Origin of the sequence: Streptomyces sp. NPDC088124, from assembly GCF_040685895.1 — a bacterium.
Classification (GTDB): Bacteria; Actinomycetota; Actinomycetes; order Streptomycetales; family Streptomycetaceae; genus Streptomyces.
Window position 1 is genome coordinate 55,604 of the sequence record NZ_JBFBJB010000014.1, and the last position, 56,945, is coordinate 112,548.

Genomic DNA, 56,945 nt, shown 5'->3' on the forward strand with positions numbered 1-56,945 from the left:
CTCCAGTTCGGCGACGCGCTCCTCAAGCTCCATGCATCGATACTACGTAACTACGTAATCCTTTGAGAAGGCGGCGCCCGTGTGCGGCACACCGGCACACGGGCGCACAGCTGAGCCCCCGCCCCGGAAACTTCCGTTCCGGGACGGGGGCTCGGCTCGTGAGAGCGTCACGCCTCGCGCGGGCGCTCCAGCGTCAGCAGCAGTCCCTCGACCGCGCCCGGGCCGATCCGGCCCTTGACGTCCGCCGCCGTGATGGACTTCAGCGCCCAGCCGTCCTCGGCGTGCTTGTTGAGGATCTTCTCCAGCTTGTCGCCGTCCAGGGCGTCGCCTATGAGCGATTCCCGGAACGTGACGACCTTGTACTCGTACGACATGGTGCCTTCGCCTCCTGGTTGATCCTGGTTGAGGCCTGGTTGACGTGACCGAACGGCGCTCAGGCCAGCAGGGCCGGAATCGTCGCCTCGTGCGCGTCCCTCAGCTCGCCCAGCGGGATGCCGAACTCGCCCTGCACCTCGATCTCCTCGCCGTCCACGACCCCGATCCGGGTCACGGGCAGCCCGCGCGCCCCGCACATGTCGGTGAAGCGGAGCTCCTCGCTGCGCGGTACGGCGACGACCGCGCGGCCCGCCGACTCACTGAGGAGGAAGGTGAACGCGTCCAGCCCGTCGGGGACGACCAGCCGCGCGCCGTGCCCGCCGCGCAGGCAGGACTCGGTGACGGCCTGGATCAGACCGCCGTCGCTCAGGTCGTGCGCCGCGTCGATCATGCCGTCGCGGGACGCCGAGATCAGGATCTCGCCGAGCAGCTTCTCGCGGTCCAGGTCCACGGCCGGCGGCAGCCCGCCCAGGTGGTCGTGGACGACCTGGGACCAGGCCGAACCGCCGAACTCCTCACGCGTGTCACCGAGCAGGTAGAGCAGCTGGCCCTGCTCCGCGAAGGCGATCGGCGTACGGCGGCTGACGTCGTCGATCACACCGAGCACGGCCACGACCGGCGTCGGGTGGATCGCCGTCTCGCCCGTCTGGTTGTAGAGCGAGACGTTGCCGCCGGTCACCGGCGTGCCCAACTGGAGGCAGCCGTCGGCCAGTCCGCGCGTCGCCTCGGCGAACTGCCACATCACGGCAGGGTCCTCGGGCGAGCCGAAGTTCAGGCAGTCGGAGATGGCGAGCGGGGTGGCGCCGGAGGCGGCCACATTGCGGTACGCCTCCGCCAGCGCGAGCTGCGCGCCCGTGTACGGGTCGAGCTTCGCGAAGCGGCCGTTGCCGTCCGTCGCCATCGCCACGCCGAGGTTGGTGTTCTCGTCGATCCGGACCATGCCGGCGTCCTCGGGCTGCGCCAGCACCGTGTTGCCCTGGACGAAACGGTCGTACTGGTCGGTGATCCACGCCTTCGACGCCTGGTTCGGCGACGCGACCAGCTTCAGCACCTGCGCGCGCAGCTCGGCCGGGGTGGCCGGGCGGGCCAGCTTGTTCGCGTCGTCCGCCTGGAGGGCGTCCTGCCAGTCGGGGCGCGCGTAGGGCCGCTCGTACACCGGACCGTCGTGGGCGACGGAGCGCGGCGGTACGTCGACGATCTGCTCGCCGTGCCAGAAGATCTCCAGGCGCTCGCCCTCGGTCACCTCACCGATGACCGTGGCGATGACGTCCCACTTCTCGCAGATCTCCATGAAGCGGTCGACCTTGCCGGGCTCGACGACCGCGCACATGCGCTCCTGCGACTCGCTCATGAGGATTTCCTCGGGCGAGAGCGTCGCGTCACGCAGCGGTACGGTGTCCAGCTCGACCCGCATACCGCCGGAGCCGGCCGACGCCAGCTCGCTCGTCGCGCAGGAGAGGCCGGCGCCGCCGAGGTCCTGGATCCCGGCGACGAGCTTCTCCGCGAAGATCTCCAGGGTGCACTCGATGAGGAGCTTCTCCTGGAAGGGGTCGCCGACCTGGACGGCGGGACGCTTCGCGGGGCCGGTCGATTCGAAGGTCTCGGAGGCCAGCACCGAGACGCCGCCGATGCCGTCGCCGCCCGTGCGGGCGCCGTACAGGATCACCTTGTTGCCCGCGCCGGACGCCTTCGCGAGGTGGATGTCCTCGTGCTTCATCACGCCGATGCAGCCGGCGTTGACCAGCGGGTTGCCCTGGTAGCAGGCGTCGAAGACGACCTCGCCGCCGATGTTCGGCAGGCCGAGGCAGTTGCCGTAACCGCCGATGCCCGCAACGACCCCGGGCAGCACCCGCTTGGTGTCCGGGTGGTCGGCCGCTCCGAAGCGCAGCGGGTCGACGACGGCGACCGGGCGGGCACCCATGGCGAGGATGTCGCGGACGATGCCGCCGACGCCGGTGGCCGCGCCCTGGTAGGGCTCGATGTACGAGGGGTGGTTGTGCGACTCGACCTTGAAGGTGACCGCGTACCCCTGGCCGACGTCCACGACGCCCGCGTTCTCGCCGATGCCGACGAGCATCGCGTCGCTCGCGGGCGCCTTCTCGCCGAACTGCCGCAGGTGGACCTTGCTGCTCTTGTACGAGCAGTGCTCGGACCACATGACGGAGTACATGGCCAGCTCGGCGCCGGTGGGACGGCGCTCCAGGATCTCGCGGATCCGGGCGTACTCGTCCTCCTTGAGGCCGAGTTCCTTCCAGGGCTGCTCGGCGTCGGGGGTGCCGAGCGCGTGCTTGACCGTGTCGAGGTTCTTGATGGTCATCAGGCGCTTACCAGCTTCTTCAGGATCGAGGTGAAGAATCCGAGGCCGTCGGTACGGCCCGTACCGATCAGCGGCTCCACGGCGTGCTCGGGGTGCGGCATGAGGCCGACGACATTGCCCGCCGCGTTGGTGACCCCGGCGATGTCGCGCAGCGAACCGTTCGGGTTCCCGTCCAGGTAGCGGAAGGCGACCCGGCCCTCGGCCTCCAGCTCGTCGAGCGTGCGCTCGTCGGCGACGTACCGGCCGTCGATGTTCTTGAGCGGTACGGAGATTTCCTGGCCGGCGGAATAGTCGGCGGTCCAGGCGGTGTCCGCGCTCTCCACCCGCAGTTTCTGATCGCGGCAGATGAAGTGGAGATGGTTGTTACGGAGCATCGCACCCGGAAGGAGATGCGACTCGGTGAGGATCTGGAAGCCGTTACAGATGCCGAGAACCGGCATACCGGCCTTCGCCTGCTCAATGATCGTTTCCATCACCGGCGAGAACCGGGAGATGGCACCGGCCCGCAGATAATCGCCGTAACTGAAACCGCCCGCGAGGACAACCGCGTCGACCTGATGGAGATCTTTGTCGCGGTGCCACAGCGATACCGGCTCGGCACCGGCGATACGGACGGCCCGCAGGCTGTCCCGGTCGTCGAGGGTGCCGGGGAAGGTGACGACTCCGATACGAGACGTCACTTCGACCCCTCGGCCGTCGCGGTCACGGCGGCGGCGACGGCCCCGCCGACTTCGCCGGCTTCGTCGACCTTCACGACGAAGTCCTCGATGACGGTGTTGGCGAGAAAGGTTTCGGCCATCTCATGGATGCGGGCGAGGGCGGCCTCGTCGACCGGCCCCGCCACCTCCAGCTCGAAACGCTTTCCCTGGCGGACGTCGGCGATCCCCTCGAAGCCCAGGCGGGGCAGTGCGCGCTGCACCGCCTGGCCCTGCGGGTCGAGGATCTCCGGCTTGAGCATGACGTCGACTACGACGCGTGCCACGTGCACTCCCGGTGGTGTGGTGCGGCTGGTTCTCGCTGTTGCGTTCTCCGGGGAATCCCCCAGACCCCCCGAGGTACCTCAGCGTACCCGGCCAGAAAATCTACGCGGGTAGATATGTCCGTTTTCTGGATCCGCGCGAACGGCGGGGCGCCGGGGCCGTCACGGGACAACGCCGGGAAAAATCCCGGAAAAAAATCTCGCCACCCATTGCCGCAGGACACGCTGATGTAATTGGCTGGGCTTCACAATGCGGTCTCTTCCGCTGTACAAAGGAATACAGCGGAAAGAAGCATTGCCCCATAAGAGCCGGAAGGCCGGTATCGCAGCACGTCAACACGTTTCCCGCACATGTCGGGCACGTCGGGGCGTGAGCGGGTGCCGCAAGAAAGGACCTGAATCCGTGGCGCAGCGCGTAGTGGTCACGCTCTCCGACGACATCGATGGCGGGGATGCGGCGGAAACGGTCGCGTTCGGCCTGGACGGGAAGTCGTACGAGATCGACCTCAATCCCGCCAACGCGAAGAAACTGCGTAAGGCCCTGGCCCCCTTCGTGGCGGCGGGCCGAAAGCAGACAAATGCGAGTAAGCACGGCAAGTCGCGCTCGCGTACGGCCTACCGGCACACGGCACTCGCCCCCGACCCGGCCGCGGTGCGGGCCTGGGCGCAGTCCCACAAGGTGGAGGTGCCGGCGCGAGGCCGGATCCCGAAGCGGGTGTACGAGGCGTTCCACAAGGCGAGTTGAGCGACGGGCGGGCGCGGGGCACCGGACGCGGACCCAGGCCCGGCTCGCCGGGCTCGGGCCGGACGCGGGTTCCTGCGCGATCCGGGCGCGGGCCCGCGCCCGTTCCGTACGCGGTACACGCCCGGTCCGTACGCGGGTTCACGCCCGGATCACACCCGGATCACGCCTGGATCGCGCCCGGTTCGTACGCGGTTCACACCCGGGCTCACGCCGGTCGAGTGACCTGGCTCCGCACCGAGTTGCACAGCACCCCCACTGATCGGCTAGAGTTTGGAACACGCCGAGGGGCAAGGCCGAAAAGCCGAAGCCCAGGCAGCGTGCGGGTGTAGTTCAGTAGTAGAACGCCCCCTTTCCAAGGGGGAGGCGCAGTGTGCAATTCCTGTCACCCGCTCTACATCACTTCCGGTCCGGCTCAATGGATCAGGTAGAGTGATGGGCGCACCGGTCAGCCGGTGCGATGCGGACGTAGCTCAGTTGGTAGAGCGCAACCTTGCCAAGGTTGAGGTCGCCAGTTCGAACCTGGTCGTCCGCTCGTAAGAAAGAAGGCCCTGGTCTCCGGATCAGGGCCTTCTTCATGTGCTCCTCACCTGCCCTCCTCACCTGCACTTCTCACGTGCCCTCCGCTATGAGCCTCCGCCCACCGCCGCGCGTCCCGCGAAATGACAAATGTCATCGGAGACGGTGACAGGGCGCACTGCCGAAGGGCCCGCTCCGCCGGAACCCTGAAGACATGACTCAGGCATCGACGCAGGTTTCCGCTCACCCGCCCCGGGACGACGGCGCCGCACCCGCCCCGGCGATCGACGTGAACGCCCTGCGGCGTACGTACACCGGCGGATTCCACGCGGTCGACGGGATCTCCTTCTCCGTTCCGCGCGGCGAGCTGTTCGCACTGCTCGGGACGAACGGCGCGGGCAAGACGTCCACCGTCGAGCTGCTGGAGGGCCTGGCCCGGCCCAGCGGCGGCACGATCCGGGTGCTGGGCCACGATCCGTACACCGAACGGGCCGCCGTGCGCCCCCGGGTGGGCGTGATGCTCCAGGAGGGCGGCTTCCCCTCCGACCTGACGGTCACGGAAACGGTGCGGATGTGCGCCGGGTGCACCAGCGGCGCGCGCCCGACCGGTGAGGCGCTGGAACTGGTGGGGATGGGCCACCGGGCGGACGTACGGGTCAAGCAGCTCTCCGGCGGCGAGAAGCGGCGCCTGGACCTGGCGCTCGCGCTGCTCGGGCGGCCCGAGGTGCTCTTCCTGGACGAGCCGACGACGGGGCTGGACGCCGAAGGGCGGCGCGACACCTGGGAGTTGGTGCGGGAGCTGCGGGCGGGCGGTACCACCGTGCTGCTGACCACGCACTACCTGGAGGAGGCCGAGACCCTCGCCGACCGGCTGGCGATCATGCACCGGGGCCGGATCGTGGTCTCCGGCACCCCGGCCGAGGTGACCGCGGCACGGCCCGCGCGGATCCGCTTCACACTGCCCGCCGGTGTCCCCGCCGGACGGCTCCCGCTGTCGCTGCACGCGGCGGAGCGCGGCGACGGGCAGATGGAGATCCGCACCCGGCGGCTCCAGCGGGACCTGGGGGAACTCCTGCGCTGGGCCGAGGAGTCGGACGTGGAACTCGCGACGCTGGACGCCCGGTCCGCCTCCCTCGAAGAGGCATTTCTGGATATCGCGTCGGAGCGCGCGGAAACGGGGGACGCACGATGAGCAGGACGGACGGCAGGACGGACCGCAGCACGGATGATGGGGCAGTCGAGGTGGTCGATCCGGGGATGACGCGTCCGGCAGGCACGGCAGGCACGGCAGGCACGGCGGGCACGGCGGGCACGGCGGACGTCCCGCCCGGCGGGCCGCGGACGACGGCCGTCGGCCGGCTCAAGGCGCTCGGGCGGGCGGAGTACGTCATGCTCGTCCGGAACAGGACGGCACTCTTCTCCGCGCTGATCGTGCCGGTGGCCATGATCGGGGCGATCAAGGCGTCCCTCAAGGAGGTCGACCTCGGCAAGGTCGGGATGACCGGTATCGAGGTCGCGATGGCCGGCAGCATCGGCATGGTGCTGATCATGGGGGTGTACGCCAACCTCTCCGCCGCGTACACGGCCCGCCGCGAGGACCTGGTGCTCAAGCGGCTCCGTACCGTCGAGGCGTCCGACCGCGAGATCCTCGCCGGTACGGCGCTGCCCGCGGTCGTGCTGGCCTTCGCGCAGTCCTGCCTGATGATCGCGGGCGGGGTGGCGTTCCTGGGGGTGCCCGCGCCGGAGAACCCGCTGCTGCTGCTCGGCGGGCTGCTGGCCGGGCTGCTGCTGCTCACCACGCTGGCGGCGACGACCTCGGCGTTCACCCGTACCGTGGAGAGCGCCCAGATCACCACCATGCCGCTGTTCCTGATCTCGGTGGTGGGCTCCGGTCTCTTCGTACCGCTGGAGGTGCTGCCGGACCGGGTGGCCGCCATCTGCGAACTGCTGCCCGTGACCGGCGTGATGACCCTGATACGGGCGGGCTGGCTGGGCGGTACGGAAGGGGACGGCCTCCTCACGGCGGCGCTGACCGCCCTGGTCTGGATCGGGCTCGCAGGCTTTGCCGTACAACGGTGGTTCCGCTGGGAGCCGCGCCGCTGAGAACCGCTGAGTGCCGTCGATGGCCGTCGAGCGCGGGGAAAGGACTCCGGAGGACATGACCAGGCTGACCGGCCGGTGGAATCCGCGGAACCTGGGCCCCAGGTCCGCCACGACCAACTCCGCCAGGGTCGAGCTGTACACCCGCTACTCGTTCTACGGGATGGGGGGCCTCGAATTCGGGGCGCTCACCCCGGGCCTCGTCGGCCGGGGGGAGTCCTGGACAGTCCCGCTGGTCCTCGTCCACTCCGTACTGTGCTGCGCGCTCTGCCTACGGGCCATGGAGTGGCGGCTGGGCCGGTGCCCGCGGCCCGTCCGGCTGATGCTGGCGGTGGGCGGGCTGTCGGCGGTCCTGGTTCTCGGGCTGATCGTGCTGGCCGGGACCGAGACCGGCGAGTGGCCCGAGGACGGGGGCTTCGGCGCCCTGCTCATGCTCCTCGGGGGCTTCGGAGTGGCATCGATCACCCTGGGCCTGCGGACGCTGGCGCAGCGCGTGTACGCCGTGCTCGGCGCCCCGGCGCTGCCGGCCCTCGCGGCGCTGCTGCTCGACATGGGGTGGCGCCAGGCCGTCCTGGACTTCGGCGGGATCGCGGCCATGGGCGCACTGTTCTCCGTCGGCTGTGTCTTCTCGGTCTGGCTCGTCGGCGTGGTCTGGGAGCTGGAGGGGGCACACGAGCTCAGGGCACGGCTGGCGGTCGCGGAGGAGCGGCTGCGCTTCGGCCGTGACCTGCATGACGTGATGGGCCGCAATCTGGCGGTGATCGCGCTGAAGAGCGAACTGGCGGTACAGCTCGCCGAGCGGGGGCGGCCGGAGGCGGTGGCCCAGATGACCGAGGTGCAGCGGATCGCGCGGGAGTCGCAGCGGGAGGTGCGGGAGGTTGTACGCGGCTACCGCGAGGCGAACCTGCACAGCGAGCTGGAGGGCGCCCGGGGCGTGCTGGAGGCGGCCGGCATCGACTGCCGGATCGACGGCATCGAGACGATCGAGGGCGGATTGCCTAACGGCGGGCGGGGCGGCGGACAGCACGGCGGCATGGGGCTTCCGACCGGGGTCCGGTCCGCGCTGGGGTGGGTGGTGCGCGAGGCGACGACGAACGTCCTGCGGCACGGTGACCCGCGGCGGTGCACCATACGACTGTCGCAACAGCTGTCGGAGACAGGAGAGTACGGAGGGCCCGTAGGGTCCGGAAGGTCCGGGGAATCCTGGAAGCCCGGGGAATTCGGGAAGTCCGGGAAATCCGGGGAGTCCAGAGAGTCCGGGGAATCCGGGAAGTTCAGCGGCTGGGAGGCGGTTCTGATCGTGGAGAACGACGGCGTGCCGGAGACCGATCCGGCCGAGGGCGGCGCGGCGGCCGGGGGCGCTTCCGGACAGCAGGCGAGGGGATCCGGGCTCGCCGGGCTGCGGGAACGGCTGGCCGCCGTGGGCGGCACGCTGGAGGCGGGTCCCACGAAGGGCGGCGGCAGCTTCCGGCTGACGGCACGGATCCCGCTGCCGGAACAGCCGCGGGCGCGGTCCGGGCCGGGACCAGGATCAGGGTCAGGGTCGGCGGACGCCGGTCCGGGTGCGGGCGCGGAGGTGGCGGTCTGATGTCCGTACCCTCCGGGCCATCCGAGCCGCCCGTACCCTCCGAGCAGTCCGAGGGGGCCGAGAGGGCCGAGAGGTCTGTATCCTCGCGGCCGTCCGGTGCTCCCGCCTCCCTCCCCACCGTCCCGGTACGGGTCCTCCTGGCCGATGACGAGCACCTGATCCGGGGTGCCGTGGCCGCGCTGCTCGCCCTTGAGGACGATCTGATCGTCGTCGCCGAGGCGGCCACCGGGCCCGAGGCGCTCGCGATGGCGCGGGCCCACCGTCCCGATGTCGCCGTGCTGGATCTCCAGATGCCGGGAGCGGACGGTGTGAAGGTCGCCACATCCCTCCGGACCGAACTGCCCGGCTGCCGGACGATGATCGTGACGAGCCACGGCAGGCCCGGCCACCTCAAGCGGGCGCTGGCCGCCGGTGTGCGCGGCTTCGTGCCCAAGACGGTCAGCGCGCGGCAGCTCGCCGAGATCATCCGCTCCGTCCACGCCGGTTACCGCTTCGTGGACCCGGAGTTGGCCGCCGACGCGATCTCCGCCGGGGACTCGCCGCTGACCGCCCGCGAGGCCGAGGTCCTGGAGCTGGCGGTCGACGGTGCGCCGATCGCGGAGATCGCCGAGCGCGCCTCCCTGTCGCAGGGGACCGTACGGAACTACCTGTCGTCGGCGGCCACCAAGCTGGGGGCGGAGAACCGGCACGCGGCAGCGCGTCTCGCACGCGACCGGGGTTGGGTATAGTTGGCCTCGCGCCACCGCGCAACGGTGCGGAAGCACAGCGGCGCATGCGGACGTAGCTCAGTTGGTAGAGCGCAACCTTGCCAAGGTTGAGGTCGCCAGTTCGAACCTGGTCGTCCGCTCAGAGAACGGGAAGCCCCCGGCCGAAGAAATCGGCCGGGGGCTTCTCGCTTGCAGGCGCCCTATGCAGGCGCCCTACCAGCTCTTGCCGGTGAGGAGTTCGTACGCCTCCAGGTACTTCGCGCGGGTCGCGTCCACGATCTCCTGCGGCAGCGGGGGCGGCGGCTGTTCGCTCGCGCGGTCCCAGCCGGAGGCCGGCGAGGTCAGCCAGTCGCGTACGTACTGCTTGTCGTACGAAGGCTGCGCGCGGCCCGGCTCCCAGGTGGCGGCCGGCCAGAAGCGCGAGGAGTCGGGCGTCAGCACCTCGTCCGCGATCACCAGGCGCTCGCCGTCGAAGCCGAACTCGAACTTCGTGTCGGCGAGGATGATCCCCCGGTCGCGCGCGATGTCCCGGGCCCGGCCGTAGACGTCGAGGGTCGTCCGGCGCAGCAGGGACGCGTTCTCGGTGCCGATCAGGCGCACCACCTCGTCGTACGACACGTTCTCGTCGTGGTCCCCCACGGCCGCCTTCGTCGCCGGGGTGAAGATCGGGGCGGGCAGCTCGGAGCCGTCGACCAGCCCTTCGGGGAGCGCGAGCCCGCAGACGGTGCGGGACTCCTGGTACTCGGCGAGGCCCGAGCCGGTGAGGTAGCCGCGTGCGACGCACTCCACCTGGATCATGTCGAGCGACTCACAGACGAGCGTGCGGCCGGCCCAGTCGGCGGGGGCGCCCGCGGGGATGTCGGTGGAGATCACGTGGTTCGGGACGAGGTCCGTCAGCCGCTCGAACCACCAGAGCGAGAGCTGGGTGAGGACCCGGCCCTTGTCCGGGATCTCGGTGGGCAGGACCCAGTCGTACGCGGACATACGGTCGCTGGCGACCATCACCAGGTCGCCCGCCTCGTTCCGGTACAGATCGCGCACCTTGCCGGTGTGGATGTGCACCAGACCCGGCACCTGAAGGGGCTCGGGCTTTTCTACGAATCCGGACACCGTTCCTCCGCGTGGTTCTGTCCGATCAAGGAGATCGTCTCGATTCTCCCGTATGCCGGAAGCCGCAGCTCGCAGGGGTGGCCGGCGAAACGCAGGAGTACGGGCGCAGGCGTCGGGCGTCCGGGACCGGGGGAGCCGGTCAGTCGCGTTTGCAGATCCGGTCGAGGAGGTTGGCGGTCGCGCGCTGGATCCGCGGGTCGACGTGGCCGGGGCGGTCCAGCGCCGGGGACCAGGCGAAGGTGCCGGAGGCGAAGACGAGGGCGCCGGACGGGGCGCGGTAGAGCGAGGTCTCCTGGTGGCGCTTGGTGTTCTCGCTGTCGCGGTACGGGGAGTGCGCGAGCAGGATCCGGTTCTGGTGCTCGGGCAGCGCCGTACGCGGGAAGTACCGGTCCGCCTCGCCCGCGACCAGCCCGGCGATCTCCTCGCCCTCGGCCACGCCGACGGCCTCCCAGAGCCAGTGGCCGGCGTTCCGTACGACGAGCGGGTGCGGCTCGGGGACCCGGCCCGCGTACTGGATGCCGAGAAGCTGCTGCTCCGCCCGGTCCACCTCACGCCAGAGGGCGGGGCGCCCGGGGCCGCGGCGCTTGCGGCAGGTCAGGAGTCGGTCGGGGACACCGGAGGCCGAAGGGCCCAGCTCCACCTGCCAGTAGAGGGAGTTGGCGGAGAGGAAGACGAGCGAGGTGCCGTGGTCGCGGGCGGCTTCGACGGTGGTCCGCATGGGGACGGACCAGTACTCGTCGTGGCCCGGGAAGATCAGGCCCCGGTAGCGGGTGGGGTCGACGCGGCCCGCGTGCAGGTCACGGGCGTCGGCGTAGGCCAGGTCGTAGCCGTAGCGCTCGGCCCAGCGGATGAAGTCGTAGGCGTGACCCACATGGAGGGGCAGTCCCGCGCCCGCGTAGGGGCGGTCGAAGGAGACGGTCGTCGCGGCGTCCTGCTCGCCGAGGAGCCGGCCCTGCTCGTCCCAGGCGTGGTAGAGGCTGGCGCCGGTGTGGCCGTCCTCGGGATAGAGGTTGTACGCCTGCCAGGTGATGTCGGGGAGCAGGAGGAGCAGATCGGCGGGGTGGCTGTCGCGGACCGTGAAGGGGATGTGGGAGCGGTGGCCGCCGACCGTGGTGAGGACGGCGACATAGGCGCCGAGGGACCAGTACGACGGGACCTGGAGCCGCCAGGAGAGCCACCAGTGGTGGCAGGAGACCGTGCGGTCGACGGCGAGCGGAGCGGGCTGGACGATGCCGGAGAGGCGCGGGCTGGTGGTGATCTTGCGGGCGCCGTCGCCGCCGTAGTGCCCGATCCGGTAGATGTCGACGAAGAAATCCTGGGGCGGGTCGACGGTGACGTGGAAGTCGATCGCCTCGCCCGGGGCCACGGCGCCGTTCGAGGCGAAGCCCTTGATCTGGCGCCGGACGTCGTCGGCGGTACGGGGGCCGCCGCTGCGGCCCGCGCCCAGCGTCGGGTCCGCGTACCAGGGGACGACCTGGCCGGTGTCGTCGATGTAGTTCTCGCTGCCGCGCAGCCAGGGCAGCGGGCCTTGGCCGAACGGGTCGCTGACCGCGTGGGCGAGAGCGCCCGATTCCCATCGCCGGATCTGGTCCGCCCCCATGGTGCGCCCCTCTTCCGTGCCGCCGCGCCCACAGGAGGCACGGATGTTGATGCACGCCTCGATACGTGCGCCGACGCGCCGGTAATACGACGGTAATACGGCCGTTTGGCCGGTCGATGACGCGGTCGACGGTCGGCTCCGGACACCAGCACATCACAAAACGCGTGTGGCCCGTCACCGTTCGTCGTGAATTGACGTGAACGGAATAGATCGCTCCGGAACGCGGGTCCGCACGCGCCGGTGAGGGCACGCGGGGACAAATACTCGCGTAACGGGATGAAGAGGAATGGGCGGTGGCGAGAAGGGGGGACATATTCGGCCACCCGGAGGGCGGCTCCCGCGGAGGGACTTCGGCGGGTGTGCGGTCAGGGGTGGGGACGGGCCGGGGGCGGAGGCGGGCCAGGGGGCAGTGGCAGCGGCAGCGGCAGCGGCAGCGGCAGCGGCAGCGGCAGCGGCAGCGGCAGCGGCAGTAGCGAGGGGAGGCCGGGCCAGGGGGGAGGCCGGGGCCTACGGCGTACGGGGCGGGCCGGGGGCGTACGGGCAGGCCAGGGGCGATGCTGTGGCCTACGGCCTACAGGCGGGGTACGGGCCCCACCCGTACGCCGTAGGCCCCGGGGCTCACACGAGGCGTACGGGCTTCTCCGCGCGGACGCCGAGGGAGGCCAGCCACGAGCGGAGCGGCTCCGCGTCGCCGCCCTCGACCAGGCTGAGGACGCGTCCGCCGAGATCGACCTTGCGCACGCCGTCGACCAGCAGGGCCGGGCCGTCCAGCCAGTCCAGGCCGGGGGCGGCGCCCGCCGTGTCGACGGCGGAGCAGCAGACCATCGCCGTGACGTGGTCGGCGAGCAGTTCGCGGCCGGTGCGGGGCGGCTGGAGGGGCAGCAGGGGCAGCGGGTCGGTGCCCCAGAGCGGGAGCGCGTCGCTCCCCGCCTCGGCCGGGGCGACCGGGGCCGCCGCCTCCTCCCTGGCCAGCTCGGCGCTGATGCCGGCGGCCAGGGCCTCGCCCGTCTCGCCGTTCGCGTCGGCGGGGCGGGAGAGGTGGTCCATGACGCGCGCCAGGGTGGGCCCCGGTGCGGGAACGGAACTCCCGGTGCCCACGCCCGTACCGGCACCGGCGCGGATGCCCGCACCGACCCCCTTTCCGACACCGGTTCCGACGCCCGTACCGACACCCGCGCCGACGCCCGAACCGATGCCCGCGCCCCGTGCCGTACCGACCCCGGAGCCGACCTCCATGCGGTCCAGGACGCGGTGCAGCCGGGCGGCCTCCGTACGCCACTTGCGGTCGACGACCTCCTCCGGATACTGCTGCCAGTCCACCGGGGACCAGTCGGGGCCTGCCTCGGCCGGGCCGCCGTGGAAGAGACGGGCGGCGAGCAGGGAGGCCGCCTCGTCGACCGCGCCCGGTTCTTCGAGCAGGTCGCAGGCGGGACGCTCACCGAGCCGGGAGGCGAAGCCCTCGGCGAGGCGGTCGCGGCGGGACAGCTCCGTCAGGGCCGAGACCACCCCGGCGTCGAGCCGGGAGGGCCAGCGGCCCATCCGCCAGGCGGGCAGCGCGACGCGTGTGAGCAGCCGGTCCCACCCCGCGTACGCGAGGCCCACCTGCTCCTGGGCGACGATCCGCAGTCCGTAGTCCACCGCCTGGGCGCGCTCGGACGCGGCGGCGGCCACCCCGCGCTCCATCAGCGCGGCGTGCTCGCCGCAGCCGCGCAGCAGCACCCGGGCCACGCGCGCGACCGCGCCGAGGGCCACCCTGCGGACCGGGCCGAGGCCCGGGGCGGACGCGACGGCGACCGCCGCGTCGAGCCCCCGGACGAAGCGCCGGGCAGCGGCTATGTCCGGGTGCGCGGAGAGCCCCGTACCGGCGACGACGGGGGCGAGGACGGCGCGCAATTCGGCGACGCGCATCCACCAGAGGAAGGGCGAGCCGATGACGAGGACGGGCGTGGCGACGACCGCGCGCCGGGCGCCGCGGCCCACCACGCCGCCCCGGGTGCCGGGGACCGGTTGCGCGGCCGATTCGACGACCGGCTCGGCGGTGGGCGCGCCGGCGGGGCCGGCCGGTCCGGCCGTCGGCGGAACCGCCCGGCCGAGTGCACGACCGAATATCCGTTCACGCGGCCGGTCGTGCCCGGGATGCGTACGGTCCTCCAGCCAGCTGTCGCAGTCCGGGGTCAGCGCTATGGCGGAGGGGACGGGGACGTCGAGACGCTCCGCGAGATCGCGCACCAGACGGTAGAGATCGGGCGCGGCCTTCTCCGAGACCGCGACGGTGGGGCTGAGAGCGGGCCTGGCGCGGACGACGACGGCGGCGACAGCGGCGGCCAGCGCCAGCACGACGACGGCGAGAACCGTCACCGCCCAGCGCGCGGCATTCCACCCCGCGCCGGCGAGATGCCCCGTCGCCCCGCCTGCCAGCAGCACGACGGCGACGGCCGCGGGCAGCAGCGCGACGGCCAGCGCCCGGCCGCGCAGCCGCAGCACGGCGAGCGCACGGACCCGGGCACCCTGGGCGCCCAGCTCGTCACCGATCCCGGAACCGGACATGGTCGGACCTCACCCCCTCTGGCGCCTCGGCTGCGTTGCTCACTCCCCCACTGTGGCACCCGCCACTGACATCGCAATGCCGGTGGGCCAAGTGCCGGAACGCATGCGCCGCACCCTAGTTGGACCCCGGAGACCCGTCATCCGGATGGCCCAACCGTCACCCGATGGAATGGCTCTGGTCAAAGCTGCTGACGAGCGGCGCCCCGGGGCTACCCGCACGTAGGCGAGCCGCGAACGCGACGGCGGGCAGCGGACAGCGGACACGTATACGAGCCGCAGCCCGGCGACGGGGCTGCGGCTCGTATACGTACAGAGAACTTACGTACGGAGAACTACGGCAGTGGTGACGGAGACCGCCCGGATCAGCCCTCCTGGACGTCCGCGGCGGCGCGCGCGATGTCCGTACGGTGCTGGGAACCGGCGAGGCGGATCCGGCCCAGCGCCGTGTACGCGCGCTCACGGGCCTGTGTGAGGTCCTTGCCCGTGGCCGTCACGGACAGCACGCGCCCGCCCGCGCTGACCACCGTGCCGGCGCCGGTGGTGCCGCCTTCCAGCCGGGTTCCGGCGTGCAGGACGTACGCGTCGGGTCCATCCTGGGCCGCGACCTCGTCCAGCCCCTCGATCGGGTCGCCGGTGCGCGGGGTGTCCGGGTAGTTGTGCGAGGCGACGACCACCGTGACCGCCGCGTCGTCGCGCCAGGCCAGCGGGGGGTGCGCCGCGAGATTCCCCTCGGCCGCCGCCAGCAGGACACCGGCCAGCGGGGTCTTGAGGCGGGCCAGCACCACCTGGGTCTCGGGGTCGCCGAAGCGGGCGTTGAACTCGATGACCCGTACACCGCGGCCGGTGATCGCGAGGCCCGCGTACAGGAGTCCGGCGAACGGCGTGCCCCGGCGGCGCAGTTCGTCGACCGTGGGCTGCAGAACGGTCTCCAGGACCTCTTCCACCAGCTTGGGATCGGCCCACGGGAGCGGGGAGTACGCGCCCATGCCGCCGGTGTTGGGGCCCTCGTCGCCGTCGAGCGCGCGCTTGAAGTCCTGGGCGGGCTGGAGCGGCAGGACCGTCTCACCATCGGTGATCGCGAAGAGCGAGACCTCCGGTCCGTCGAGGAACTCCTCGATGACGACGCGGCCGCAGGCGAGCCCGTGCGCGCGGGCCACGGCGAGGTCGCCGGTCACCACGACGCCCTTGCCGGCCGCGAGCCCGTCGTCCTTGACGACATAGGGCGGGCCGAACGCGTCGAGCGCGTCGTCGATCTGCTGCGGGGTCGTACAGACGTAACTGCGTGCCGTCGGTACGTTCGCCGCGGCCATCACGTCCTTGGCGAACGCCTTCGAGCCCTCCAGCTCGGCGGCCTCCTTCGAGGGACCGAAGCAGGGGATGCCCGCGTTCCGTACGGCGTCGGCGACCCCGGCCACCAGGGGCGCCTCGGGTCCGACGACGACCAGCTCCGCCCCCAGCTCGGTGGCGAGGCGGGCCACGGCCGCGCCGTCCAGCGCGTCCACCGGGTGCGATTCGGCCACCTCGGCGGTGCCGGCGTTGCCGGGCGCGCAGTGGAGAGCGGTGACCTCGGGGTCGAGGGAGAGAGAGCGGCACAGGGCGTGTTCGCGGGCGCCGCCGCCGATGACAAGGACCTTCACGAGGGGCAGCCTAACCGGGCGGGGGCGCCGGCCCATGTGCGGGCCATGGGACGAGACGCCGAAGGGCGGTCCCTCATTCGTTCGTATATTCCTCCACAACGGTCGCTCCCAGCTCGCGCACGATCAGGTCGTGACCGGAGAGGGCGGAGTCGACGAGATCCGGATCGTCCTCCTCCGCCGTGTCGTCCTCCGGGGCCACGGTGTGCGGCGGGGGCGGTGCCGCGGGTCTGTTGTCGGGGCGCGGCGGCTCGGGGCGGGCGGGCGCGGGCGCCGCGGGCCGCGATGCCTGGGAGGCCGGCGCGGGTCCTGAGCCGGAGCCGGGACCGGGGCCGCCCGGTCCCTGGCCCGGTCCGGGGCCGGGGCCCGAGGGCGCGCCGTAGCCACCGCCGCCGGGCGGGGTCCCGTAACCGCCTCCCCCGCCGCCGGCGGGCGCGCCGTAACCGCCGCCGGGAGCTCCGTAGCCCCCGCCGCCCCCACCGCCGCCGGACGGTGCCGGGGGCGCGGTGCCGCCGGACGGGTCGACGATCGCCTCGATCTTCCACTGGACCTGGAACTGCTCGGCGAGGGCCTGCTTGAGCACCGCCTCGCTGCCGCTGCTCGTGAAGTTGTCGCGGGCGCCCGCGTTGATGAAGCCGACCTGGAGGGTCGTCCCGTCGAACCCTGCGACCTGCGCGTTCTGGCTGAGCAGGATCCAGGTGAAGCGGCGGCGGTTCTTGACGGCCTCCAGGATGTCCGGCCACATGTGCCGTACCTGCCCGGCGCCCTGCGCCATGCCCGGGCTCGCCACTCCCGCCCCTGCGCCCGCGGCGGGGCCGGTGCCGGGCGCGGGACCGGAGGCCGGGGCGGGCGGCTGCGCGCCGGCGCCCTGGTGCACGCCCTGCCCCGGTGTGGAGGCGGTGGGCCAGCCGCCGGGGCGCCGCCCGGTCTCGGCGGCACCGGCGGCACCGGCACCGGGCCAGGCCCCGGGCCGCTGGGGCTCGGCGGCGGGAGCGGGAGCCGGCGCGGGTGCCGGGGCCGACGGAGCGGGCTGGGCGGGCGCGGCCTGCGCGGCGGCCTGCGCGGCCTGCGCCGCCGCGGCGGCCCGAGCGGCGGCAGTGGCGGGATCTTCCACCGGAGCGGGCGGCGGTACGGGGGCGTGGCCGCCGGGCCCGGGAACATACCCGGCCACGGGCCCGGCCCCCGCGCCGGAGAAGGCGGCCCCGGCGACCGAGGCCGAGGCGGCGGCGCCCCGCTCCAGCCGGTCGAGGCGGGCCTGGACCGAACGCTCGTCGTCGAACGCCGCGGGCAGCAGCACTCGCGCGCAGATCAGCTCCAACTGGAGCCGGGGCGAGGTGGCGCCACGCATCTCCGTCAGCCCCGTATTGACGAGATCGGCGGCCCGGCTCAGCTCGGCGGCGCCGAAGACGGACGCCTGGGCCTGCATCCGCTCGACGACATCGGCGGGGGCGTCGATCAGCCCCTTCTCCCCCGCGTCCGGCACGGCCGCCAGGATCACCAGATCCCGGAGCCGCTCCAACAGGTCTGCGACGAAGCGCCGCGGGTCGTTGCCGCCCTCGATGACCTGGTCCACGACCTCGAAGGCCGCGCCGCCGTCCCCCGCGGCGAACGCGTCGACCACGGCGTCCAGCAGCGAACCGTCCGTGTACCCGAGCAGGGCCGTCGCCATGGCGTACGTCACACCGTCGTCGGCCGCGCCGGCCAGCAACTGGTCCATCACGGACATCGAGTCACGCACGGACCCGGCGCCCGCCCGTACGACGAGGGGCAGCACCCCGTCCGCGACGACGGCGCCCTCCCTGCCGCACACCTCGGCGAGATAGTCACGCAGCGTCCCGGGCGGCACCAGCCGGAACGGATAGTGGTGCGTACGCGACCGGATCGTCCCGATGACCTTCTCGGGCTCGGTGGTCGCGAAGATGAACTTGAGATGCTCCGGCGGCTCCTCGACCACCTTCAGCAGGGCGTTGAACCCCGCCGAGGTGACCATGTGCGCCTCGTCGATGATGTAGATCTTGTAACGACTGCCGGCAGGCCCGAAGAACGCCTTCTCCCGCAGATCACGCGCGTCGTCCACGCCACCGTGCGAAGCCGCGTCGATCTCGATGACATCGATCGACCCCGGCCCGTTCCTGGCCAGGTCCCGGCACGACTGACACGTACCGCACGGGGTGGGCGTGGGCCCCTGCTCGCAGTTCAGACACCGCGCGAGGATGCGCGCACTGGTCGTCTTCCCACAGCCACGCGGCCCGCTGAACAGGTAGGCGTGATTGACCCGGTTGTTGCGCAGGGCCTGCTGCAGCGGGTCAGTGACATGCTCCTGCCCAATGACCTCGGCGAACGACTCGGGGCGATAACGGCGGTACAGCGCAAGGGACGACACACCTACGACGATATCGGCCCCCTACGACAAACCCGCCTCCCACCGCCACCCCACAACGCAAGCGCCCCCCACGCACCCGCCAGAGCCGACCTACCCTTGCTGCCTTCCGGCCCTGGGGGAGTTCAGTCAGTTAGCGCCACGTGAGGGGCTCCGCACACAGTACCTGATCCGGGACCCCACGAACGAGTTCGCGAGCACGGCCCAGCGTCTTGTATTGTTTGCCGCGGAGGATTCGCCTAGTGGCCTAGGGCGCACGCTTGGAAAGCGTGTTGGGGGCAACCCCTCACGAGTTCGAATCTCGTATCCTCCGCCATTGCTCTCACCGGGCAATACGTCGAAGGGCCCCACCGCGAGGTGGGGCCCTTCGACGTTGTCCTCAGACCTCGTTGTCCTGGTTTTTGTCCACAGCGGGCGTGGCCGGGGCCCTCAGATGGCTTCGGCGATCTTCGGGGCCACGTCCTTGAGCATGGCGTCGGGCACATGCGGGTACCTCGCCCGCACGCTGTCGGACGTGCCCGGCGCCCACCCCATGATCTGATCAGTGACGGGCGCCGGGACACCGAGCAGTATGAGCACGGTGGCGGCTGTGTGCCGGGCATCATGCAACCGGGCGTTCCGAACCCCCGCGTCGCCCAGCAGCCGCTTCCAGTCGTGATGGCTGCCGGGGTAGGCGGAGCGCCGCGGGCGAACCCGGCCATACCGCGTATCAGCTGCTGAGGTACGGCCACTTCCATCAGCACGACTCAGCCCCTGCGATCAGCGGCCTTGGGCGGACGCCGGGACCGATCCGGCGTTCTTCTCCACGCCGGCGAAGGGGAGGGTGGGTTCGGCCAGGATGTCGCGGCCGGCCTCGCTCTTGTAGATCTCGTCGACGCTGCCGAACCGTGCCTCGGAGTAATCGAGTTCGAGGAGCGCGGCGGCCTGCCGGACGGATGCCTCGTCGGGGCCCTCGATCTCGACGAACGTCGGGAGGTCCGGCCAGGTGTCGAAGTCGAAGGCGACCTCGCCCAGGCGCCACTCCTCGCGGTAGTTCTCCTGGTAGCGGACCTCGCGCATGCCGACGTTCCGGAGAATCTCGGCCATGGCGTGCAGGTCCGTGACCTCGGTCTCGATCTCCGTGGTGCCGTCGATCGTGGTGGCATCGGTGACCTGCTTGAGCGTGAGCGTCGAACGCGTACCCTCGTCGCGCAGACGTACCCAGGCACCGCCGTCGAGCGCGTCGTTCTCGAAGATCTTGCGGGTGAGGAGGGTGCGCGGGAACGCCTGGACCGCACCGAGCGCGGTCAGCCGGGCCTGGAGGTCGGCTACGTCGACGGCAAGGAACTTGGCCTCGTACTCGTGCTTCATGAGTCCTTCTTCTCCTGGTGATGGGCGGAGTCGGTTGTGTGAGCCGCAAGGAGCAGGCCCATACGGTGGGTGTGGTCGTGGAGCTGGCCGACGTGTGCCCGCTCGGTGAATTCGTTGGTCCGCAGGGTCAGCAGAACATCCCAGTCGCCTATGAAGTGGCGTCTCAGCTTCTCCGGCGACGTGTAGTGCTCGATCAGATAGTGGCGCTGCGTGACGGGCATCATGAACTCCGCGCCGAACAGGCCGCCCGGCCGCACCATCGCCTGCATGCGGCTGACGAACTCCCCCAGTGGACTGTGGTGGTTGGCACTGTAATGCCAGGAACAGCTTGTCCAGACGGCGTCGCAGAGCACGCCCAGGGGCTCGGCCTGGAGGAAGTCCTCCTCCACGACCTGGACACGGTCATGGAGCGCTTGGAGCTTGAGGCGGTCGATGAGTCCCGTCGTGCGGGCATTCTCATCGCCCGGAAGGTGGACGCTGCCACCGTGCAGGGCGAGCGGGTCGCGTTCTACGGCGATGACGCGGTAGCCGGCGGCTGCGAGCGGCACGACGAATCTGCCGTCGCTCGCGCCGATGATCGCGATGGTGGCTCCGGGAGCGACTCGTTCCTCAGAGGATCGCGCGACAGACTTCGTCGGGCCCGAGCCCCGTGGTGTCGACGTGGTGCGTCGGGAACTGGGCGTAGGCGTGGGTGATCCTTTCGGCGGCGTTCTCCGCGAGGACGTCCCATCGGGAGACCGGCTTGTCCCGGTGAGCGAGGCGGCGCCGGCGCTCGTCCTCCGTACAGACCAAGAGGTACGTGACGGGCTGCGGCAGGCCGGAGGGCAGCGTGACGTCGAGGTCGACACCGAAGGCCCGGTGGTTGGCGAGACAGCGGGCGAAGTAGCTCTCCACGACGACCGGACTCCCCGCGAGGAGATTGCTTCGTATCTCGTCGACCGCTGTCAGCAGAGCGGAGAGGTAGAAACACATGCGTGCCTCGTTGGCGTGCCGAGGGGAACGAGACTCCCCGGACGACACCACCTACGCGCCATCAGTAATCCGTACAGCCGGAGACTCCATTCCGTACTGCCGTCACCAAGCGGACACTGACAGCTATGACTTCCCGACCCGGTAAAGCCCATCAGGCCGTCATGCCCACGTAGGACCCGGTGGCCAGGCCGAGGCGCACGATGACAGCCCATAAAGCACCTCGCGAGGTATACTTTATCCCACATTTGATATCAGGAGGCTTGCATGAGTCGGACGGTTATCGACCTGGACGACGACCTGGTCGCGGACGTGGCGAAAGCCCTCGGGACGAACACCAAGAAGGAGACCGTCAACACCGCTCTTCGCGAGGTGCTGGAGAGTCGGCGTCGCGCCCTGGCTCTCGCCCGGCTGCGGGCCGCGGCGGGCGACGGCGCATTTGATCTGGAACTGTTCGAGAACAAGGAGAACTACCGCCGGTGAACGCGGCCCAGTTCCTGATCGACACCAGCGCGCTCGCGCGGTTCATGCGCGGGGAAGCCGAGCAGTACGGCTGGGACCAGGCCGCCGCGGCCGGCCTCATCGCGACCTGCCCGATTACCGAACTCGAGTTCTTCTACAGCGCACGGTCAGCTGCCGACCGGACGCGCGGCATCGAGGACATGCAGCTGATCTTCGGCTGGGTTCCCGTCGACGACCGCGCCTACGACCGCGCCTGGCAGGTCCAGGAAGCCCTCACCAAACAGGGGAGGCACCGAAGTGCCGGAGCTGTCGACCTGGTCATCGCCGCGACCGCTGAGCTCCAGGGGCTCACCCTGCTCCATCGCGATCACGACTTCGAATGCGTCGCCGCGGTGACCGGGCAAGCCCTGCAGTGGTACGGCCCGGAGCACGGCAAGTAGGTCGGCAGTGGTTGCGGTTCTGGTTGCGTTCACCGCCGTACGACATCGTTCAGAAGCCCCACCCGAGTCGGCCGGTGCCAGCTCTCGGTGGGCGCGTGCCTGGCCCGGGGCGTCGTCTCGGTGCGGCACGGCATCCTCGGGTGGAAGGGTTCTTCCTCCGCCCGTCCCGCGAGGCATCCCGGTGGTGGTGTCGCGTCGCTGTGCTTTCTCAGCCGATGGTGACGACGCGGGCCCAGGACGGCGGGGTGTCCGGGGCGTAGTCCGGGTCTTCCTCGTCCGCCGCGCTCGCCGGGCGGGGGAAGAGGCCGACGACGGTGCGGCAGGGTGGCGGTGCGGAGGGCCAGGGGGTCTGACCGTCCGTCAGGGCGACGATCACATCCGGGCGGGGCCGGGAGCGGAGCGCCCGGGCGAAACCGGAGCGCAGGTCCGTTCCCCCGCCACCGACCAGTTCGATGCTCTCGGCGCGGCAGAGCGGGACGGCCACTCCGGCCGCCGCGTCGCAGGAGATCACCGACACCAGGTCTCGCCGCCCGCCCACCGATCGCGAGAGCGCCGCCACCTCCAGCAGCGCGCTGCCCAGCTCGGCGTCGCTCACCGACCCTGAGGTGTCGATCACGACGCAGACCCGGGGCGGCATGCGGCGCAGGCTGGGCAGCAGCACCTTGGGAACAGCGGCCGATCGGCGGGACGGACGTCGGTAGCTGTGGTCCTCGCCCTGTCCCGACGCACCCACCGCGGAACGGACCGCCGCCCCCAGCAACTGCTTCCAGGGCTGCGGTGGATGGAATGCCTCGTCCGCCCACCGGCGCCATCCCTCCGGAGCGTCGCCCGGCCGCCCCTTGATCCCCTCGGCAACCCGGAAACGGACCGCGTCCCGCTGCTGCTTGCTCAGCCCGTGTGCCCCGTCGGGCCCCAGTTCCCACGAACGGTGCTCTCCATCGGCCCCGCTGCCGCAGTCCAGCCAGGCCAGGTCCGCGGCAGACCCGGACATCGACGACCTCCGCAGATACTCCTCCATCAGCAGCCCGTCCGGCAGCCGCAGCAGCGACGGCAAAACCGCCCCGGCGGGCAGGGGCAGACCGTCACCGTAGATGTCGTCGTTGATCTCGAAGTCGGCCGCGATGTTCCTCCGCAGCCGCTCGCCCGGCCCGTACTCCTCGTACTGCCGCGCATACCGCTCGCCCCGCCCGTGGTGATCCCGGAGCAGGTGGGAGACCTCATGCACCCAGACGCCCGCCAGTTCCTCCACCGGAGTGCGCGCCACGAAGCCGGGGGAGACGTAGCAGCGCCAGTACGCGTCCACCGCCATCGTCGGCACCGACCGGTCCTCCACCACGTGCAGTGCGAAGAGCGCGCCGGCCAGGTAGGGACGGACCTTCACCGCGTGCAGCCGCGCAGCCAGCAGCTTCTCCATGTCCAGAGGGAGTCCGGTCCGGCCGTACGGCCCGCCGGAGCCGGTCGGCGGCCCCGGCACGGTGGCCCGCGCCGGGCGCGGCGGCGAGGGCCGGGACATCGGGTGCGGCACCGGGCGCTTCGCGGCCCCCGTCATCGGTGCACCTCCGTCGGGCGCCCGGCACCGGCCACCGCCGTGGTCCGCCCCACCGACTGATCCGCCAGCCGGACGAGCCCGATCACCCCGGCCAGCCGCTCCAGCGCCTCCGGCACCTCCCAGTCGTCGCGCCGCAGCGCGGCCAGCGCCGTGGCCGGAGCGACCAGCAGGTCCGGGACGCCGGTCTCCAGCGCCCGGACCAGCACCGCCCAAGCCGCCTCCCACCGTGCCCGCTGCGGCCGTGCCCCTACGGCGGCCACCACCGCCTCCAGCGCGGCCTGCCGCAGATCGCCTCTCTCCGGCAGCTCGGCGGAGGCCGGATCGGCCAGCAACGACTCCGGGTCCGGCAGTTCCATCCGGTCGAGATGAGCGAGGAGTTCGAGCCCGGGCCCGTCCCCCACGGCGCCTCGCACCAGCAGCGCCAGCACCTCCCGGGAGGCGGAGGCCGCCGTACCGAAGGCCAGCAAGGTCAGCGCGGCCTCCCAGCTCCGGGGCGACGGCCAGGCACCGCCGCGCCGCGTCTCGCTGCTCGGCAGCCGGTGGATCAGCGTCGGCCGGGCCTCCAGGAAACCGCACACCGCGCGCCGGGCGTAGGCCACCGCCTCCGCCAGCCGCTCCGGCACCAGCCGGGGCAGCTCCGCCCGGGGCCAGATCCCGCCCAGCCCGCGCACCACCACCTCCCGGTCGTGCACCCAGTACAGATGCACGAACCGGTTCGCCAGCGGAGGGCTCAGCTCCCACCCGTCCGCCGCCGACGCGCGCGGATTGGCGGCGGCCACGATCCGTACTCCTGGCGGCAGTTGCAGCGCGCCGACCCTCCGCTCCAGGACGACCCGGAGCAGCGCGGCCTGGACGGCCGGGGTGGCCGTGGAGAGTTCGTCCAGGAAGAGCAACCCCCGCCCGGCCCGGACGAGTTCCACGGCCCACTGCGGCGGCGCCATCGGCACCCCCTGCACCGCCGGGTCGTCGCCGACGATGGGCAGCCCGGAGAAGTCGGTCGGCTCGTGGACGCTGGCGATCACGGTCGACAGCGGCAGGTTGAGAGAGGCGGCGAGCTGCGTCAGGGCCGCGGTCTTGCCGATGCCCGGCTCGCCCCACAGCAGTACGGGCAGGTCGGCCGCGACGGCCAGGGTGAGGGCTTCGAGCTGCTCATCGGGGCGCAGCTCGGTGGTGGTGGTCCGCAACAGGGACAAGAGGTCCTCGGCGACGCCGAGTTGGGGGTCGGTTCCGGACGGGCCGACGGGGGTGAGCGGGGGCGTACCGGCAGGGGCGGGCAGGAGGGTACTGGAGGTCATGGGCATCACCTGGGTGGGATCAGGGAACGGGACGGCCCGTCCCGGCGGTGGTGGGATGGTGGGGTTGTGCGGCTCGCGGGACGCGCGGGACGTGGGTGGGGCAGCCGGTCGGGCGACCGCCCGGCAGGCGGATCAGAACAGGCCGGTACGGGGCCTTGCCCTGCTGCTCCGCTTGCGGCGCATCGCGGCGGGCATACGGCGGTCGGGCCGCGGCCGGTGGCCCGGCTCCGCGCGCCCCGGGCCGGAGGCGTTCCCGCCCCCGGACGCACCAGCGGCGGGGTGTACGGCGACCAGCCCCGAGCGGAAGAGTCCGTGGTCGATGCGGCGGGCCGCGGCCGACTCCAGTTCCTCGCGGAGCGGCCCGTCACGCAGGACCGCACCGGGACCGAGCAACTTCTCGACCACGTCCAGCGCCCCGACGACGTCACCGTGGCCGAGCCGTTCCCGGACCGCGGGCAGTGCCTCCGGTTCGCGGTGCACCGCGTCGATGGCCCGCAGGCAGGGCAGCGCGGGCCCGCCGAGCGCCACCAGCAGTTCCTCCCGGCGCAGTTGTGCCGGATCGTGGTCGATCGCCGCCAGTACGCCGTCCCGCAGCGCGATCCGGTGGATGTCGCCCCGGCACTCCACCCGATGCGGGTCGTCGGGCCGGCGGGCGGAGCCGACCGCCGCCGCCGAACCGGCCACCGCGAGTGCTGTGGCGACGAGCGGATGCAGCCGGTCGGGCGCGACCAGCCCTGCCCGCAGCAGCTCCAGATCCGGAAGGACCCGGGCCGCCGCTTCCGGCAGCACCGGAAGCACCGCGACCTCCTGCGGCGGCAGTGCCTCCCGGAGCGGCCGTACCGTCGGGGCATGGGCTTCGTCGGGGGCGACGAGTTCGAGCACGGCGCGGCTCCGCGCACCGAGTCGCACAGTGAAGGCCCCGCGAGGGCGGCCCTCGGCTCCCAGCAGCAGCTCGGCCTCGGCGGCCCACCGTGCCGTCGCCCACGAGCAACCGTGGACGGCGGACCGGTCGGGCAGGTCCGGCAGGTAGGGCTCAGCGAGCCGTGCCGGGAACGGAGCCCCGGCCGTGCCGCATCGCCACCTCAGTTCGCCGCACCGCCCGGAGTCCCAGAGATGCCGGTGCAGGTCGAGCCGGAAACGCCGGTCGGGATGCGGGTGAGGATGATGCTTCGGGGCGCCGGTCCCCGACTCCTCCCACAGCGTCAGGGACATCCGCTGCCCGGCGTCCGCCCAGGCCGGCGGTGTCCGCACCACCAAATGCAACGGTGTGGCGCCGGAACTCCGGTAGCGGGCGAGGGAGATGGTCAGGCCGGGCCGGAGCCGCCCGTCGGGGGCGATCCGGGGCATGTGCCATCGGAGCAGGTCCGGGGCCAGCCGACGCAGATCCGCACGAAGGCGGGTGACGAGATCAGTGCCGTGGCGGTCGCGCACGGCGCGCAGATCGAGATCGGGGTCGACCCGGGCGGCGGCACAGGCCCCCGCCCAATCGCCGACCGCACGTCGTGCGGTCGCGGTCTCGATCATGGACGGCGGCACGGCGTACTCACGTACGCGCTGCCACATCAACAGGTGGGCGGGAATCCGATTCGCGAGGTGATGTGCCATCAGCACTCACCTTGTGCGAATGATTCCCCCGATCCGTACGAGGAGGAGTTCTTCATCCCCGGGATCATAAGCACCACGACGAGGATCTGTCAGTCCCTTTCGACCGCCGCTCACGCCGGATCGGCTGCACCACGATCCGCTACGCGTTCGCGAGCAGCGGGTCGTACGGGGTCGAGCCGCGGCGGCCGGACATGAAGGAGAGAAAGTCCTTGACGAAGGCCGCGCGGGAGTACCTTCCTTCGGCGTCGGCCACGGTGCGTCGGAAGCCGGTGCGGAAGAGGGTCCGGTACTCGTCCGCGTCGATGTACCCGTTGCCGTCCGCGTCGGTGACGTCGAAGAGCACTTCGGCGACCCTGATCAGCGCGGGTCCGGCCAGGGAGGGGACAGCGGCGGCGTACTCCTCCTTGCTGACGCGGCCGTCGCCATCGGTGTCGAGGGCCGCCTGGAGTTCCCGCCACCACTCGGCGAACGCCTGGTAGAGCCTGGTCTCCGCCGGTTCGTCCAGATCGAGGCGAGTGGACAACTCCCGTGCCATGGCGGCGAGATCGGGCCAGTCCAGATAGCCGTTGCCGGTCTGGTCGAGCACCGCGGTGAAGAACTCGTCGGCGCTCCGCCGGGTCGGGGTCTCCTCGGCGGGACCGGACGGCACGGGGAACGGCGTGACCAGCCGGAACAGGGCCCCCGCCCGCTTCATCCGGCCGCGCAGCGCGGTGAGGGTCGCGGCCTGGGCGAATTCACCGGCGTCGCTGTCCGGGGGCCAGGTCAGGGACAGCAGTTCGGTGACGTTCTCGGTCCGCAGCCAGTTCTCGGGCAGGAAGCGGGCCAGGCCGGCGGCCAGGTAGGCGCCCTGCATCAGGGTCCGGGCCCCCGGGACCTCGGGGAGGCCCGCCCGCCGGCGGAAGGACTCGGGGAGGGACGCCACGGTGATCGCGCCGAGGACCGGCCCGGCGAACGCGCGGCCCGCCGCCCAGACGGTGGGCAGGCCGTTCAGCAGGGGCGGTGCCGGAAGATGGTCGAAGAGCTTGTAGAGGATGATGCGCAGCGCCTCCGTGTTCTCCAGTACCTCCTCGACCATGTGGTCGTAGTACGGCCAGAACTCCGCGAGGGTTGGCGGCAGATGGCCCGGGGCGTCCCCCAACGCCGCCAGGAACGCGTGGTATTCGGCGTAGAGCCGCTCCATGGTCTCCTGGTCGAGCGGCTGTCCGCTCAGCCGGCACATGGTGACGGAGCTCTCGAAGAGCGTCGCGACCACCCAGGCGCGGACCTCGGGGTCCATCGCGTCGTACGGCCGGTCCCGCGCGTCGGTGCCGCTCAGCCGCGCGTGCAGGCGGTTGAGCCGCGCGGCCTCCTTGCGCCGGGCGTCGTCGTCGGGGCCGAACATGCGCTGGAGGCTCACGAGGGTGTTGCGCAGCCGCCGCCACGGATGGGCCACGAACGTGGAGTTGTCGGTCAGGGCGGCGCCGATCCGCGGGTGGGCCGCCTCCAGGACCGTGGCCCTGACCACGGCCAGGGCCCAGCGCGGATCGTTGAAGAACCGGTGGAACTGCGAGTCGGGGCCGAAGAGGGATCCCGGCTGCGGTGGTTCGCTGATGTGCGTGTCCGTCACGGGTGCGGTTCTCCGTTCGTGTACGGCGCCACCGCGCCGAAGCGGCGGTCGCGCTGCCGGTAGGCGCCCAGGCACTCCAGGAAGTGCGGTGCGCGGAAGTCGGGCCAGAGCACCTGCGGGAAGATCCACTCGGCGTAGGCCACCTGCCAGAGCATGAAGTTGGAGATGCGCTGTTCGCCGGAGGTCCGGATGACGAGGTCCACGTCGGGCGTGTCGGGAAAGGGCAGATGAGCGGCGAACCGCCGCTCGTCGACGGCGTCGGCCGGCACCCCACTGCGGATGAGGGAACGCGCCGCCTCGACGATGTCGCCGCGCCCGCCGTGGTCGAACGCCACGGTCAGCGTCAGACCCCGGTTCGCGCCGGTCAGCGTCATCAGGTCGGCGAAGTCCCGGGCCAGCGGCGCGGGGATCCTCGGGTCCGTCACGCCGAGGAACCGGCAGCGGATGCCGCGCGCGTGCAGCAGCGGGGCGTGTTTGCGCACCACCCGGCGCACCAGACCCATGAGGAAGTCGACCTCACCGCTCGGGCGCCGCCAGTTCTCGGTGGAGAACGCGTACAGGCTCAGCCACTCCACCCCCGCCGTCCTGGCCGCCTCGATGACGTCGATCACCGTCGACTCCGCCGCCCGGTGCCCCGACGTACGCGGCAGGGAGCGCCGCGCGGCCCACCGGCCGTTCCCGTCCATCACGCACGCGACGTGGCGCGGCACCCCGGCCGGCGAGGCGGACGTATCGTCGGGCCGTTCGGCCGTCATACGTATGCCACCGGCCGGTGGCATCGCCCGTGCCACTGCCGTCGTTGACACTGCCGCCGCTGCCGTTGCCGCAACGTGCTCCCCCTCCACCCGGCGTCACTCGGATCGACACTCAGCAGAGTGCCGGTATCCGGCCCCCGGCGCGGCGTGATCTCCGCCCGTTCACCTCTCGACCGTCCGTACGGCGTGCGGGAGTACGCCTTGGGTACAGGTGTCGGCTTTTCGCAGGGGCCGGGGGCCGGGCGGGCGCCTTTACGAGGGCCGGTCCCCCGGGCTCGCCGTCAGCGCGGCCAGCACCGATCGCGCCGCTCGTTCCACCGCGCGCCGCGCCTGCTCGACCGCCTCGGGGTCGGCGGCGTGGTCGAAGGCGTCGAAGCCGTGGTGGGCGAGCGGCACGTCGATCACCTCCACCCTCGCCCCGCTGCCCTCGGCCGCGGTCAGGAACTCCTCGACCGTCGCCGCGATCTCCGGCCGCTCCCTGCCCACCCGGGTCAGCACGATCGGCAGCGGCCCGGCGCCGGCGATCCTCGCCGCGGGACGGAAGCGCGGTTCCACCAGGCTCCAGCCGGGGATCGGCGCGAGCACGGGGTACGTCGCCGCCACGCACCGGAGCCATGGCGGCGGCGCCGCGAGCCAGTCCGCCAGCAGGAGTCCGCCGCCGGAGAAGAACCACAGGGCGACGCGCTCCCCGTCGACGCGCGGATCGGCCCGTACGCGCTCGACCGCCGCGACGACGTCCTCGGCGGCGCGGGCGTAGTCGGTCAGCCCGTGCAGGCGGTGATCCACCGTGACGCCGACGGCTCCCAGGCTCGCCGCGTACCGCCCGTAACCGGTGAAGAGCGGCCAGTCCCGGGGGGTGGGGCGGGTGTCGGCGGGGAGCGGGCCGCCATGGACGAAGACGATCGCCGGGCTGGGCGGAGGGACGGGGCGGGACGTGGACGTGGAGGTATGCGTCTCGGGGAAGTACGTGGTCGTGCGTTCCGTTCGTTCCACGCCGCCGGTCGACGGTCGATCGGTCACGTTCGGAACGGTCGCCACGTCCAGGATGAACGGCCGCTCGTTCGTGGGGCCTTCGCGCCGCTCCGCCGTGACGCGGTGTCCTTCGTCCGCCGCCGCCCGCAGGAGTACGCCGGCCAGCTCGTCCGGGACCGAGAGCATCGGCCAGTGGCCGGTGTCCAGTTCGAAGAAGCCCACCCACGGTTCGGCCAGCGCCAGGAAGCGCGGCAGTCCCGTCGCCACCACCAACTCGACCTGCGCGATGCCCGAGCCGTTGGCCGTGCAGAAGATGCCGGTCGTCGGCAGCGCGGCGAGCGCGTCCGCGTGCGTCAGGCGGAGCGGCTGGGTGAGCGTGCCCAGCGGCTGGGGCGCGGCGTGCCGGACCAGCCGGTCCAGCGCGGCCTCGGAGAGACCGGCCGTGCCGCCCCAGCGCTCGGGTTCGGCGGCGGACGGCGGGTCCGCCAGCCACTCGTGCCCGTTCGGTGCCTCCCCCGCCTCCCGCGCCGCCAGCCGGTCGCGGATCGCCTGGTCGGGGGCGAGCGCCAGCGCCACGTCGCCGTCCTGGGGCAGGCCCGCGTCGAGGTGGACGATCCGGGCGACCCGCTCCGGGCGCCGGTCCGCCGCGCCGAGCACCGGGTGGATGCCGTAGCAGTGGCCCACCAGGACCACGCCCTCCGGAGCGGGGATGGTGTCCAGCAGGTTCACCAGGTCCTGGATGTGCGTCTCCAGGTCCGTGTCCGGGCCCGCCAGGTGCCGGCGGTCGCCCATGCCGGTGAGCGTCGCCTCGTACACCTGGGCGCCCGCCGCCCGCAGCCGGGCGCTCACCTCCTGCCACACCCAGCCACCGGTATGACCGCCCGACACCAGCACGAACGTGGTCATGGCCACCGCCCCCTCCGATTTCCGATCACCGATCTCGTACACCGATCGCGTACGCCGGTACCGTAGGAACTCCCCTTGAGGGAGGTTCAAGCCGTGGACGACAGCACGTGGGACGGCGACGGCACGTGGAGCATCGGGGAGCTGGCCCGGCGCGCGGGCGTCACCGTCAAGACCGTCCGCTTCTACTCCGACCGCGGGCTGCTGCCCGAGACCGCCCGCAGCTCCGGGGGCCACCGCCGGTACGGACCCGAGGCGCTCGACCGGCTCCGGCTGATCCGCTCGCTGCGCACCCTCGACCTGCCGGTCCCCGACGTGGGCCGGGTCCTCGGCGAGGAGGCCGCGCTGGAGGACGTCGTCGCCCGGCGGCTGCGGGAACTCGGCTCGCGACTGGCCGCCCTGCGCTGGCAGGAGGCCGCGCTCCGGTCGCTCCGGGAGTGCGCCGCCGGGGAACGCGCCGAGCGGCTGCGCCTCATCGGCGCCGTGACCGCGCCGCCCAGCACCGCCGCGCTCGCGCGCTTCTGGCGCCGTGAGCTGCCGGTGCGGCTGCCGGCCAAGCTGCGCGCCTCGATCGTGGACGCGGTGGTTCCGCAGCCGCCCGCCGATCCGGCGCCCGACCAGGTCCTGGCCTTCGCCCGGCTGCACGCGCTCGTCTCCGGCGCCAGGCCGCCGGCCGACCACTGGCGCTCCCCGGCCGGCCGGTCCATGTGCGGCAGGACCGACGAGGAGGTGCGCCCGGCCGTGCTCTACGAAGGGCTCAGCGAGGCGTTCGACCTGGCCTCCGCGGAGCTGCGGGCCCGGCGCGCGCCGTACGGGGGCGACGCGCTCGACTGCTTCGTCGCCGCGCACGCCCGTACGTACGGCGCCCGGGACACCCCCGAATTCCGGCGGCGGCTGCGCGTACTGCTCACGGTGACCGCCGATCCCGTCCTCGACCGCTACTGGGAACTCAGCGGCGAACTGTCCGGCCCCCTCGAACCGACGCTCGGCGCCGCCCAGGAGTGGCTGCGCGCCGCCCTGGAAGCAGAGTCGGCCAGTCCGGGTGACCGTCCCTTCCCGCGCCCGGCAGGCACGAACTCCGCCGAATAGTGGATCCGGCAACTCACGTTACACAGACGTGAAAACGATGTGCCCCCGGTGTGCCCTAATTGCCAACGCCCCGCGAATGCCTGACATTTGACACGTTGCAGCGGCCGCTCGGATCTGCGTAGCATTCACCACCGACGGAATCCGCGCCACGATCCCGTCTCGCGCCGATGGCCACCGCTGTCCGCCGGACGCCGAGTGGCGAAGACCTCCCCCGACGCGGAGTGGAATGAAACCCCGGTGGAATACCGGGGAAACAGGTCGTTCGCCACGCTCACCCCCCCACATGCAAAAACTGAGCGCAGGGCAGGCACGTGAAATTCACGAGTATGGACGAGTTGAATGTGACGCCGGGACTCCTGACCGTCTGGCGGGCCGTGCCGCGAGGTGTGGAACAAGGGACGCGGCAGGGCGTGGAGGGCGCCGCTGGGTGGGTCGCCGATGGGCGGGCCGCCTCGTATGTGCAGGAGGCGCATATCGCCGGCGCGTTGGCGGGTGGGCGCGGCACGGAACGGGATCCCGCCTGGCTGGCCACTGCTTTTGAGCTGCCTGGAGAGGCAAGGACAGAGGGCGGGGGCGGGGTGCTGGAAGCGGCGCTGCTCGCGTGGATCGATCGGCATGAGTCGCTGCGCAGCCGGCTGGTGCCGGAGGAGACGTCACGCGGCGGGCTGCGGCGCGACACCCTGCCGGTCGGAGGTGTGTCGCTGCGGCGCACCGTCGAGGGGAATTTCGCGTGCGGGAAGTCGCTCGCCTCCCGTATTGAGGAGGTGTTCGACGCGGAGACCGATCCGCTCGCCTGGCCGTCCTTCGTGTTCGCGACGGTCGAACACGCCGATGGGCACACGCTGTATCTCGGATTCGACCACTCAAATGTGGACGGGTATTCCATCCTGCTCATCGCCCATGAAATACATGAGCTGTACGCGGCGGTCGCCTCCGGAACCCGGGCCGCGCTGACCGAAGTCGGAAGTTATCTGGACTTCGCCGACATCGAACGTGAATACGCGGCGCTCGTGCACACCGAGCACGCGGCCGTCGTACGGTGGCGGGAATTCCTTGGCTCCGGGGGCGGCGGGCTTCCCGAATTTCCCGCACGGGGACGGGGGGAGCGGGGTGGGCTGGGTGATCCGGGTGAGCGGAGTGGCTCGGGCGGTTCCGGGCGGGAGCAGATCGGGGGGTGCGAGCTGCTGCTCGACGCCGACGCGGCCCATGCCTTCCAGCGCGCCTGCCGCCCCCACGGCGGCAACTTCCTCACCGGTGTCCTCACCTGTCTCGCCCTCGCCGCCCGCGAGGAGGAACAGGGGGAGAGGGAATTGGGGTGGGAGTCCGGTGAGTTCCGGGCGCTCACGCCGTTCCACACGCGCGGCGACGCCCGGTGGGCGCACTCCGTCGGCTGGTACGTCGGGCTGGCTCCGCTCCGCTTCCCCGTGCGCCGCGGCGACTCCTTCGCCGACATCCTGACCGCCGCCTCCACCGCGCTCGACGGGGCCGGGGAGATGGCGGCGATACCGTTCCCCCGGGTCTCCGAACTGCTCGGGAGGCGGCTGGAGCCGCGGTTCGTCGTGTCGTACATGGACATGCGCAGGACGCCCGGCGCCCGCCGGTGGGGCGAGTGGAAGGCGGCGGCGCTGCGCAGCCGCCGCGTCCATCCCGACGAGGTCTACCTCTGGGTCAACCGCTCGTACGACGGCGTCCATCTGAGCTTCCGCCACCCCGCCACCGAACCCGCCCGGCACGCCGTCTCCCGCCTCGTCGCCGGGACCGGGCGGCTGATGCGGCGCCTCGCCGCCGAGGGCGTGCCCGGCACGGCGGTCCATGTCAAGAACGTACTTCCGCGGGACCTCGTGCCCGCCCGGCAGCAGGAGCCCGCCCCGTGTTGATGACCCCCATCGCCGAACTCACGCCCGCACCGGGTGAGTTGGTGACTTTCCAGGTACCCGCGTCCGCCTCGGCCACCTCCGCCGTCTCACCGGTGCCGCCCTCGTACGTCCAGGAGAACCACGTACGGCGGCTGCTCGCCCACCGGGCGGCGGGCCGGGCCCAGTCCGCGTGGGTCGGGATCATGTACGACGTGCCGGGGCGGCTGGACACCGGCGCCCTGGCCTCGGCGCTGCGCGCGTGGGTGCTGCGCCACCCGACCCTGCTCAGCTGGTTCTCCGTCCAGTCCGTCCAGGACGGCGGAGGCATTCTGCGCCATGTCGTCGATCCCGCGGGGGTGTCGGTCGAGGCCGCGTCCGCCGGCGCGTACGACTCCCCCGCCGCCATCCGCGACTGGCTGCTGGAGCTCTTCGACACCGGTACGGACCCGCTCGACTGGCCGCCCTTCGTGGTCGGTGCGGTGGTACGGGACGATGTCTCGACCGTCTACTACGCCGTCGACCACTGTCACAGCGACGGCCTCTCCGCGCTCCTCGTCTTCGCCGAACTGCGCGCGCTGTACGAGGCGGCCGTGGCCGGGACGGTCGCGGAGCTCCCCGAGACCGGCAGCTACGTCGACTTCTGCGCCCTGGAACGGGAGCGGTCCGCGCTGCTGACGGCCGACTCGCCCGAGGTGCGCCGCTGGCTGGAGTTCTTCCGCGCCGGGCCGCCGCCCACCTTCCCGCTGGACCTGGGCACCGAGCCGGGCGCGGCCTACCCCAAGCTCTCGCTCTCCCTGGACCTGCTCGACGCCGCGGAGACGGACGCCTTCGCCAAGGTCTGCCGGACCCACGGCGCCGGGTTCTCCGCCGGGGTGCTCGCCGCGCTCGGCATCAGCGGGTACGAACTGGGCGGCCACGACACGTACCGCGCGCTCTCCGTCGTCCACACCCGGGACGAGCCGCGCTGGCTGCTCTCCCAGGGGTGGTTCATCAACCTCGTCCCCGTCGAGTTCCCGGTCGTCCCGGTCGGTCCGGTCGGTCCGGTCGGTCCAGAGGCGGGGGACGCGGCAGGCTCGGCGGGCGGCGGGCTCGCCGAGGTGCTGACCGGCGCCCGGACCGCCTTCGCGCGGGCGCGCGAGCTGGCCGGGGTCTCCCCGGTACGGGTCGCCGAGCTGGTCCCGGGGCTGGCGGTGCAGCCGGGCGCCGGGGCCGTGCTGCCCATGGTGTCGTACGTCGACCTGCGCCACGCGCCCGGTTCGCAGGACTGGGCGGAGGCCAACTGCCACGGGCTCGCCGGGCCCGGGACCAGCACGGACGTGCCGATCTGGGTGAACCGCCTCTGGGACCGTACGTACGTCAAGGTCACCTACCCGGACACCGCGGCGGCCCGCGCGAACGTACCGCGCTTCCTGGAGCGGCTGCGGGACGTACTGCGCGAGATCGCCCGGACCGGTGAGTACCGGGTGCGGGCCACGGGGGACTGACTCCGTGCGCGTCACGACGATGGACCGGTACGCGCCCCCGCCCGGCCGGGCGGTCGAGTTCGTGCCGTCCCCCGCCGCCCTCCACGCGGCGGCCGGCTCCCCCGCCGTCCCCGTCCCGCCCTCCGTCAACCAGCGGTTCCATCTCGCCACCGCGGAGTACACCCCGGCCGGCTCGGGGCACTGGCTCGCCTGCGCCTTCGACCTCCCGCCCGGGCCCGTCGATCTCGACGCGCTGCGCGCCGCGTTCGAGGCGTGGGGGCGGCGGCACGAGACGCTGCGCAGCGGCTTCCGGGGGAAGGGCACGGAGCCGGAGCGGTACGTCGTGGCGGCTTCCGCGTACGAACTGGTCGCGCGGGACGCCGGAACGTACCCGAGCGGCGGGGGCGCCCGGGAGTGGCTGACCCGGCGGCTCGGCGCCACCTGCCGGCCGCTGAGCTGGCCCTCGTACCTCTTCGCCGTGGTGGTGCGTCCCGGCGGCGGGACCGTGTTCTGCGGGTTCGACCACTGCAATGCCGACGCCTACTCGCTGGCCGTCGCGGTGCGGGAGATCCGGGAGGGCTACGCCGAGGCCAAGGCCGCGGGTGCCGGTGACGGTCCCGCCGGTACCGGTCCCGGCTCTCCGCCCGCTACCGGCAGCTTCGTCGACTACTGCGCCGAGGAGGCCGAGCAGGTCTCGGCGGCGCGGCCGGTGGACGCCGGGGATCCGCGGGTGCGCGGGTGGGCGGAGTTCTTCGCCGGCTGCGGCGGGACCACGCCCGCCTTCCCGCTCCCCCTCGGCGTACCGCCCGGCGCCCGGGCCCCGCAGGGCACCGACACCCGGCCACTGCTCGGCGCGGACGCGGCGGACGCGTTCGAGGCGCGCTGCCGGGCGGCCGGGGGCAGCGGCTTCACCGGCGTGCTCACCGCCGTCGCCCTGGCCGCGCGCCGGCTCGGCGGCGGCGACGTCCTGCGGCTGTGCACACCGCTGCACACCCGGTACGAGGCGCGGTGGACGCACGCGGTGGGCTGGTTCACGACGGTCGCCCCGCTCACCCTGGACCTCACCGGCGTGCGCGGGATCGAGGACGGCGTACCCGCCGCGCGGGACGCCTTCCGGGCGGCGCGGACACTGGCCGAGGTGCCGTTCGCGCAGGTCCTGCCGGTGCTGGGCGGGACCTTCCGGCGGACGCGGGACGACGTGTTCATGGTGTCGTACATCGACTACCGGCGGCTGCCCGGCTCGGAGCACCACCGGGCGGCCGACGCCCACCACATCAGCAGCGTCACCACCGCCGACGACGCGCAGTTCTGGTTCTCCCGCACGCACGAGGGGCTCTTCCTGCGCTCACGCTTCCCGGCGGTCCCGGTCGCCGCAACGGTGGTCGGCGGGTTCGCCGACGCCGTCGGCCGGACGCTGGCCGGGCACCGGTCCTGACTCCGGCCCGGCCCCGGCCCCGATGAGCCTGGTGGTTCTTTTCGTCGTTCTTTTCGTCATACGGTGTCAACCGGACCGCCTTCCCGAGGCGTATACCTCCTGAGATCCGTTCACGTCCGGGGAGCCGCATGACCGTCGAGACCATCGAGGAGTTCCGCGAGGCGCTCGCGCGGGCCTGGAACCGGCGCGTGCGGCGGGTCCAGGACACCGGGCCCGGAACCGCGAGTCCGTCCCCGGACGAGACGGATGAGTCGGACGGGACCGACACGGCCGACAAGGCCGACAAGGCCGGCACGGCACAGCATCCCCCCATACCCGGGCCGGCCCCGCGCCGGCCCCTGCGTGACCGGGTCCGCCACCACCTGCGCGACCCGGCCTCCCTGGCCCCGTACGCCCTCGCCCTCGCCCTGTTCGGCGCGTACGCCACCCTCGCCGTCTGCCGCTACCGCAACATGGCGATCGCCTCCTGGGACCTGGGGATCTTCGAGCAGGCCGTACGGTCCTACGCCTCGCTGCGGACGCCCGTCGCCGACCTCAAGGGCCCCGGCACGAACATCCTCGGCGATCACTTCAGTCCCGTGACCGCGCTCCTCGCACCCGCCTACCGGCTCTTCCCGACGCCCGTCACCCTGCTGATCGCCCAGGCCGCGCTGTTCGCGCTCTCCGCCGTCCCCGTCACCCGCGCCGCCGGGCGGCTCCTCGGCCGCCGCGCCGGGCTCGCGCTCGGCGCCGCGTACGGCATGTCCTGGGGCCTCCAGCGCGCGATCGCCGTCGACTTCCACGAGATCGCCTTCGCCGTCCCGCTGATCGCCTTCTCCCTCGAAGCCCTGCTCGCGCACCGCTGGCGGGCCGCCCTGTGGTGGGCCGTCCCGCTGGTGCTGGTCAAGGAGGACCTGGGGCTGACCGCCGCCGCCCTGGCACTGCTGGTGGCGGTACGGGCCCGGCGCACACCCGCGTCGGGACGGATCGTCGCGCTCGCCCTCGGCGTCGCGGCGCTGACGACGCTCGCCGCGTACCTCACCTTCACCGTCGTCATCCCGGCCTTCAACTCGGCCGACACGTACGACTACTGGGCCAAGCTAGACGGCGGGAACGGTCCGCTCGACGGCGCCGACGTCAAGTTCCGTACGCTGCTGTGGCTGCTGCTGCCGACCACCGGCCTCCTCGCGCTCCGCTCCCCACTGCTGCTCGCCGCCCTGCCCACCCTCGGCTGGCGCTTCCTCTCGGCGGAGGAGCACTACTGGGGCACCGCCTGGCACTACAGCGCCGTCCTGATGCCGGTCCTGGCCCTCGCGCTCGCCGACGCGTGCGCGGGTGTGCGCCGCGCCCCGCGCGCCCGCCCGTGGACGCGCTCGTACGCGTACCACCTCCCCGCGGCGACCGCCGCCGCCGCGCTCGCCCTGACGACGTCGCTGCCGCTCTCGGCACTGACCGAGCCCGCCGCGTACCGCGTGCCCGACCGGATCAGAGAGGCGGAGGCGCTGCTGGAGCGGATCCCCGACGGCGCGACCGTCGAGGCCAACATCGCCCCGATCAGCCGGCTCACCTCCCGCTGCCGGGTCTTCTGGGTGGGCGGCACACGGGGCGTCATCCCCGACTACATCGCGCTCGACAACCGGGGCGGCCGGGTGACCGATCCGCCCGCGTACGCGAGGAATCTCCACCCGAAGGCGGCGTACCGGGTGGCCGGCGAGGCGGGCGGCTTCCTGCTGCTGGAGCTACGGTCTTGACGGCGGCGGGCGGCCGACGAAAGCGGCCGAAGCCCGATGAAACGGGACGGGACCGGAGTGGACGGGGCTGGAGTGGATGGCTGAGCGGGCGACGGAGCCGCGCCGGGTCTGGTACACCTCGTACGGTTCCAACACACACCTCGGCCGGCTGGCCCACTACCTCGGCGGCGGCCGTCCGCCCGGCGCCGCGCGCGCCCACCCCGGGTGCCGGGACCGGCGTCCGCCGGCCGTCTCCGTGCCGGTCGAGCTGACGGGCGCGCTGTACTTCGCCACCGAGTCCCTCCTGTGGGGAGGCGGCCGTGCCTTCTACGACCCGGACGCCCCCGGCCGGGTCCTCGCCCGCGCGCATCTCGTCACCGTGGGGCAGTTCTCGGACATCGCCGCCCAGGAGATGTACCGGGAGCCGGGCACCGACCTCGATCTGTCGCGGGTGCTGGCCACCGGCCGGCAGAGCCTCGGGGACGGGCGGTACGAGACGCTGGTCCGCCCGGGGACGCTCGACGGCCTGCCGCTCCTCACGTTCACCGCGCCCTGGCATCTGGACGACGTCCCGTGGAACCCGCCCTCCGCCGCCTACCTCGGCCATCTCCGCGCCGGCCTGCGGGAGACGGGCGCCTGGGACCCGGCCACGATCGCGGCGTACCTGGCGGCCTGCCCCGGCGCGGCCGGGCACTGGAGCGCGGCGGAGGTGGCGGCGCTGGACGACGTCAGCTGAGCCGGCCGACCTCGCCGACTCCACCGGTCCCGTTGACCCCACCGGTCCCGTTGACCCCGCTGACCCCGTCCCGCCCGACACGCACCACCCGGCCCGTCGTCCTCGCCTCCTCCGCGGCCCACACCACCCGGTGCGTGGCCAGGCTCTCCTCGCCCGTGGACCGCAGCAGCGAGGGGTCCCCGGTGGCCACGGCCGTGAGGAACGCGTCGGTCAGCGCCTCGTCGCCACCGCCGTGGCCGTCCTCCGCCGCGGTGTCCGTGCCGGTGAGCGGGTCGGCCGCCGCGTCGGTCAGCGCCTCGATCAGCGCCTCGGAGCCGTCGCGGAAGTCGACCACCCGGAGCCGGTGCCCGTCACCGTCCACGAAGCCGTGCGTGCCGAGGAGTTGGGTACGGCGCTGCGCCATCGGCGTGAAGGCGCTCATCGTGAACGAGCAGGTGGCCCCGGACGGGAACTCCATCGCCACCACCTGGTGGTCGACCACGTCGTTGTCGCACGCGTACACGCACCGCCCGTACGGCCCGGTCCGCAGCGCGTCCAGCACGCCCCGCTCGGTGTGGTCGGCGGTGACCGCCGACAGCGGCCAGAACTCGTCGTCCGGGTCGCCGAGACAGCCGAGGTAGAGCCGCTTCGCCGAGTACGGGCAGCCGGGCTCCAGCGGACAGTCGAGGCAGCGCGCGGTGGCGCCGGGCGGGGTGTCCTCGGTACGGAAATGGGTCAGGCTCCCGAAGGAGCTGACCCGGTCCGGGAGCTCGCCGAGGACATGGACCAGCCAGTCGATGTCGTGGCACGACTTGGTCAGCAGCATGGGGGCCGAGGTGTCCTGGCGGCGCCAGTTGCCCCGTACGAAGGAGTGCGCGTGGTGCCACCAGCCGACGGGTTCGAGGTGCTGGACGCTGACCAGCCGCCCGATGCGCCCGCTGTCCAGCAGGTCCTTGAGGGTCCGGGTGTACGGGGTGTGGCGCAGGACGTGGCAGACGGCCAGCATGACGCCGGCGCGGCGGGCCGCCTCCGTGATGGCGGCCGCCTCGGACTCGGTCGTCGCCATCGGCTTTTCGAGGAGCAGGTGGTGACCGAGCCCGGCCAGCGCCACGGCGGGGCCGGTGTGCTCCCGGTCCTGCGTGGCGATGACGGCGGCGTCGGCCGACCGCCCCGCCGCCGCGAGTTCACGCCACCCGGGGAACACCCGCTCCTCGGGTACGGCGAACTCGGCGGCGGCCGCGGCGCGTCGGCGCGGGTCGGGCTCGGCGAGCGCGACGACCGTGCCGGCTCCTCCGGCGACGGCGTGGCGTGCGTAGGTGAGCCCGCGCAGACCGGCGCCGATGAGCGCCAGCCGGACCGGGGGTGTCGTTCCGGGCATCCCGCTCTCCCTCCGTGGGTGATGTCAGCTCGCCGCGGGCTCGGGCTCGGGCTCATGTTCCTGCGGCGGTTCCGCCTCTTCCGCCAGCAGCCGCAGCAGCCGGGCCACCTCCCCGGCCATCGCGTCCCGCCCCGGGCCCAGATAGCGGCGCGGGTCCACGGTCCCGGGGCGGGCGGCGAGCCGGTCCCGTACCTCCGCGGTGAAGACGCCGTTGAGGTGGGTCGAGATGTTGACCTTGCGCATCCCGGCGCGCACCGCCGCCACCAGTGTCCGGTCGTCCACCCCCGACGAGCCGTGCAGCACCAGCGGCACCGGCACCGCCGCGTGGAGTTCGGCGATGAGGGCGAGGTCGAGGGCGGCCGTGCGCCGGGTCATCCGGTGCGCGGTACCGACGGCGACGGCCAGCGCGTCCACACCCGTGTCCGCCACGAAGCGGGCCGCCTCGGCCGGGTCGGTCCGTACGCCGGGCGTGTGGGCGCTCTCCCCCGCGCTGTCCCCCGAGCTCTCCCCCGCGCCGTCCTCGGCCCGGTCCTTGCCGCCGACGGCGCCGAGTTCGGCCTCGACCCACACCCCGTGGTCGTGGCACCGGCGGGTGATCTCGCGGGTGCGGGAGAGGTTCTCGCTCCAGGGCAGCAGGGAGCCGTCGTACATGACGGAGGTGAAGCCGAGCCGTACGGCCTCCTTGACCAGATCGGTGTCGGTGGCGTGGTCCAGGTGGAGCGCCACGGGTACGCCGCTCTCCGCGATCGCCGCGTGGGCGGCGGCGGTGAGCGGGCCGAGGGCGCCCCGGTAGGCGGCGGCGTTCTCGCTGATCTGGACGATGACGGGGAGGCCGGCCCGGGCCGCGCCCGCGAGGACGGCTTCGAGCTGTTCGAGGAGGACGACGTTGAACGCGCCGACGCCGCTCGCGGTGCGGGCGACCAGCTTGCCGGTGGGGGTCAGAGGCATGGTTCCTGTTCCTGGCAGATCCTGGAAGGGGGCGGAGGGACGGGCCGGCGTCAGAGGAGACCGACGGCCCGCAGCGACGGCTGGAGCAGATCGCCGTGGGCCAGCACCATGGCGTCGCACAGCTCCCAGACGCGTTCCACGGGCAGCGCGGCGGCGGTCGCCGGGTCCGCCATGGCGGCCTGCCGTACCGAGCGCGGGTCGTCCTCCAGCGCGGCCCTGACCACCAGGTCGTTCATGCTCAGATAGCCGCGGTTGAGCGCGGCGCACTGGGCGGGCAGCGCGCCGATCCTGGTCGGCTGCACGCCCGACGCGTCGACCAGGCACGGGACTTCGACGGTGCCGGTCGCGGGGAGGTTGTCGATCAGCCCGTGGTTGGGGACATTGCCGTAGACGGTGCGCGGGGTGCCGGTGGTGATGCTGTGGATGACCTGGGGCGCGTACTCCATCGTGCCCTCGACATCGAGCGGGGTCCCGGCGCCGAGCGCCTCGCGGGTCTTCTCGTACAGGGCGACGTTCTCCTCGACGATCCCGAGGTACGCGCCGACGGGCAGCCGGAGCCGCTCGATCTCGCTGTCGTGGTGCAGGTACCAGGGCACGTACTCGGCGGAGTGCTCGCTCGTCTCGGTCGGGTAGTAGCCGAGGCGCCGGTACATGTCGACGCGTACGCGGCGCCGCAACTGGGAGTCGGTGGCGATGAGTTCGTCGAGCCGGGGGTAGAGATCCGCGCCGTTGTGCTCGAACCGCAGCAGCCACGACTGGTGGTTGACCCCGGCGGCGCGGTACGTGACCTCCTCGTACGGCACGTTCAGCAGCGCGGAGAGGTCGCGCAGCGTCCAGTAGACGGAGTGGCACAGGCCCACGACACGCGTCAGCCCGGTGGCGGCGGTGAGGTACTGGACGTTCATCGCCATGGGGTTGGTGTAGTTGAGCAGCCAGGCGTCCGGGCACAGCTCCGCGATGTCCGCGCCGAGCGCCTTCAGTACGGGGAAGGTGCGCAGCGCGCGGAAGATGCCGCCGACGCCGAGGGTGTCGCCGATGGTCTGGCGCACGCCGTGGCGGGCGGGCACGTCGAAGTCGGTACGGGTCGACTCGCCCATGCCGACCTGGATGATGTTGATGACGAAGTCGGCGCCGGCCAGGGCCTCGCGCCGGTCCGGGTGCGCCGTGACGGTGACGTACGGGGTGACCTCGGCGCGGTCGGCGATGTGGCGGGCCGCGCCGTGGGCGGTCGCCAGCCGCTCCGGATCGATGTCGTGCAGGGCGATGTGGAGGTCGCGGAGGTCGGGAAAGGCGAAGAGGTCCGTCAGGAGCCCCTGGGTGAAGACGACGCTTCCGGCGCCGATGAAGGCGATCTTCGTGGTGGTCATCAGACGTTCTTTCCGTTGCGGGTGTCGTTGCCGGTACCGGTGCGGGTGTCGTTGCGGGTGGAGGCAGAGGGAACAGGAGGAGCGGAGAGAAGCGCGGCATCCGCCTCGTCCCGGGTCGGCTGGGCGGGCGTGCCGCCGTACGCCCGCGTGGACAGGGCCCCGCAGACGGCGGCGAGTTCGAGCGCGTCGGCGTCGGAACGGCCCGCGAGCAGGCCGGCGACGAAGCCCGCGTCGAAGCTGTCGCCCGCGCCGACGGTGTCCAGCGGCTCGGCCGGGATGCCCCGCGTACGGAACGCGGTGCGGCCGTCGTGCACCAGGGCGCCGTCCGCTCCGTCCTTGACGGCCACCAGCGGTCCGCGAAGGGCGAGTTGGCGCGCCGCCTCCTCCAGGGGGGTGTCCTCGGGCAGTCCGGCCAGCGCGCGGGCCTCGCGGGCGTTGGGCAGCAGGAGGTCCGTGACGGCGAGCACCGCGCCGAGCCCGCCGGTGTCCCACTTCCCGGCCGGGTCGTCGTTGGTGTCCAGCGAGGTGGTGGCGCCCCGTTCGCGCGCCGTGCGGAAGAGCGCGGGCAGCGCCTCGGCCAGCCGTGGCAGCAGGAAGTACGAGGCCGCGTGCACATGGCGGCTGTCGCCGAGCAGCGCCTCGGGTACGTCGTCGGCGCGGGTGGCGGCGAGGGTGCCGGGCGCGGTGAGGATCGTACGGTCGCCGTCGCCGCGCGTCACCACGACCGTCAGCGGCGTGGACAGCGCGGGGTCGACCCGTACGGCGCTGGTGTCGACGCCCCGGGCGGCGAGCGCCGCCGTGACGAAGCGCCCCGCCTCGTCGTCCCCGACGCGCCCCGCGAAGGCGACCTTCAGCCCCAGCCGGGCGGCGCCCGCCGCCATGATCGCGGCGGAGCCGCCGAGGGTCAGCAGGCCGGTGTCGACGAGCTGTTCGCGCTGGCCGAAGGCGAGGGGCGCGACGAGGGGCCCGAGGACGATGTCGGGGTTGGCGTCCCCGATGACCAGCAGATCGAAGGCGTGTGACGTATCCGAGGCGTGTGAAGCATCCGAGGCGTGCGGCATCCGGTTTCCCTGGGCTTGAAATTCGGAGAGGTGAGCGGAGAGGCGATCGGAGAGGCGATCGGGCCTCCTGGCGGGCGGGCTCATCCCTTGAGCCCCGAGGAGGTGATGGACTGGACGAACGACTTCTGTGCGAAGAGGAAGGCGAGCAGCACCGGCAGCACGGTGATCACGTTGCCCGCCATGACCGCCGACCACTGCGTGTGGTGCAGCCCCTGGAAGGTCGTCAGCCCGAGCTGCAGCGTGTACTGCGTGTCGTGGTTGATGGCGATCAGCGGCCAGGTCAGGTCGTTCCAGGTGGTCAGGAAGGTCAGCACCGCCACCGTGCTCAGCGCGGGCCGCGACATCGGCAGCACGATGAGGAACAGCACGCGCAGCCGGGAACAGCCGTCCATCCAGGCGGCCTCCTCCAGTTCCCTGGGCAGGGACAGGAAGAACTGCCGCAGCAGGAAGACCGCGAACGGCGTGACCAGCGACGGCACGATCAGCGCGCCGAGGGTGTCGATCAGCCCGAGGCGCTTCATGACCAGGAAGGTGGGGATCATCGTGAGCTGGAACGGGATCGCCATCGTCGCGAGCATCAGCCCCATCAGCAGCCGGGACCCGGCGAACCGCATCCGGGCGAACGCGTATCCGCCGAGCGCGCCGAAGACCAGGTTGGACGTGACCGCGACGGCTGAGACGATCAGCGAGTTGGCGAACCAGCGCGGGAACATCGCGTTGCCGAGGACGTAGCGGTAGCCGCCGAGGTCGATCCCCGAGGGCCACAGGGCGGGCGGGAAGCGGTTGATCTCCGCGTTGCTCATCACGGAGCTGAGCAGCAGCCACACCAGCGGGACCGCGAAGACCAGCGCGAGCGGGGCGAGCAGCAGGTGCCAGGCGCTGAAGGGCAGCCACGTCCGGGCCCTGGGGCGCGACGCGGGTGGGGTGGTGACCGTCACTTGCCGGCTCCTTCCAGGAAGACCGGGCGTACGGAACGGCTCCGTACCAGCCGCAGCCCCACGGTGACCACGCCGAGCGCCACCGCGAGCACATAGGCCGCCGCCGCGCCGTAACCGGCCGTGAAATTCTTGAAGGCCTGCTCCCAGATGAAGTAGACGATCACCGTGGTCGAGCCGAGCGGCCCGCCCTTGGTCGTCACGTACACCAGGTCGAAGACCTGAAGGGCGTTGATGGTCTGCCACACCAGCAGGAACACGCTCACCGGCGTCAGCGCGGGCAGCGTGACGTGCCGCAGCAGGTGCCACGGCCCGGCGCCGTCCAGCCGCGCCGCCTCGATCAGGGACGGCTGGACGTCCTGGAGGGCGGCGAGGAGGACGACGACGCAGAAGCCGGTGCCGCTCCAGAGCGAGATCGCCACCAGTACGAACAGGGCCTGTCCCGGGTCGGAGAGGAAGCCCTGCGGGGAGATGCCGAGCTGGTGCAGTACGGAGTTGGCGGCGCCGAACTCCGGGTCGAGAATGAAGGAGAACAGCACGCCCTGCGCGGTGGCCGAGATGACGAACGGCACGAAGATCAGGGTCCGGTAGAGCCCCACGAGCCGGATGCGCCGGTTCAGTACGAGGGCGAGCGCCAGCCCGAGGCCGATGGAGAGCGGCACGTACAGCGCCGTGTAGACCAGGGTGTTCCGTACGGCCTCGCCGAAGTGCGGATCCTGGCGCAGCGCCCGGTAGTTGTCGAGGCCGACCCAGCGGCTGGGGGTGACCAGGTCGTCCGCCTGGAAGGAGAGCAGGAAGGACCAGAGGACGGGGACGACGCTCAGCCCGAGGATGATCAGGACGGCGGGCGTGATGAACGCCCAGGCGGTCGCGGATTCGCCGCGGCGCGGCGACGATCGGCCCGTACGGAGCGGGTGCGCCCCGGCGGGGCCCGCGCGTCGGCCGCGGTCGGGGCCGGTATCGGGGTCGGGGTCGGGGTCGGGGAGGGTGAGCGGGGCGGGCAGTCGCGGCATGGCGGTTTCTCCTGAGCGCGGTGACACGGTGTACGTGATGTACGCGGCGTACGCGATGACCGCGGGTGTGCGCGGTGTGCGCGGTGTGCGCGGTGCACGTGGGTGTACGCGGTGCACGTGGCGTACACGCGGATGTACGCGGATGTACGCGGATGTACGCGGGTGTACGCGGGTGTACGCGAGTGCACGTCATGCACGCGAGGGCACGCGGCCTGCGCCGTCCGCGCGGTCAGAGCGGCTTACGCGGGCGGTGCTGTCCGCACACGGGACACGGTCAACGCGGGATGAGGAGCGCGGCGTCGGCCTCCCGCGCGCACCGGCGCAGTGCCTCGGCCGGGCTGCTCCTGCCGAGGAGTACGGCGGAGACCGCCTGGCCGAGCGCCTGCGATATCTGCGGATACGCGGGGTGCGCCGGGCGTACGCGGGCCGAGTCCAGCGCCCGCGTGAACACCGAGAGCCCCTCGGTCTCCGCGTCCCGCGCCCGCCAGGCGGGCAGCGCCGCCGTCGCCCGGCTCAGCGGCAGGCTGCCCGCCCGGACGTCCCAGCGCACGTCCTGGGCGGGCCGCGTCAGCCAGGTCACGAAGGTGCGCGCGGCCCGTACCCGTGCCGGGCCGTTGTCGAAGACCGTCCAGGTGTCGGGCCCTGAAATGGTCATCGGACGACGGCTGTAGCTGGGCAGCGGGACGACGTGGTAGTCCATCTCCGCGTCCTGGATGTCGGGCAGCTGCCACGGCCCGGTGACGACCATGCCCATCCGTCCGGCGAGGAAGACCTGGTACATCTGCTCGCTGCCGGGCTTGGGGTCGACGTACACACTCCTCGCCCGCGCGAGCGTGTCCACCGTCTCCAGCGCCCGTACGCCCTCCTTGGCGAACCCGATCGACTTCCCGTCCGGCGCGATGACCTCACCGCCCAGGTCCCACACCATCGGCCACAGCCGCCACACCGTGTCCTCGTCGCCCACCCCCGGCCAGCCGGTGCCGAAGACGGAGCGCCGCCGGTCGGTGAGGCGGGCGGCCGTGTCGGTGAACTCCTGCCAGGTCCAGCCGGGTTGGGGCAGCGGCAGCCCGGCCGCACGGAAGAGCTTCTTGTTGCAGACGACGGCGAGCGAGTCGATCAGGGCGGGGGCCGCCCGTACCCGGCCGTTGACGGTGACGGCGTCCCGCACCGGCTCCCAGTAGTCGTCCCACGGGACGGGTCCCGAGCGGAACGTGTCGGTCAGGTCGACCACCGACGGGCTGCGGGCCACGCTCGCGAGGTCCGAGCCGAAGACGTACACGATGTCGGGGAAGGAGCCGGACGCGAGCGCCGCGGTGATCTTCTGGAGCATCGCGTCGGAGAGGACACCGCCACCGGCGTCGACGCGGATCCGGGGGTGGGTACGGTTGAAATCCCGGACCAGCGCCTCGATCGCGGTGCGGGCGTTGTCGGTCTGGCCGTGCCACAGTTCCACCGTGACCCGGCCGTCGGGGCCGACGCCGTCCGCCGCGCCCGCGCCGCACCCGGGCAGCGCGGCGGACGCGGCGGCGCCGAGCGCCAGTCCGGTGCCCCGGCGCAGGATCCCGCGGCGGGACGGGCGCGGCGTACGAGAGTCCGCGGCCATGTGCACCTCCAAGGAGGCGTGCGGAGCCCGCACGCCGTGCCGTATCGCCGAAGTCGCCGAAGGCCCTGCTCACAACGGGCCGGAGCGTCGGAACGCCGGAACACCGGACCGCCGGACCGCCGATCCGTCGAACAGAGGGCGGTGAAGGGTCAGCAGGTCTGGCGGAGGTAGCCGCTGCTGCCGATCGGCGAGACGTCCATGTCACGGCGGACGATGGACAGCTTGTCCTTCCAGCCCTTGCAGGCGGTGGCGAGCCCCTTGGAGCTGTACTCGATGACGATGACGTTGTCGCCGAAGTGGTCGGTGAAGGAGTCGCACTCGTTCCACTCCCCGCACTCCTCCGCGATGGCGAAGTCGAGCCCGGTGGTGGAGCGGTACTCGGCGAGATCCGCGGTGTTCTTCTGCGCGATCGCCAGGCCCTTCGCGTGGGCGCGGGCGGAGAGCTTGGCGATGTACGCCATGGCGGCGTCGGTGCCGAACTTGCCCCGGCTCCGGTCGTAGCTGTCGTAGTTGTCGGGCTCGACCGCCTGGAAGCCCTTGCTCGCGCAGCCGTCGATCCAGCCGTTCACCTTGGCCGCGATACGGTCGCGCTTGGCGGCCGTGCTCACGTCCAGGATGGCCTCGTCCCACTCCTCGTCGATGATGACGTTGCCCGCGGAGTCCCGCAGCAGGAGGTCCGCGTCCCACTCGTCCAGCTCGTCGGGCTGCACCTGGAAGGCGTTGACGTAGCAGATGTTGTACAGGCCGGGGGCGGGCGACGCCTCGCGGTCACGGCTGACCACGGTCACCCCGGCCGGCGGGGTGTACGCGCCACCGATCTGGTAGTCGAACCCGGCGTGGGCCGGGGGAAGGGTGACGGCCGCGGCCGCCGCACCCGCGGGGGACGCGGTGAGGAGGGGGGCGACCAGCGCTGCCGTGAGGGCCGCGACCGCGGCGGAGATCCGGCGGGTACGGGCACGATCGATGCTCACTGTCGAGCTCCAGAATGTGTGGGGGGTACGTCCCCGCCTCGGGCCCTGGAGTGACCCTGGCGACTGTGTCCGGACTTGCGGGGCCGTGGGGGCCCGGGCGCTCACCGGCTAGGCGTACCTCTGACGCGCGGGCCCAGTTTCGAGTGCTCGGCTCCGGCGTTTCGAGGAGTAAAGCGATCGGGCCTCCCCCGTGTCAACAGAACACAGGGGCACAACTGCGCCCCACAGGCCCCACGGTGGGGCCGATACGGGCACGGACACGGCCAATACGGTCCCGACCCGGAACCCGGAACCCGGCACGGGTCGGACCGCACCAGGTTCCGGGTCGGACCGCACCGGACGCGCGGCCGGACGCGTACCGGGCAGAGGCCGGACCGCACCGGACACGCGGCCGGCCCGTGCCGGAAAGAGGCCGGCCCGTTACCCGTTCCGGGGGATCAGGCGGCGTGGCAGCTGATGTCCTTGCCGGGCATCTCGCCCTCGACGAGGAAGCGCGTGGTGGTGTTCAACGCGCAGGGATTGTCCCCGAGGACGTAGACACCGTGCCCGGTGTCGTCGACGCTGACCAGCCGGGATCGGTCACCGAACTTCTGGCGCAGCATCTTCCCGCCGTCGTGCGGTGTCGGCGCGTCGCGCAGGTTCTGGACGAGCAGGACGTTCCGCGGCCCGTCGTCGACGACCGCGACCGGCGGCTCGGCCGGGGCGTACGGCCAGAAGGCACAGGGCGTGATGTTGGCGGCGGCGGCACCGAACAGCGGGTAGCGCTCGCGGTCCGTGGCGACACCCTTCCGATAGGTGTCGACATCCTTGGGCCACTGGACGTCGTTGCAGGTCACGGCCGCAAACACCGTCAAGCCGTTATCGAAGGGGGACGACGCCTCGCGCGCGGCGACGTTCTCCGACAGCAGGCGGTGGACCGCCTCGTCGTCGCCGTCGGCCACCGTCTGCCACTGCTGCGCCAGCATCGGGTACTGGACCTCCTTGAACAGCAGGGCGAAGGTGACCTGCCGGAACAAGTTGCCGTCGAAGCCTGCCACCGGAGTCCTGTCGAGTCGCTCCGCGAGGGTGAAGTAGGTGGCGCGGACCTCCGCGGGAGTGCGGCCCAAGCCGTAACTGTCGTGGCGTGCGGCCGCCCACCTCGCGAAGTCGGGGAACGACTGCTCCATCCCGAGGGCGTAGCGGCGCATCCCGTCACGGTCGAGGTGGGTGTCACCGATGTTGCTGTCGAGCACGATCCGGTCGGAGCGCTCGGGGAACATCGACGCGTAGGCGGCGCCCAGTGCCGTCCCGTACGAGTAGCCCAGGTAGCTGGTCTTCTCCTCGCCGAGTGCGGCCCGGATACGGTCCAGGTCGCGGGCGGTGTTCGCCGTGGTCAGGTGGCGCAGCAGTCCGTCGCGGTCATGGCTCGCGCACTGCCCGGCCACCTGCTCGGCGACCTTCGCCTGTGCGACGACCGCGGCGTCGTCGACCGCGTAGGGAGGGATGTTGGCAGTGTGGGGGCCGTCCGGCGTGAACCCGCACGAGACCGGTGCCGAGTGCCCGATGCCGCGGGTGTCCATGCCGATCAGGTCATAGCTGTCCAGGACACTGGCGGGAAGGCCCCGCTTCACCAGCAGCGCCGACAGCGCCAGTCCGGATCCCCCGGGGCCGCCCGGGTTGAGCATGAGCGTTCCGCGCCGTTTGTCGGGCTTCGTGCTGGCCAGCCGGGAGATCATGAGGTCGATCCGGGGGCTCCCGGGGTCGGCGTAGTCCACCGGCACGGGCACTGTGGCGCACTGCAACTCGGTGGGAGCCGCTTCGGCCACGACGTCCTCGGGACAGCTGCCCCACCGTACCTGCGGCACCTTCGGCGCCTTCGGCGCGTCCGCGACGGCGGGCGCCGCGATCAGCGAGCCGCTGAGGCCGAGGACAACCGCCAGGGCCGAGCCCCGGCCGATCCTGCGTCGTCGTTCCATGTCCAGTCTCCACCTACGGGTGTCGCGGTTGGGGTCGCCGCCCATCGCACTCCATGCCCTTGGGGCATGGTCAACACCGACCTGCTCCGCAGATGCGGAGGGCCGGCCCGGTCGGGGGTTGACCATGCCCCAAGGGCATGGATTTGAATGGATCACCGCCCGCGGACAACCTCGCCGGCCCGCAGGGCGGCAAACGGCGCCAACGGCAGAAGACGGAGCACCTCGGGAAAGGGTTCGCCCGTGGCGTGGAGCACGAGTCAGCTGGCCGAACTCGCCGGCACGACACTGAAAACCGTCCGGCACTATCACGAGATCGGCCTGCTGGACGAGCCGGAACGAGCTGCCAACGGCTACAAGCGGTACGGCATCCAGCACCTGGTGCGCCTGCTGCGCATCCGCAGGCTGGTCGGCCTCGGCCTGCCGCTGTCGGAGATCCCCTCGGTCGAGGCCGACGACGAGAGGGCGGAGCAGGTCCTGCGCACTCTGGACACGGAACTCGCGGCGAGCATCGAACGCCAGCAGCGGATGCGCCGGGAACTTGCGGCGATCCTGGACAACCGGGCCTCCATCGACCTGCCGGAGGACTTCAGGACGCTCACCGACCACCTGCCGGAGGGGCAGCGATCCTTCCTGCTGGCGTGCTCCAGCATTCTCACCCCTGCGGCGATGTCCGCCCTCAAGGAGCAGCTCTCGGCGCCTCGCAGCGATGTCGCCGCTCAGTTCGAGAACCTCCCCGCGGACGCGCCCGAGGACGTACGACGAGAACTCGCGCGACGGCTCGCGCCCGAAGTCCGCGAGCAGCAGGAGAACCACCCGTTCCTGCGGGACCTGGAAGCCTCCTCGCGCCGGGACGGGGCGATCACCCAGTCCGTGGTCGTACAGGCATTGGTCGAGTTCTACAACGAGGCCCACCTCGACGTCCTGCAACGCGTGAACGCGTTGATCGCGGAGGACGACGCCACCGGGACGTGACGACGGTACGCGGCGCGACGGCGGGGCCCAGGACGTGTTGCCGCACCGCTGCTGTCCGTTGTCCCGCCCGGCTGTCACAGGAGACTGACAGCGCCGGGCCAACTTCCTCCCAGAATGGCTCCCTAGGGTCCCGTACATGACAGCGAGACAGGCGGACCAGGCGCTGGCGCGGGGTGCGGCGGACGCCCTGCTGGCGGAGGCGGAGCTGACCCCCAAGCCCGGTCTCCCCGACACCCGCGAGGGGGACTTCGGCGCCCTGCGCTGGTCGGCCGGGTCGCTGGTGCCCGGCCTCGCCGCGATGGCCGCGGCGGCCCGCCGGGCGCCGGACGGGCCGAGCCGGGGGCTACGGGCGGAGTTGGGCTCCATCGGCCGCTCCACCGAGCGCTCCATGGCCCGCGCCAACGCCGGGGCGCCGCTGCACCACGGCGCGGTCTGGCCGCTGGGGCTGCTGGTGGCCGCCGCCGCGCTGGAACCGGCGAAGGCACCGGACGAACTGCCCGCCGTCGCCCGGCGGATCGTCACCTTCACCGACGGGGCCGCACCGCGCCGCGCCACGTCCGGCTCCGCGGTCGCCTCCCGTTACGGCGCGGCCGGCGCGCGGGGCGAGGCGCGGGCCGGATTCCCGCACGTACGGCGGGCGTTGGCGGCCCTGCGGGGCGCGCGGGACGCGGGGGCGCGGGAACCCCGGGCCCGGCTGGACGCCCTGCTCACGGTGATGTCCACCCTCCAGGACACCGGTCTGCTCCACACGGCGGGCCCGCACGGGCTGCGCCAGGTGCAGAACGGCGCCCGCGACGTCCTCGACGCGGGCGGCACGGCCACCGCCGCGGGGCGGGCCGCGCTGGACTCCTTCGACATCCGGCTGCGCGCGGCGGGGCTGCGCCCGAGGGGGAGCGCGCATCTGCTGGCCGCGGCGCTCTTCGTGGACGGGCTGTGGCAGCGCGGCGGACCTACTCCTCGGGGCGGGTCCCGGCCCCCCGGTCCGCGGGCGGGGTGAGGCGGCCGACCACCTCCGCCAGCTCCATGCAGGCCTGCTCCACCTTCCGCCGGATGTTCCGCTGCTCCGTGACGATCGCCGCCAGGAGCAGCCCGGTCAGCGCCACCGAGCCGTTCAGGGCCTGGATGCTGATCATCGTCTGCGTGAAATCGTGGTGGGCGAACGGGCCGACGTGGTCGGTCGCCGCCAAGATCACCACGACGGAGACCAGCAGGGCGCACGGCGCGCTGCCCGCCAGCTGGAAGCGCAGGGCCGCCCAGATCAGCAGCGGGAAGACGAGGAAGAGCAGACACAGCGGACTCCTGGCGGCCACCGGGGTGACGACCACCGCCGTCACCAGCAGCGCCGCCGCCTCCACCCACCGCCGCCCGCGCCCCGGCCCGTTACCCGGCCCCGTCCCCGTCCCCGTCCCCGTCCCCGTCCCCTCCGCGGCTCCTTCCCCCCGCCGCTCGTCCCGGCCGCGGCCGGCCCAGGGCAGCGGGACCCGGCGCAGCAGGAGCACCAGCGGGGTGACCACCAGGACGCCCATCGCGTCGCCGGTCCACCACGCCGTCCACGTCTGCCAGAACCCGTGCTTCGGCAGCCGGTCGCTGAGCACCAGTACGCCCGTACCGATGGTCGCGCTGATCAGCATCCCGCCCAGCGCGCCGAGGAACACCAGCGCGACTCCGTCCCGCAGCCGGTCCAGTTCGAGGCGGAAGCCGACCCGGCGGAGCATCAGATACGCGCAGACCGGACCCACCGTGTTCCCCGCGACGATCAGGATGTCGGCGGGCCGGAGGCCGGCGATGCCGGCGATGGTCAGCAGGACGCCGAGCGAGATCCCCGGCCAGATGCCGAGGCCCAGCCAGAGCAGGGAGCCCAGGGCGACGCCCGTCGGTGGCCACAGCGGCGTGACGACCACCCCTTTGATGTTCACCCCTCTCGCCAGCCCGAGCTGCGCGACCCCGTAGTAGGCGGCGGCGACCCCGAGGGCCGGCAGAGCGCGGACGAGGGGACGGCGGAGACGACGGAAACGGCGGAGTTCTTCGGTACGCACCACACCGGCCATCAGACCGTGCCCGCCACCGCGCTCCGCCCAGATCGGCCGTGACACGCTGACGCGCCACCGAAGCGGTCACACCGTGTGACCGTACGGCGAGCGGGGCGGCTCACCCGGGCGGCCGGCCGCCCAGCCGCGCGACCCGGCGCGCACCGCCCCGGGCCCGTACGACGGCCTCGGCGGGTCCCGCGTCATGGCTCAGGACCAGCACGGCGGCGTCGTCCGAGTGGCCCGTCAGCTCGGCCACCTTCATCACCCCGGCCGCCAGCTTTTCCGGAGCCGTCCCCCCGCACACGCCCGTGACCAGCAGCTCCGCCACCGTCGCCAGCCCCTTGTCGATCGGGAACGACGGCCCCTCCACCACCCCGTCGGTCAGCAGCACGAAGGCGCCCGCCTCGGCGAGGTTACGCCGGGTCACCGGATACACCTCTCCCGGCTGAATCCCCAGCGGCAGCCCGCCGGCATCCTCCGCGATCCCCGACCGGCCGCCGGCCGTGGCCCATACCGAGGCGACATGGCCCGCACGGGCGCTCTGCAGCTCCCAGGTGACCGGATCGAAGCGGAGGAAGGAGCAGGTGACGAAGAGGCTGGAGCCCACGGAGAGCAGCAGGTCGTTGGCCCGGCTCAGCACCTGGCCGGGGTCCGTCGCCGTCGCGGCCACCGCCCGCAGCCCGATCCGTACCTGCCCCATCATCGCGGCGGCCTCGACATCGTGACCCTGCACGTCCCCGACGCAGAACGCGAGCGCTCCGTCGGGCAGGGTGAAGCCGTCGTACCAGTCCCCGCCGATGTCGAGTCCGGTCCGCGCGGGTGCGTACCTGGCCGCCGTACGCAGCCCCGGGAGCGCGGGCAGCACGGCCGGCAGCATCTCCCGCTGCAACGCCTCGGCCAGCTCCACCCGGGCATGCTGGAGCTCCGCGCCCCGGCGCGCCTGGGCGGTGAGCCGACCGAGGGTGGTCAGCAGGTCGTCGGCGCTGGTGGCCGGGGCGGATGGGCTGGACCGTGTGGGACGACGCCGGCTCATCCACCGCTCCGAGGTACGTCCGTCATTGGACCGTGGGTCATGGACCGCCCCGGGTTCTCCACGCGGCGGCGTACACACGGCGACCCGAGCGGGCACCCACCACCCAGGGGCCGGGCCCGTCCGGAACACCGCATTCATCATATTTCCGCCCAGCCCATTCCGCCTTCCGAGCCCCCAGAACGTCTCGTCGGGCACGGCGGCGGTCACCACCGGGGCGTCGCGACGGCCCGCGTGGGCTTCAGGTCGATCTCGGCGTAGACGGTCTTGCCGACGGTACGGGGTTCGGTTCCCCACCGGTCGGTGACCTGGACGACCAGCGGCAGCCCCCGCCCGAAGCACTCACCCTCATCGGCGGTCCGCAGTGCGGGCAGTCGCTCTCCGTGCGGGTCGCTGACCTCAATACGGAAGCAGGCGGGTCGCAGCACGACGGCGACCTGAAAGAGCCGATCGCGCAGGCATCCGTGGAGCAGGGCGTTGGTGCCGAGTTCACTGACGACCAGGCCCGTGGCCCATGCGAGTTCGGGATACCCCCACTCGGCGATCAGCCGGGAAGCCCGATGCCGCGCCAGAGTCACGCTGCTGGCAATTGGCGTGTAGTTCAACCGGTCCTCCCGCAACACAGGCTCGGACTCAGGGATTTCGTGGGTCGAGGTCATGGACGCGCACCTCCATGTGCGGTCGGGGACTGCCCGTACGGGCGGATGCGCGGCGGTGGCGATACCGGGGCCTGCGGCTGCGTTGGGCAGGACAGGGCGGTGCACTTCCGCCGCACGATTCCGCTGTGCAAGCGACTATGCACTCAACGTAGCGGGCAAGTTCGTTACGCAGCAAGACGGCGGGCAGCCAATCGCCTGCCCCATTTGAGTTCGATGCGGTCGAGGCCCCAAGATGAGGCGATCCACGAGAGGAAGACACAAGGTGGCCGGTACCAACCCGGATCGCGGAAAGACGGTCTCAACCGTCCTCGGGCGAAGGCTCGGGAGCGAATTGCTGCGTATGCGTCTGCGGTGCAACTTGGGGCAGGCGGCTGCGGCCAAGGCGCTGACGGCCTCTGCCACGAAGGTCGCGAAGATGGAACGCGGCCTGGTTCCCATGCGCGATCCGGACATCCGAGCGCTGTGTCACCTCTACGGCGAGGGCGATGAAGATGCCGTAGGCCGGCTCTTGGAGTTGGCGGAGGCCGACCGTGACCGCCGCAAGGCGAAGGGTTGGTGGGACCACTACACCGATCTGCGCTCTCTGGTTGAGCTGGTGACGCTCGAAGACATCGCCACCCACATCCGTTCATGGGAAGTCGCCGTCCTGCCCGGGATGCTGCAGACACCGGACTACGCGAGGGCGCTTGCCATGGGCAGTGGCGCTTGGCCGGACCCGGAGAAGATCGAACCGTTCGTTGAGGCTCGGATGGCCCGAAAAGCACGCCTACTGGGGGAGCAACCGTTCGAACTGTGGGTAGTTCTCCATGAAGGAGTTCTGCGCCAGCTCGTCGGTGGTCGCACTGTGATGAAGAAGCAGCTCAGGCAGGTGTTGGACACGGCCAGGCATCCGAACGTGAAGGTGCAGGTAGTGCCCTACTCCGCAGGCGCACATCCGACCATGGGCATTGCGTTCAGCATCCTGTCGTTCGCTGAAGCGGGCGCCCTCGATGTGGTGCACATGGACACCGCTTCGTCAGGTGTCTGGCTGGAGGGAGATGCTGATGCTGAACACCACGGTCAGCTCTTCGGGCGTCTCGCCCAGATGGGACTGTCCGAGCACGACTCAGCCGCACTGATCAATGGAATTATCGAGGAGCTGTAGCCCCGTGCCTGAATACGAGTTCGTCAAGTCCAGCTACAGCGGGGGCGCCCCCGAGAACTCGTGCGTCGAGGTCGCCCGCAACATACCCGGCACCGTAGCGATACGTGACTCCAAGACCGGGTCCGGCCCCATCCTCCGCCTCACCCCCGCCGCCTGGCGCACCTTCCAGACCACCCTCCTGGCCGGCCACGCCGGAGACGGCGACGGCGCCGGGCGGGCGCGCCGGGGCTGACCTCGGCGCGCCCGGACCTCGCGGTGGCTCAGGCCGCGAAGCCGCCGTCCACCGCGATGGCGGCGCCCGTGACATACCGGCCCGCGTCGCCCGCGAGGTGGGAGACGGTGGCCGCGACGTCCGACGGCTGCCCGTAGCGGCCGAGCGCGGTAAAGCCCTTCTGCATCTCGTGGCCCGGCCCCTCGGCCGGGTTCATGTCCGTCTCCGTCGGGCCCGGGTGGACCAGGTTGACGGTGATCCCCCGGGGGCCCAGTTCGCGGGCCAGGGATTTGGTCAGGCCGGTCAGCGCGGTCTTGCTGGTCGCGTACAGCGAACCGCCGGGGAACGCGACCCGCTCGGCCATGCAGCTCCCGATGTTGATGATCCGGCCGCCCTCGCCGAGATGCCGCAGCGCCGCCTGGGACACGAGGAACGGTGCCCGTACGTTGATGTGGAGCACCCGGTCGACGTCCTCCGCCGCCAGTTCCTCGACGGGGCCGAGCACCCCGATCCCCGCGTTGTTGACCACGATGTCCAGCCGCCCGAACTCCTCGGCGACCCGGTTCACCGCCGCCCGTGCCTCCGCCGGGTCCGCGCTGTCGGCCCGTACGGCCCAGCCTCTTCGGCCCAGCGCCTTGATCCGGTCGACCACCTCCGCCGCCCGTACCTCGTTCCGCTCGTAGGTCAGCGCGACATCGGCACCGTCCTCGGCCAGCCGCAGCGCCACCGCCGCGCCGATGCCCCGGCTGCCGCCGGTCACGAACGCCACCTTGCCGTCAAGCACCGCAGTCATGTTCCGTCATCTCGCTTCTCTCTCGGCTTCGCGGACATGACGATGCTTCCGCGCGGGCGGAGAAGACTCCGGCGGCATTCGGACGTCGCGGTGGCGCCGCGCCG

Annotated in this window: 49 protein-coding genes, 4 tRNA genes, 1 other RNA gene and 1 pseudogene (1 of these 55 cut by a window edge); 21 read left to right on the top strand and 34 right to left on the bottom strand. The window is 72.3% G+C overall.

Features of this window, described 5'->3' with window-relative positions; translation table 11 throughout:
* The 5 genes from AB0P17_RS13735 to purS form a co-directional block, all read right to left on the bottom strand.
* On the bottom strand, window positions 1-33 hold the beginning of the coding sequence (locus AB0P17_RS13735; protein ID WP_365810592.1) for a helix-turn-helix domain-containing protein. 522 nt of this gene lie to the left of the window's left edge; only the first 33 of its 555 coding nucleotides appear in the window; it begins with the start codon at window positions 31-33; the stop codon falls past the left edge of the window.
* 134 nt (window positions 34-167) lie between these two features.
* Window positions 168-374: a DUF4177 domain-containing protein gene (locus AB0P17_RS13740; RefSeq protein WP_365810593.1), complete on the bottom strand. Its 207-nt coding sequence runs from the start codon at window positions 372-374 to the stop codon at window positions 168-170.
* Window positions 375-433: 59 nt separating this feature from the next.
* A complete protein-coding gene (gene purL, locus AB0P17_RS13745) occupies window positions 434-2,692 on the bottom strand; it encodes a phosphoribosylformylglycinamidine synthase subunit PurL (RefSeq protein ID WP_365810595.1) in 2,259 nt (752 codons plus the stop codon).
* Complete coding sequence (purQ, locus tag AB0P17_RS13750; protein ID WP_365810596.1) at window positions 2,692-3,372, bottom strand: phosphoribosylformylglycinamidine synthase subunit PurQ; 681 nt, start codon at window positions 3,370-3,372, stop codon at window positions 2,692-2,694. Before purQ ends, purL begins: the two co-directional genes overlap by 1 nt.
* Window positions 3,369-3,674, bottom strand: a complete 306-nt coding sequence (purS, locus tag AB0P17_RS13755) for a phosphoribosylformylglycinamidine synthase subunit PurS (protein ID WP_365810597.1) — start codon at window positions 3,672-3,674, stop codon at window positions 3,369-3,371. The genes purQ and purS overlap by 4 nt, the downstream gene beginning before the upstream one ends.
* 400 nt (window positions 3,675-4,074) lie before the next feature.
* Between purS and AB0P17_RS13760 the strand changes: the two genes are divergently transcribed.
* The 8 genes from AB0P17_RS13760 to AB0P17_RS13795 all read left to right on the top strand — a co-directional run bounded on the left by AB0P17_RS13760 (window position 4,075) and on the right by AB0P17_RS13795 (window position 9,467).
* Window positions 4,075-4,416 (top strand): Lsr2 family protein, encoded by a 342-nt coding sequence (locus AB0P17_RS13760; RefSeq protein WP_365810598.1) that lies wholly within the window; start codon window positions 4,075-4,077, stop codon window positions 4,414-4,416.
* Window positions 4,417-4,735: 319 nt separating this feature from the next.
* Window positions 4,736-4,807, top strand: a tRNA-Gly gene (locus AB0P17_RS13765).
* A gap of 68 nt (window positions 4,808-4,875) precedes the next feature.
* A tRNA-Gly gene (locus AB0P17_RS13770) sits at window positions 4,876-4,948 on the top strand.
* Window positions 4,949-5,146: 198 nt separating this feature from the next.
* Complete coding sequence (locus AB0P17_RS13775; RefSeq protein ID WP_365810599.1) at window positions 5,147-6,124, top strand: ABC transporter ATP-binding protein; 978 nt, start codon at window positions 5,147-5,149, stop codon at window positions 6,122-6,124.
* 65 nt (window positions 6,125-6,189) lie between these two features.
* Entirely contained in the window at window positions 6,190-7,035 is an 846-nt protein-coding gene (locus tag AB0P17_RS13780; RefSeq protein WP_365810601.1) for an ABC transporter permease, read from the top strand.
* A gap of 55 nt (window positions 7,036-7,090) precedes the next feature.
* The gene (locus tag AB0P17_RS13785) at window positions 7,091-8,620 is read left to right on the top strand and encodes a histidine kinase (RefSeq protein WP_365810602.1); all 1,530 of its coding nucleotides are present in this window, start codon (window positions 7,091-7,093) and stop codon (window positions 8,618-8,620) included.
* Complete coding sequence (locus tag AB0P17_RS13790; RefSeq protein ID WP_365810603.1) at window positions 8,620-9,348, top strand: response regulator transcription factor; 729 nt, start codon at window positions 8,620-8,622, stop codon at window positions 9,346-9,348. Before AB0P17_RS13785 ends, AB0P17_RS13790 begins: the two co-directional genes overlap by 1 nt.
* Window positions 9,349-9,394: 46 nt before the next feature.
* Window positions 9,395-9,467, top strand: a tRNA-Gly gene (locus AB0P17_RS13795).
* A gap of 73 nt (window positions 9,468-9,540) precedes the next feature.
* Here AB0P17_RS13795 and AB0P17_RS13800 read toward each other — a convergent pair.
* The 6 genes from AB0P17_RS13800 to ffs all read right to left on the bottom strand — a co-directional run bounded on the left by AB0P17_RS13800 (window position 9,541) and on the right by ffs (window position 18,754).
* Window positions 9,541-10,437, bottom strand: a complete 897-nt coding sequence (locus tag AB0P17_RS13800) for a phosphoribosylaminoimidazolesuccinocarboxamide synthase (protein ID WP_365810604.1) — start codon at window positions 10,435-10,437, stop codon at window positions 9,541-9,543.
* A gap of 139 nt (window positions 10,438-10,576) precedes the next feature.
* A complete protein-coding gene (locus AB0P17_RS13805) occupies window positions 10,577-12,037 on the bottom strand; it encodes a N,N-dimethylformamidase beta subunit family domain-containing protein (protein WP_365810605.1) in 1,461 nt (486 codons plus the stop codon).
* Window positions 12,038-12,655: 618 nt separating this feature from the next.
* Entirely contained in the window at window positions 12,656-14,584 is a 1,929-nt protein-coding gene (locus AB0P17_RS13810; protein ID WP_365810607.1) for a hypothetical protein, read from the bottom strand.
* 362 nt (window positions 14,585-14,946) lie between these two features.
* Complete coding sequence (purD, locus tag AB0P17_RS13815) at window positions 14,947-16,221, bottom strand: phosphoribosylamine--glycine ligase (RefSeq protein ID WP_365810608.1); 1,275 nt, start codon at window positions 16,219-16,221, stop codon at window positions 14,947-14,949.
* A gap of 73 nt (window positions 16,222-16,294) precedes the next feature.
* A complete protein-coding gene (locus tag AB0P17_RS13820; RefSeq protein ID WP_365810610.1) occupies window positions 16,295-18,601 on the bottom strand; it encodes a DNA polymerase III subunit gamma and tau in 2,307 nt (768 codons plus the stop codon).
* Window positions 18,602-18,655: 54 nt separating this feature from the next.
* Window positions 18,656-18,754: signal recognition particle sRNA small type (gene ffs / locus AB0P17_RS13825), an RNA gene on the bottom strand.
* A 72-nt stretch (window positions 18,755-18,826) separates the two neighbouring features.
* Here ffs and AB0P17_RS13830 point away from each other — a divergent pair.
* Window positions 18,827-18,914 (top strand) — tRNA-Ser (locus tag AB0P17_RS13830).
* A 63-nt stretch (window positions 18,915-18,977) separates the two neighbouring features.
* Here AB0P17_RS13830 and AB0P17_RS13835 read toward each other — a convergent pair.
* The 4 genes and pseudogenes from AB0P17_RS13835 to AB0P17_RS13850 all read right to left on the bottom strand — a co-directional run.
* Window positions 18,978-19,258 (bottom strand): annotated as a pseudogene (locus AB0P17_RS13835) (site-specific integrase); the annotation flags it as partial.
* A 99-nt stretch (window positions 19,259-19,357) separates the two neighbouring features.
* Window positions 19,358-19,948, bottom strand: coding sequence for a class IV adenylate cyclase (locus AB0P17_RS13840; protein WP_365810611.1), 591 nt, complete (start codon window positions 19,946-19,948; stop codon window positions 19,358-19,360).
* Window positions 19,945-20,496 (bottom strand): SAM-dependent methyltransferase, encoded by a 552-nt coding sequence (locus AB0P17_RS13845; RefSeq protein ID WP_365810612.1) that lies wholly within the window; start codon window positions 20,494-20,496, stop codon window positions 19,945-19,947. The genes AB0P17_RS13840 and AB0P17_RS13845 overlap by 4 nt, the downstream gene beginning before the upstream one ends.
* Before the next feature lie 61 nt (window positions 20,497-20,557).
* Window positions 20,558-20,920: a hypothetical protein gene (locus tag AB0P17_RS13850; RefSeq protein ID WP_365810613.1), complete on the bottom strand. Its 363-nt coding sequence runs from the start codon at window positions 20,918-20,920 to the stop codon at window positions 20,558-20,560.
* A gap of 264 nt (window positions 20,921-21,184) precedes the next feature.
* Between AB0P17_RS13850 and AB0P17_RS13855 the strand changes: the two genes are divergently transcribed.
* Window positions 21,185-21,400, top strand: coding sequence for a type II toxin-antitoxin system VapB family antitoxin (locus tag AB0P17_RS13855; protein WP_318325532.1), 216 nt, complete (start codon window positions 21,185-21,187; stop codon window positions 21,398-21,400).
* Window positions 21,397-21,819, top strand: coding sequence for a PIN domain nuclease (locus tag AB0P17_RS13860; RefSeq protein WP_365810615.1), 423 nt, complete (start codon window positions 21,397-21,399; stop codon window positions 21,817-21,819). Before AB0P17_RS13855 ends, AB0P17_RS13860 begins: the two co-directional genes overlap by 4 nt.
* A gap of 208 nt (window positions 21,820-22,027) precedes the next feature.
* Here AB0P17_RS13860 and AB0P17_RS13865 read toward each other — a convergent pair whose 3' ends face one another.
* From AB0P17_RS13865 to AB0P17_RS13890, 6 genes are all read right to left on the bottom strand, one after another.
* Entirely contained in the window at window positions 22,028-23,233 is a 1,206-nt protein-coding gene (locus AB0P17_RS13865; protein ID WP_365810776.1) for a VWA-like domain-containing protein, read from the bottom strand.
* Window positions 23,234-23,364: 131 nt separating this feature from the next.
* Window positions 23,365-24,663 (bottom strand): MoxR family ATPase, encoded by a 1,299-nt coding sequence (locus tag AB0P17_RS13870; RefSeq protein ID WP_365810616.1) that lies wholly within the window; start codon window positions 24,661-24,663, stop codon window positions 23,365-23,367.
* Window positions 24,664-24,795: 132 nt separating this feature from the next.
* Window positions 24,796-26,268 carry a hypothetical protein gene (locus AB0P17_RS13875; protein ID WP_365810618.1) on the bottom strand — a complete coding sequence of 491 codons (1,473 nt, stop codon included), beginning with the start codon at window positions 26,266-26,268 and terminating at the stop codon, window positions 24,796-24,798.
* A 139-nt stretch (window positions 26,269-26,407) separates the two neighbouring features.
* Window positions 26,408-27,874, bottom strand: a complete 1,467-nt coding sequence (locus AB0P17_RS13880; RefSeq protein ID WP_365810619.1) for an oxygenase MpaB family protein — start codon at window positions 27,872-27,874, stop codon at window positions 26,408-26,410.
* On the bottom strand, window positions 27,871-28,629 hold the full coding sequence (uppS, locus tag AB0P17_RS13885) for a polyprenyl diphosphate synthase (RefSeq protein ID WP_365810621.1): 759 nt from the start codon (window positions 28,627-28,629) through the stop codon (window positions 27,871-27,873). The genes AB0P17_RS13880 and uppS overlap by 4 nt, the downstream gene beginning before the upstream one ends.
* 252 nt (window positions 28,630-28,881) lie before the next feature.
* Window positions 28,882-30,507, bottom strand: coding sequence for an alpha/beta fold hydrolase (locus tag AB0P17_RS13890; RefSeq protein ID WP_365810623.1), 1,626 nt, complete (start codon window positions 30,505-30,507; stop codon window positions 28,882-28,884).
* Between the two features lie 93 nt (window positions 30,508-30,600).
* Here AB0P17_RS13890 and AB0P17_RS13895 point away from each other — a divergent pair, with 93 nt between their 5' ends.
* From AB0P17_RS13895 to AB0P17_RS13920, 6 genes are all read left to right on the top strand, one after another.
* Window positions 30,601-31,593, top strand: coding sequence for a MerR family transcriptional regulator (locus AB0P17_RS13895; protein ID WP_365810624.1), 993 nt, complete (start codon window positions 30,601-30,603; stop codon window positions 31,591-31,593).
* 326 nt (window positions 31,594-31,919) lie between these two features.
* On the top strand, window positions 31,920-33,470 hold the full coding sequence (locus tag AB0P17_RS13900; RefSeq protein WP_365810626.1) for a condensation domain-containing protein: 1,551 nt from the start codon (window positions 31,920-31,922) through the stop codon (window positions 33,468-33,470).
* A complete protein-coding gene (locus AB0P17_RS13905; RefSeq protein ID WP_365810778.1) occupies window positions 33,470-34,933 on the top strand; it encodes a condensation domain-containing protein in 1,464 nt (487 codons plus the stop codon). The genes AB0P17_RS13900 and AB0P17_RS13905 overlap by 1 nt, the downstream gene beginning before the upstream one ends.
* 4 nt (window positions 34,934-34,937) lie before the next feature.
* Window positions 34,938-36,347 (top strand): condensation domain-containing protein, encoded by a 1,410-nt coding sequence (locus tag AB0P17_RS13910; protein WP_365810627.1) that lies wholly within the window; start codon window positions 34,938-34,940, stop codon window positions 36,345-36,347.
* Window positions 36,348-36,475: 128 nt separating this feature from the next.
* The gene (locus AB0P17_RS13915; RefSeq protein ID WP_365810629.1) at window positions 36,476-38,077 is read left to right on the top strand and encodes a DUF2079 domain-containing protein; all 1,602 of its coding nucleotides are present in this window, start codon (window positions 36,476-36,478) and stop codon (window positions 38,075-38,077) included.
* Between the two features lie 76 nt (window positions 38,078-38,153).
* Entirely contained in the window at window positions 38,154-38,792 is a 639-nt protein-coding gene (locus AB0P17_RS13920; protein ID WP_365810631.1) for a histone deacetylase, read from the top strand.
* On the opposite strand, the gene AB0P17_RS13925 is transcribed toward AB0P17_RS13920, so the two are convergent.
* The 9 genes from AB0P17_RS13925 to AB0P17_RS13965 form a co-directional block, all read right to left on the bottom strand.
* Window positions 38,785-40,149 (bottom strand): Gfo/Idh/MocA family oxidoreductase, encoded by a 1,365-nt coding sequence (locus tag AB0P17_RS13925; RefSeq protein ID WP_365810633.1) that lies wholly within the window; start codon window positions 40,147-40,149, stop codon window positions 38,785-38,787. The two genes, AB0P17_RS13920 and AB0P17_RS13925, sit on opposite strands and share 8 nt — an antisense overlap.
* Before the next feature lie 24 nt (window positions 40,150-40,173).
* Window positions 40,174-41,097: a class II fructose-bisphosphate aldolase gene (locus tag AB0P17_RS13930; protein WP_365810635.1), complete on the bottom strand. Its 924-nt coding sequence runs from the start codon at window positions 41,095-41,097 to the stop codon at window positions 40,174-40,176.
* 50 nt (window positions 41,098-41,147) lie between these two features.
* Window positions 41,148-42,464: an alpha-glucosidase/alpha-galactosidase gene (locus tag AB0P17_RS13935; protein WP_365810637.1), complete on the bottom strand. Its 1,317-nt coding sequence runs from the start codon at window positions 42,462-42,464 to the stop codon at window positions 41,148-41,150.
* A complete protein-coding gene (locus AB0P17_RS13940) occupies window positions 42,464-43,525 on the bottom strand; it encodes a sugar kinase (protein ID WP_365810639.1) in 1,062 nt (353 codons plus the stop codon). Before AB0P17_RS13940 ends, AB0P17_RS13935 begins: the two co-directional genes overlap by 1 nt.
* Window positions 43,526-43,605: 80 nt before the next feature.
* Window positions 43,606-44,463, bottom strand: coding sequence for a carbohydrate ABC transporter permease (locus AB0P17_RS13945; protein WP_365810641.1), 858 nt, complete (start codon window positions 44,461-44,463; stop codon window positions 43,606-43,608).
* Window positions 44,460-45,473: a sugar ABC transporter permease gene (locus AB0P17_RS13950; protein WP_365810643.1), complete on the bottom strand. Its 1,014-nt coding sequence runs from the start codon at window positions 45,471-45,473 to the stop codon at window positions 44,460-44,462. The genes AB0P17_RS13945 and AB0P17_RS13950 overlap by 4 nt, the downstream gene beginning before the upstream one ends.
* Before the next feature lie 274 nt (window positions 45,474-45,747).
* A complete protein-coding gene (locus tag AB0P17_RS13955; protein WP_365810645.1) occupies window positions 45,748-47,076 on the bottom strand; it encodes an ABC transporter substrate-binding protein in 1,329 nt (442 codons plus the stop codon).
* Window positions 47,077-47,225: 149 nt separating this feature from the next.
* A complete protein-coding gene (locus tag AB0P17_RS13960; RefSeq protein WP_365810780.1) occupies window positions 47,226-47,984 on the bottom strand; it encodes an endo alpha-1,4 polygalactosaminidase in 759 nt (252 codons plus the stop codon).
* A 500-nt stretch (window positions 47,985-48,484) separates the two neighbouring features.
* The gene (locus AB0P17_RS13965; RefSeq protein WP_365810646.1) at window positions 48,485-50,002 is read right to left on the bottom strand and encodes an alpha/beta hydrolase; all 1,518 of its coding nucleotides are present in this window, start codon (window positions 50,000-50,002) and stop codon (window positions 48,485-48,487) included.
* A 240-nt stretch (window positions 50,003-50,242) separates the two neighbouring features.
* Between AB0P17_RS13965 and AB0P17_RS13970 the strand changes: the two genes are divergently transcribed.
* Together AB0P17_RS13970 and AB0P17_RS13975 are read left to right on the top strand one after the other, a co-directional pair.
* Window positions 50,243-50,974, top strand: coding sequence for a MerR family transcriptional regulator (locus tag AB0P17_RS13970; protein WP_365810648.1), 732 nt, complete (start codon window positions 50,243-50,245; stop codon window positions 50,972-50,974).
* Window positions 50,975-51,110: 136 nt separating this feature from the next.
* Entirely contained in the window at window positions 51,111-51,971 is an 861-nt protein-coding gene (locus tag AB0P17_RS13975) for a triphosphoribosyl-dephospho-CoA synthase (RefSeq protein WP_365810650.1), read from the top strand.
* Here AB0P17_RS13975 and AB0P17_RS13980 read toward each other — a convergent pair.
* The 3 genes from AB0P17_RS13980 to AB0P17_RS13990 all read right to left on the bottom strand — a co-directional run bounded on the left by AB0P17_RS13980 (window position 51,925) and on the right by AB0P17_RS13990 (window position 54,693).
* On the bottom strand, window positions 51,925-53,022 hold the full coding sequence (locus AB0P17_RS13980; protein ID WP_365810782.1) for an MASE1 domain-containing protein: 1,098 nt from the start codon (window positions 53,020-53,022) through the stop codon (window positions 51,925-51,927). The two genes, AB0P17_RS13975 and AB0P17_RS13980, sit on opposite strands and share 47 nt — an antisense overlap.
* Before the next feature lie 100 nt (window positions 53,023-53,122).
* Window positions 53,123-54,037, bottom strand: coding sequence for a PP2C family protein-serine/threonine phosphatase (locus tag AB0P17_RS13985; RefSeq protein WP_365810652.1), 915 nt, complete (start codon window positions 54,035-54,037; stop codon window positions 53,123-53,125).
* 203 nt (window positions 54,038-54,240) lie between these two features.
* Window positions 54,241-54,693 (bottom strand): ATP-binding protein, encoded by a 453-nt coding sequence (locus tag AB0P17_RS13990; protein WP_365810653.1) that lies wholly within the window; start codon window positions 54,691-54,693, stop codon window positions 54,241-54,243.
* A gap of 262 nt (window positions 54,694-54,955) precedes the next feature.
* Between AB0P17_RS13990 and AB0P17_RS13995 the strand changes: the two genes are divergently transcribed.
* Together AB0P17_RS13995 and AB0P17_RS14000 are read left to right on the top strand one after the other, a co-directional pair.
* Window positions 54,956-55,837 carry a DUF5753 domain-containing protein gene (locus tag AB0P17_RS13995; protein ID WP_365810655.1) on the top strand — a complete coding sequence of 294 codons (882 nt, stop codon included), beginning with the start codon at window positions 54,956-54,958 and terminating at the stop codon, window positions 55,835-55,837.
* A 4-nt stretch (window positions 55,838-55,841) separates the two neighbouring features.
* A complete protein-coding gene (locus AB0P17_RS14000) occupies window positions 55,842-56,069 on the top strand; it encodes a DUF397 domain-containing protein (RefSeq protein WP_365810657.1) in 228 nt (75 codons plus the stop codon).
* Between the two features lie 28 nt (window positions 56,070-56,097).
* On the opposite strand, the gene AB0P17_RS14005 is transcribed toward AB0P17_RS14000, so the two are convergent.
* Complete coding sequence (locus AB0P17_RS14005) at window positions 56,098-56,841, bottom strand: 3-oxoacyl-ACP reductase family protein (RefSeq protein WP_365810659.1); 744 nt, start codon at window positions 56,839-56,841, stop codon at window positions 56,098-56,100.
* Window positions 56,842-56,945: the final 104 nt, after the last annotated feature.

Coding starts and splice junctions, on each gene's coding strand:
- AB0P17_RS13905 (WP_365810778.1), top strand. CDS start 33,470: ATGACCCCCATCGCCGAACTCACGCCCGCACCGGGTGAGTTGGTGACT.
- purL (WP_365810595.1), bottom strand. CDS start 2,692: ATGACCATCAAGAACCTCGACACGGTCAAGCACGCGCTCGGCACCCCC.
- AB0P17_RS13865 (WP_365810776.1), bottom strand. CDS start 23,233: ATGGAGAAGCTGCTGGCTGCGCGGCTGCACGCGGTGAAGGTCCGTCCC.
- AB0P17_RS13990 (WP_365810653.1), bottom strand. CDS start 54,693: ATGACCTCGACCCACGAAATCCCTGAGTCCGAGCCTGTGTTGCGGGAG.
- AB0P17_RS13740 (WP_365810593.1), bottom strand. CDS start 374: ATGTCGTACGAGTACAAGGTCGTCACGTTCCGGGAATCGCTCATAGGC.
- AB0P17_RS13985 (WP_365810652.1), bottom strand. CDS start 54,037: ATGAGCCGGCGTCGTCCCACACGGTCCAGCCCATCCGCCCCGGCCACC.
- AB0P17_RS13925 (WP_365810633.1), bottom strand. CDS start 40,149: ATGCCCGGAACGACACCCCCGGTCCGGCTGGCGCTCATCGGCGCCGGT.
- AB0P17_RS13785 (WP_365810602.1), top strand. CDS start 7,091: ATGACCAGGCTGACCGGCCGGTGGAATCCGCGGAACCTGGGCCCCAGG.
- AB0P17_RS13870 (WP_365810616.1), bottom strand. CDS start 24,663: ATGACCTCCAGTACCCTCCTGCCCGCCCCTGCCGGTACGCCCCCGCTC.
- AB0P17_RS13975 (WP_365810650.1), top strand. CDS start 51,111: ATGACAGCGAGACAGGCGGACCAGGCGCTGGCGCGGGGTGCGGCGGAC.
- AB0P17_RS13790 (WP_365810603.1), top strand. CDS start 8,620: ATGTCCGTACCCTCCGGGCCATCCGAGCCGCCCGTACCCTCCGAGCAG.
- AB0P17_RS13775 (WP_365810599.1), top strand. CDS start 5,147: ATGACTCAGGCATCGACGCAGGTTTCCGCTCACCCGCCCCGGGACGAC.
- uppS (WP_365810621.1), bottom strand. CDS start 28,629: ATGACGGCCGAACGGCCCGACGATACGTCCGCCTCGCCGGCCGGGGTG.
- AB0P17_RS14005 (WP_365810659.1), bottom strand. CDS start 56,841: ATGACTGCGGTGCTTGACGGCAAGGTGGCGTTCGTGACCGGCGGCAGC.
- AB0P17_RS13955 (WP_365810645.1), bottom strand. CDS start 47,076: ATGGCCGCGGACTCTCGTACGCCGCGCCCGTCCCGCCGCGGGATCCTG.
- AB0P17_RS13930 (WP_365810635.1), bottom strand. CDS start 41,097: ATGCCTCTGACCCCCACCGGCAAGCTGGTCGCCCGCACCGCGAGCGGC.
- AB0P17_RS13980 (WP_365810782.1), bottom strand. CDS start 53,022: ATGGCCGGTGTGGTGCGTACCGAAGAACTCCGCCGTTTCCGTCGTCTC.
- AB0P17_RS13935 (WP_365810637.1), bottom strand. CDS start 42,464: ATGACCACCACGAAGATCGCCTTCATCGGCGCCGGAAGCGTCGTCTTC.
- AB0P17_RS13950 (WP_365810643.1), bottom strand. CDS start 45,473: ATGCCGCGACTGCCCGCCCCGCTCACCCTCCCCGACCCCGACCCCGAC.
- AB0P17_RS13840 (WP_365810611.1), bottom strand. CDS start 19,948: ATGAAGCACGAGTACGAGGCCAAGTTCCTTGCCGTCGACGTAGCCGAC.
- AB0P17_RS13940 (WP_365810639.1), bottom strand. CDS start 43,525: ATGCCGCACGCCTCGGATGCTTCACACGCCTCGGATACGTCACACGCC.
- AB0P17_RS13915 (WP_365810629.1), top strand. CDS start 36,476: ATGACCGTCGAGACCATCGAGGAGTTCCGCGAGGCGCTCGCGCGGGCC.
- AB0P17_RS13875 (WP_365810618.1), bottom strand. CDS start 26,268: ATGGCACATCACCTCGCGAATCGGATTCCCGCCCACCTGTTGATGTGG.
- AB0P17_RS13855 (WP_318325532.1), top strand. CDS start 21,185: ATGAGTCGGACGGTTATCGACCTGGACGACGACCTGGTCGCGGACGTG.
- AB0P17_RS13920 (WP_365810631.1), top strand. CDS start 38,154: ATGGCTGAGCGGGCGACGGAGCCGCGCCGGGTCTGGTACACCTCGTAC.
- AB0P17_RS13900 (WP_365810626.1), top strand. CDS start 31,920: ATGGACGAGTTGAATGTGACGCCGGGACTCCTGACCGTCTGGCGGGCC.
- AB0P17_RS13965 (WP_365810646.1), bottom strand. CDS start 50,002: ATGGAACGACGACGCAGGATCGGCCGGGGCTCGGCCCTGGCGGTTGTC.
- AB0P17_RS13850 (WP_365810613.1), bottom strand. CDS start 20,920: ATGTGTTTCTACCTCTCCGCTCTGCTGACAGCGGTCGACGAGATACGA.
- AB0P17_RS13805 (WP_365810605.1), bottom strand. CDS start 12,037: ATGGGGGCGGACCAGATCCGGCGATGGGAATCGGGCGCTCTCGCCCAC.
- AB0P17_RS13890 (WP_365810623.1), bottom strand. CDS start 30,507: ATGACCACGTTCGTGCTGGTGTCGGGCGGTCATACCGGTGGCTGGGTG.
- AB0P17_RS13780 (WP_365810601.1), top strand. CDS start 6,190: ATGACGCGTCCGGCAGGCACGGCAGGCACGGCAGGCACGGCGGGCACG.
- AB0P17_RS13810 (WP_365810607.1), bottom strand. CDS start 14,584: ATGTCCGGTTCCGGGATCGGTGACGAGCTGGGCGCCCAGGGTGCCCGG.